Below are 51,833 nucleotides of genomic sequence, written 5' to 3' on the forward strand. Positions count from 1 at the left end.
TCGGGCAAGCCGGTGCTGCTGCGTACCGATATGGAGGGTGGGCACGGTGGCGACAATACCCGCCGCCAGCGCATCCAGACCCAGACCGATGTGTGGGCCTTCTTCCTCTCTGCCATGGGCGAGCCGGGTTTTGGGCTCGATCAGAAGTAGTCACGTGCCCGGTAGTAGGCCATGCCCGCGGCCTGTAGCAGGGCGCCGAGCTTTTCGCCGCCGGGAAAGGCCGGCTTGGGAAGCGCGCTGAACAGCTGCAGATGGCGTTCATCGCCGCGAATCGCCTCGGCCAGCACCCGGCCGGCCACGCAAGTCGGCACGATGCCGTGGCCGGAAAAGCCCTGCGCCCAGTACACCGGGCCGGCCCGGCCAAAATCGGGCGTGCGCGGCAGGCTGATGTCGATATGTCCGCCCCAGGCGTAATCGATGTTTACCTCGGCCAGCTGCGGGAAGACCTTCAGCATATCGGCGCGCATGCCCTGGGCCAGATGGCGCGGTTCGCGCCCGGTATAGGTGCATTTGCCGCCGAACAGCAGGCGCCGGTCGGCGCTCAGGCGGAAGTAATCGAGGATGAACTGGTTGTCCGATACCGCGTGATTGCTCGGAAGTAGCTGCTGTGCCAAGGCTTCGTCCAGCGGCTCGGTGGCGATGATATAGGTGCCGACCGGCAGCACGCGCGCGCGCAGCTGCGGGTTGAGGCGGTCGATATAGGCATTGCAGGCCAGCACCAGGCGGCCGGCGCGCACGCTGCCCTGGGCGGTGTGCACCTGCACGCCATTGGCGTTTTCGGTGTAGCGCAGCACCTGGCTGTCTTCGAAGATCTGCACACCCAGCGCTTCGGCGGCGCGCGCGAGGCCCAGCACATAGTTGAGCGGATGCAGATGCCCGCCGCGCCGGTCGAGCAGGGCGGCCTGGTAGCGCTGGCTACCGATATGCGCACCGAGCTCGGCCTTGGGGATGAAGCCCAGCTCGCGGTAACCCCATTTCTCGGCGGCCTCGCGCTGCCAGTCTGTCAGCAGGTGCACACGGCGCGCCTGCACCGAGGTCCACAGATGACCCTCGGCCAAATCGCAGTCTATGGCGTGGCGGGCGATGCGCTGGCGGATCTCGTCCGCCGCATCGGTGATCAGCTGCCAGACCTGGCGCGCGCCCTGCAGGCCCAGCGCGGCTTCGAAGGGCGGCATATCGCAGCTGAAGCCGAGGATGATCTGTCCACCATTGCGCCCCGACGCCCCCCAGCCGACCCGGCTGGCTTCCAGAATGGCGACCTTGAGGCCGGCTTCGGCCAGGTTCAGCGCCGTGTAGAGGCCGGTGAAGCCCGCCCCGACCACCAGCACATCCACATCCAGCTCGCCTTCCAGGCGTGGCCGTCGGTGTTGGGCGGCCGGGCTGCTGGCGCTGTAGTAGCTGCGTAGGTAGTCGGTGCTGTGCTCGAACATGCGGACTCACGGGCGAGGGGACTGGCCCGCATTATGGCCAGAGGCCGGCGCGCCTGTCGTGCTGCAGTGCAGCGGGTGTTGCAGGCGGGATGCGTTCTATATTGCTCGCTCCTCCTTGCCGGGAATGCTCCGATGGCGCGTGTATTCGACCCCGATCTGGAAGTCGTCGCCGACTTCGCCCTGGTGCAGGCCGAGCTGGCGCGCGGCCGGGCCACCCCCTTTCTGCTGATGGACAGTGCGGTGCTGCGCGAGAAGCTGCGCCGCTTTCGTGCTGCCTTGCCGCGCGTGCAGCCTCATTACGCGGTCAAGTGCAATCCCGATCCAGGCGTGTTGCGCGTGCTGTACGAGGCCGGCGCCGGTTTCGAGATCGCCTCGCCCGAGGAGCTGGCGCTCTGCCTGGCGCTGGGTGTGCCGGCCGGCGAGCTCTACTACAGCAATCCGGTACGTGCACCGGCCGCCCTGGCAAAGGCTGCGCAGGCCGGCGTGCAATGGTATGTGGTCGATTCGCGTGAGGAGTTGCGCAAGGTGCTGCGCATCCACCCGACCGCCAGCTTCTATCTGCGCCTGCACACCAGCAATGCGGGCTCGGTTTCGCCGCTATCGGAGAAATTCGGCCTGTTCGACGATCAAGTGGCGTCTTTGCTGGACGAGGCAAGTAGGCTGGGCGCTGACCTGGCCGGGGTGACCTTCCATGCCGGCTCGCAGTGCCTAAACCCGCATAACTGGCTGGCCGGTATAGCCGCCGCGCGCCAGGTATTTGCCCAGATGCAGGCGCGCGGCCTGTGCCCGCGTCTGCTGAATCTGGGCGGTGGCTTTCCGGTCCAGCACCGCAGCCCGGTGCCCTCGATCGCCGCGATCGGCGCGCAGATCAATGCCGCGCTGGCTGATCTGCCCGCTGATATTCGCGTGATGGCCGAGCCTGGGCGCTTCCTGGTATCGGATGCGGGCTGGCTGGTGACCCAGGTGATAGGCCGGACCGAAAAACGCGGTCAGCCCTGGGCCTATCTGGATGCGGGCGTCTTCAACGGCCTGCTGGAAAGCATCACCGGCATCGATTACGACATGCGCAGCGACCGGCATGGCCCGCTGCGTGACTGGGTGGTGGCCGGGCCGACCTGCGATTCGATGGACATCTGCACGCGCCAGCAGCCGCTGCCGGCCGATCTGGCTGAGGGCGATTATCTGTATGTGCGCAATGCTGGTGCCTATAGCACGGCCTGCAGTAGCCGCTTCAATGGCTTTGCGCTGCCCGAGGTGGTGCTGGTCTAGGCCAACCCTAGGACACCGCCTTCACCCGCCGCGCCGCCCACACGGCTATGAGGCCGACCGCGCAGCTCAGGTAGCCGACCCAGTCGTAATGCAGGAGCTGGCCCGCCGGCCCCTTGACCATGATGGCACCGGCCAGCAGGGCGGCCAGGCCCGAGCCGAGGTTCTGCATGGCCGAGTTGAAGGCCATGACCCTGCCGCGTGTCTGCGGCAGGCAGGAGGCGGTGACCAGGGCCGAGCAGGGGATGAAACGGCCGCTGACGAAGATGAAGAACAGCGCGGAAACCGCCAGCTGCCAGACCAGGCCATAGGGCAGGCTCTGGGTCACCAGCAGGATGGGCACAAAGCTGGCGAACACGGTCCAGCTCAGTACGTCGGCGTGGCGGTAGCGGTCGGTCAGCCTGGCGATCCAGGGGCGTGAGATCAGCGTGACCGCACCGCCGATCAGGTAGATATAGGGCAGCTCGGCCTGGCTGAGCCCGGCATTGGACACCATGGTCGGCGCGATATAGGGAATGACCATGAAGCCGGCGAACATGATCAGCGCCGAGGTCAGAAAGCCCCACCAGTGATTGGGCACCGAGAGCAGCTCGCGGTAGCTGGCCAGCAGGCTGGTATGGGGCTGACCGAGGTGGCCGCGCACATTCGGCACCAGCCGCCAGGCCAGCAGCAGGATCAGCGCACAGGCGGCCGCCAGCACGCCGAAGGGGGTGCGCCAGCTGAAATGGTTGGCGATGATCAGGCCGAGCGGCACGCCAGCGATGGCAGCCAGCGAGAAGGCCAGCATGACGATGCCCATCGCATGTCCGCGCCGCTGCGGCGGGATCACATCGCCGACGATGGCTAGGGTGACTGCGCCGAGCACGCCGCCGAACAGGCCGGCCACCACCCGCGCGAGCAACAGGCTCAGATAGCCGGGCGCCAGCGCACAGCCCACGGTGGCGACCAGCAGGCCGGCATAGGTTGCCAGCAGCGCATGCTTGCGGTCGTAGCGGTCGGCCAGGGCCGAGGCGAGCAGGGCCGATACGGCGGCGGCCAACGAATAGGACGAGACCAGCAGGCCGAACTGGGCCGGCTGGATATGAAACTGCGCCATCAGCTGGGCCGAGAGCGGCATCATGATCATGAAGTCGACGATGGCGGTGAACTGCAGGGCCATCAGGGTCAGCAGCAGGGCGCGTTCGCGCGAGGGGCTCAGCTCAGTCATGGTAGCGGTGGCAGCGGAAGAGCCGGCAGTGTGCCCGAGTTTGCCGTGCCCAGCCTGTGCGCGTGAGCCAGGGGAGGGCGCCTGGCGGACCGGCGCACCTGGCGCCGGCCCTGGTTTCACGTGTAACCGTTGGCCACGCGCTTAGCGCGCGCGCAGCTTTTCCCACCAGCTATCGAAATTGCTTTGTACGGCGGCATCCCATTCCGCCAGCTGGCGCAGGCCCTTGGCGGCCTCGCTGGACGGGAAGATAGCCTGATTACTGCGCAGCTCGGCACGCACGAAGCGCTGTGCGGCGGCATTCGGATTGCCCGCGCCGGTTTCATTGGTCAGCGCGGCGGAGTTCTTACCATCGAGCATGAAGTTGATGAACTGCAACGCCAGCTCAGGATTACGCGCCTTGCTGTGGATGACCAGATTGTCCACCCCGAGCACATTGCCCTCGCGCTGGTAGCGGTAGTCGATCTTGATGCCGCGTTTAGCGGCCTTGGGGCTGGTCTTGGCCAGGAAGAAATCGGACGAAAAGCCCAGCGCCAGCCAGATATTGCCCACGGCCAGCTCCTCGCCAAAGGTCTGGTTGGCCAAGGGGCTGTAAAAGCTCATGCCGGCCCAGAACGGTTTGGCTGCCTCGATGCTGGCGCGTGCGGCCGCCAGTTCGGCTGGCTTGGTGCTATTGGGCGAAAAGCCGTTATAGGCCAGCGCTGCTGCCATCACCTCGCGCGAGTCATTGATCACGAACACCCGCCCCATCAGCTTGGCCAGCTCGGTGGGGTCGAACAGCGCGCGATAGTTCTCGGTGGGGATATTCAGCTCCTTGAGCTTGTCGGCGTTGTAGCCCAGCAAGGTAGAGGTGAATGCATACGGCGCGCTGTAGCGATTGCCGGGGTCGTAGCTCGGGTTGAGGAAGGCGGGCGCCACATTGGCCAGATTGGGCAGCTTGGCGCGATCCAAGGGCTGCAGCAAGCCGGCCTTGGCCAGCTTGGATACCGCATAGTCTGACGGCACCATCACATCGAATACCTTGCCCTTGTCGACCACCGCCTCGAGCATCTCATCCATGGTGCCGTAGGTGGTCTGCACCACCTTGCAGCTGCACTGTGCCTCAAAGCGCTGCACCGCCTCCTCGGACAGATAATCGCTCCAGTTATACAGCTGCAGATCGGCAGCCAGCGCGCCGGCTGCGCAGGCAAGCAGCAGGCTGTGGCGTAACCATCGGACGCTTGGACGAGACATAAGAATTCCTCAATAAGGCACAGGCTTAGGGCTAGGGACAGGCCAAACAAGCAGCCTGTATGCCATGGGAATTCTGCCACGCCACCACGCTGCCTCGCAGCTGTACTGCACAAACTTGGTGTGTACGCGGCATGGCCTGCCTGCCAATGGCGCAGCGCAGACGACCTGCCGCGCCTCAGAAATAGCGTTTGAAGTGCAAGCTGAGCTCGCGCCGAGCCAAGCCGGGGCGTCGCTTGTAGCGATAGTCGAACACCAGCGCATTGCGTTGGTCGATGGGCAGGAATTGCGTGGCCTGCCAGCTGTGCAAGCCGATGTTCTGGCCGCTTGCGCGACTGTGGTAGCGATAACGGAGTAGTGATTTCATGCCGCCTATCTCACGCACAATCAGGCCCAGCTCGGGTTCCAGGCTGAGATAGGCGCCCTTGTCGGCATAAGCGGCACTGGCGCCCGCCAGCGCATAGAGATCGACATCGGCCGCGATACGCCGGCTCAAGCCCAATCCCCCATGTACGGCTGGCTTGGCCCGGCTACGCAGATCGGCCTGATTCTGCGGCAGCCAGCCTAGTTCGAAACGACCAGACCAGCCTTGCGTGAAGCTGTCGTAGGGAATCAGGGATTCCACCCCGTAAACCGTCAGTGCGCCTAGACGCAACTTGCCATCACGCAGGCCTTGCTGCAGCGCCAGCTCAAACAGCCGCAAGGCGTTCTCGCTGAAGTACTGGCGATTATCGTCTTCCAGACGGTGCGAAGCCGGCAGCAAGCGGAGCTCCACAACCCCATCCTCACCCTGCTCGCGCCACCCCACGCTGAATTGCGCGTCAGGTGGCGTTGCGGTCGGCTGCTTGTACTCGCCGGCGTCCAGCGTTTTGCCTGTGTGCGAGCGTTCGCGCAGTGCACCAAGCTGCTGCTCGTAGGCCTGCCAGCTAGCGTGGGTGCGCTGCCCCTGTTCGTACAGATAGCGGTTATAGGCGCGCGCCAGTTCCAGAGCGAAAAAGCCATTCGGGGTGGCTTCGGCGCTGCTTGCCGGAGGCTGCGACTGGTGAACCGCGCGCTGTACCTCGTCCCGAGCAGCGCTGGGCAGCTGCTCATTCAGGCTACGCACCAGCCAGCGGCTGGCGGGCTGTACATGGGTGCTGGCAATGGCGCCGGCAGCCTTGGCTTCCTTGATGACATCCAGCGGTGTTAGCCAGCCACCGCGAGGTTCTCGTAGCGTAGGGTGCGCCAGTGAGACGATGAAGTTGACCAGCGTGGCGCAGTTATAACTGTCAAAGAAGTACGTGAGCTCAGTCTGACGTAGTTCATGTAGATGCAGCTGGATCAGCTCGCGACTGGGTTCATCGAGGGCCAGCTGGTATTCCCAGATATTGCGCTGCTCGCCGGCCAGATAGCGCGCAACGGGCTCGCTATAGGGCGATAGTGTGTAGTAGCCGCGTTTGCCCACCAGCAGGCTTTCATAGAACAGCTTGGGCAGATTGGCCGTGGCGGTATCGGTAAAGAAGGAGATCGCGTGCGCCAGCGGTCTTTGCTGGGCATCTCGGCCGCTAATCTTGAGCAGCAGATGGCCCATCATGCTTGAAGGCTGGCTCAGGTTTTCAGAGGCAAACACCAAGGATGCGGTTTCCAGCGGCGCACGTTGGCGGAATTCTTCCAGCGCGCTGCAATGCGCCAGCGGGCGACGAGGCATGCCTAACTGGCGGGCCAGCCAGAGCTGGCGTGCCGGAAAGCGGCAGACGGCCGACTCGGCCTCAGCGCCATACAGCAGGGCCAGGGTTTGCTCCAGGGTGGCTTGGGCGCCAATACCCGGTTCACCCAGCTGAAAGTTCGGGTCGAGAATGCGGGCCTTGCCGCCGCTGATATGCAGCAGCGATAGCCAAGTGGGGTGCTCGGCCAGTTTGAGTAGACGGGCCTTTTCCTGCAGCGCAGTGACCGTGAGCGCCGGCATTTCGTCTGCCCGGGCGGTGAACGTACCGAGCAGCAGGCAAAAAAAAGCGGCTAAAAAGCCGCTTTTCTGAAGCGTGTCAGCCAGCATTACTTGCAAGCAACGACGATGCTGTCTTGGTAAGCCCACATCTTTTCGGTGGCGTAGTCGGTGGTCGAACCGAAAGCACCGCCGCTCAGGATGTTGATGAAGAACTTGGAATCCACCTTGCTGGCCATGGCGGTTTCCTTGGCACAGTTCGGGGTTTCGCTGACCAGCACCTTGTCGGTCTTCTGACGCTTCACTTCCACCACGCCGGGGGCGGTGAAGGTCTTGCCATCCACGCTCAGCTTGGCTTCGGCGCCGTTGGAGGTGGAGACATTAATCTTCTGCGTTTCTTCGTTCAGGATCGAAGCACAGCCAGACAGCAGGACAACGGCGCCAGCGGCAGCAGCCAGAATGATCTTTTTCATGGAATTCATACCCTCGTTAAATAGTTATTTACTGCACCCGCTCAGGCGGGGCGGCGCATCATACGCGTGCAGTAGCGGGGGCGGCAAACGCGAATAGGACATGCAGCGGGATTGCCACAGCCCCCCTGCTGCCTGGTAGTCCGCTAACAAAATTGCCTATTCCTGCCTGTAGTAATCCTACGGTAAGGCGCGGATTTCTGGCTATTTATCAAAGACTTGGCTTGCCGCATTGCACCTCAGCGGCGATAATGCGCGCGATTTTCCCCGGCCCGCCGTTGGCGCGGGCCGTTTGTTTTCTTCATGTGCGCGCTGTTGCGCCGGCCGTTCTCACCCCCTTCGTGGATGGCCTGGCTGCCCGGTATACGCAAACAAGTTCTTGATTGGAAAGAGACCTCGATGGCTGCCTCCCGTACCCAACTCGCCAATGCGATCCGTGCCCTGTCCATGGATGCCGTGCAACAGGCCAATTCCGGCCACCCCGGTGCGCCGATGGGCATGGCGGAAATTGCGTTGGCGCTGTGGGGTAGCCACCTCAAGCACAATCCGAACAACCCGAAGTGGGCCGACCGCGACCGCTTCGTGCTGTCCAATGGCCACGGCTCGATGCTGATCTATTCGCTGCTGCACCTGACCGGCTACGCGCTGCCGATTGAAGAGATCAAGAACTTCCGCCAGCTGCACAGCAAGACCCCGGGCCACCCCGAGTATGGCTACGCCCCGGGCGTGGAAACCACTACCGGCCCGCTTGGCCAGGGCATCACCAATGCGGTGGGCATGGCCATGGCCGAAAAACTGCTGGCAGCCCAGTTCAACCAGCCCGGCCACACCATCGTCGACCACCACACTTATGTGTTCATGGGCGACGGCTGCCTGATGGAAGGTATTTCGCACGAAGCCTGTTCGCTGGCCGGTACCTGGGGCCTGGGTAAGCTGATCGCCTTCTGGGACGATAACGGCATCTCCATCGACGGCCATGTCGAAGGCTGGTTTACCGACAACACCCCGAAGCGTTTCGAGGCCTATGGCTGGCATGTGATTGCCGATGTGGACGGCCACGATGTAGACGCCGTGCTGGCCGCCATTGCCGCCGCCAAGGCCGAAACCAGCAAGCCGACCCTGATCTGCTGCAAGACCGTGATCGGCAAGGGCTCGCCCAACAAGGCCGGCACCCATGATGTGCATGGCGCCGCACTGGGTGCTGTCGAAGTGGCCGCCACCCGTGAAGCGCTGGGCTGGAACCACGCGCCGTTCGAGATTCCGGCCGAGGTCTACGCCGGCTGGGATGCCAAGCAGAAGGGCGCTGCCGCCGAGAGCGACTGGAACGCCAAGTTCGCCGCCTACCGCGCTGCTCACCCCGAGCTGGCTGCCGAGTTCGAGCGCCGCATGGCCGGTGAGTTGCCTAAGGATTGGGCCGAGTTCAAGGCCGCCGCCATTGCCAAGATCAATGAAGCCGCCCAGACCGTGGCCACCCGCAAGGCCAGCCAGATTGCGCTGGAAGCCTTCTCGCCCAAGCTGCCGGAATTCCTGGCCGGTTCGGCCGACCTGACCGGTTCCAACCTGACCAACTGGTCTGGGTCAAAGTGGATTGATGGCGAAGGCAACGGCAACTACATCAGCTACGGCGTGCGCGAGTTCGGCATGGCCGCCATCATGAATGGCATGACCCTGCACGGTGGTCTGCGCCCCTACGGCGGCACCTTCCTGATGTTCAGCGAATACGCGCGCAATGCGCTGCGCATGGCCGCGCTGATGAAGATCAACCCGATCTTCGTGTTCACCCACGATTCGATCGGCCTGGGCGAAGACGGCCCGACCCACCAGCCGGTTGAGCAGACCGCCACCCTGCGCTATGTGCCGAATATGGATACCTGGCGCACCTGCGATACCACCGAAACCGCGGTGGCTTGGGCTGTGGCAGTGGAGCAGAAGACCCGCCCGAGCAATCTGGTGCTGAGCCGTCAGAACCTGGCCTTCATGGCGCGTACCGAAGCGCAGATCGCCGATATCGCCAAGGGCGGCTATGTGCTGCGCGAAGCCGAGAGCGGTGCTGCTCAGGTCGTGCTGATCGCCACCGGTTCGGAAGTGGACCTGGCGGTGAAGGCTCAGGCCCAGCTGGCCACCGAAGGCATCCGTGCCCGCGTGGTGTCCATGCCCTGTACCAATCTGTTTGACCGCCAGGATGCCGCCTATCGCGCCAGCGTACTGCCCAAGGGCACGCCGCGCGTGGCGGTGGAAGCCGGCGTGACCGATTTCTGGCGCAAGTATGTGGGCCTCGAGGGCGCCGTGGTCGGTATCGACACCTTCGGCGAATCGGCTCCGGCCCCAGCCCTGTTCAAGGAGTTCGGCATCACCGTGGAAGCAGTGGTGGCCGCAGCCAAGAGCGTGCTGTAAGCCTTTGTAGTTTTGTTGCAAAGCAAAAAGCCCCGCCAGCGCGGGGCTTTTTTCATGCAGCTGGCGAGTATGCGTCGGGCGTGACTGCCTGGTGCGGCAAGCCTGCCACCGCCCTTGATTTGCATGCGTTCTAGCGCCAGCCAGCATTACCCGCCGCTAAGCTGCTCAGGAAGACCCTGATTTGAGTAAGGCTAATCGGCATACGCATCCATGCGTGATTTCCCCATGCCGCAGCGCAGCAAATGGCGGCTTTTGTAGTCCCCTTTCAGCCGGGGGCGCAGTTACAATCGCGGCCTTTGTAGTTTAATTGGCGCCAACTACATTCGGCTGCCCAGTAAGGAGAATCCCAGCATGTCCATCCGCATCGCCATTAATGGCTACGGACGCATCGGCCGCAATGTTCTGCGTGCAATTTATGAACTGAACCGCGGCCAGGATTTCAAGGTCGTCGCCATCAATGCCTCGGGCGACATCGACACCAATGCCCATCTGACCAAGTTCGACACCGTGCACGGCCGCTTCAATGCTGACGTGCGCGCCGATGGCGACTGGCTGCGCATCAACGACGAGCACATCCGTTTCTTCTCCACGCGCAACCCGGCCGAATTGCCCTGGGGTGAACTCGGCATCGATATCGTGCTCGAGTGCACGGGTGCCTTCACCAGCAAGGCCAAGTGCCAGGCGCACCTGAACGCGGGCGCGAAGAAGGTGCTGATCTCGGCCCCGGGCGACAAGGATGTGGACGCCACCATCGTTTACGGCGTCAACCACGATATCCTGACCCGTGATATGACCGTGGTGTCGAATGCCTCCTGCACCACCAACTGCCTGGCCCCGCTGGCTAAGGTGCTGAATGACCATATCGGCATCAGCAAGGGCCTGATGACCACCATTCACGCCTACACCAATGACCAGGTGCTGACCGATGTGCGTCACAAGGATCTGCGCCGTGCCCGTTCGGCCACCCAGAGTCTGATCCCGACCAAGACCGGCGCTGCCGCCGCGGTAGGCCTGGTGCTGCCCGAGCTGAACGGCAAGCTCGACGGCTTCGCCGTGCGCGTGCCGACCATCAATGTGTCCATGGTTGATCTGACCTTCCAAGCCGGTCGCGCCACCAGCAAGGAAGAGATCAACGCACTGATGCGCGATGCCGCCGGCGGTGGTCCGCTGAAGGGCGTGCTCGGCTACAACGATCTGCCCCTGGTCTCGATCGATTTCAACCACACCAATGAAGCCTCGATCTTCGACAGCACGCTGACCAAGGTCAGCAATGGCGATCTGGTCAAGGTTGGTGCTTGGTACGATAACGAATGGGGCTTCTCGGTGCAGATGCTGAATACCGCACGCGCCATGATGGAAGCGAAGTAAACCCCGGCATCACCGTGAACGCCATGGCCATGCGCCATGGCGTTTGCATTTGCGGCGCCCGCCACAGCTGGCGCGGCTGTAGTGGCTCGCGCCGCCCTACACGCGCGGCGCGAGCTAGACTCACCTTTTCCCACCTTGCGACCCAAGCTGCCATGAACTTCAAAAAGCTCACCGACCAAGCCCTTGCCGGCAAGAAAGTCCTGATCCGTGTCGACATGAATGTGCCGGTCAAGGACGGCAAGATCGGCGACGACACGCGCATCCGTGCCTCGTTGGCCACCATTGAACACTGTCTGAAGGCCGGCGCCGGCGTGGTGCTGATGACCCATCTGGGCCGCCCGACCGAGGGCAGCATCACCGAGGAAGACAAGCTGGCCCCGGTAGCTGCGCGTCTGGGTGAACTGCTGGGTCGCGACGTACCCGTGATCACGGACTGGACTGGTTTCTCGGTCAAGGCCGGTGAATTGGTCATGTTGGAAAACATTCGCACCAATGTGGGCGAGAAGAAGAACAAGGATGAACTCGGCCAGGCCTACGCGGCGCTGTGCGATGTGTTCGTCAACGATGCCTTCGGTACCGCGCACCGCGCCGAAGCGTCCACCCATGCGGTGGCCAAGTTCGCGCCGATTGCCTGCGCTGGCCTCTTGCTGAGCGCCGAACTTGACGCACTGGGCAAGGCGCTGGCCCAGCCGGCACGTCCGCTGGTGGCCATTGTGGCCGGCTCCAAGGTGTCGACCAAGCTGACCATTCTCGAATCGCTGGCCGACAAGGTCGACCAGCTGATCGTCGGTGGTGGCATCGCCAATACCTTCCTCTTGGCCGAGGGCAAGCAGATCGGCAAGTCGCTGGCCGAAGCCGATCTGGTCGAACAGGCGCGCGCCGTGATCGCCAAGATCCGCGCACGGGGCGGCGATGTGCCGCTACCGACCGATGTGGTGGTAGGCCAGAAGTTCGACGCCAATGAAGCGGCCGTGGTCAAGCCGCTGTCGGCTGTTACCGAAAGCGACATGATTTTCGATATTGGTCCCGATTCGGCCGCGCAGCTGGCCGAGGTGGTGGCCAAGGCCGGCACCATCGTCTGGAACGGCCCGGTCGGCGTGTTCGAGTTCGACCAGTTCGGCAAGGGCACCGAGGCGCTGGCGCGCGCGATTGCCGCCAGCCCCGCTTTCAGCATTGCCGGCGGTGGCGACACCCTGGCTGCGGTGGCCAAGTACGGCGTCACCGAGCAGGTCGGCTACATCTCCACCGGCGGCGGCGCCTTCCTCGAGTTCCTCGAAGGCAAGACCCTGCCAGCCGTGGACATCCTGGCGCAGCGCGCCTGATATGCGCGCCCGCGCATTCTTGCCCCTGCTGGTCTGCAGCCTGCTGGTGGCGTGCGGGCAGCGTGATGCGGGCGCCGAGTCGGCCGCTTACGCCGCTGCCGCCCCCGCTGCCGATGCCCCGATGGCGGAAGCCAAGCTGGCCGAGGGCGGCGAGCAGGCCAGTCGGCGTTATCTGGCCATCAGCCATAGTCTGGAAGTGGAGACGCCGGCCGAGCAGGTCGAGCCGCTGTGGCGCGAGGTGCAGCAGCAGGCACTGAGCATGGGCGCCGACCTGATCAGTGCGGAGCTCAGCCGCAGCGATCTGCAGGCGCCGGCGGCCAGCCTGTCGCTGCGCCTGCCGCCCGCACAGGTGCCGGCCCTGTTCGCCCTGCTGGCCAAGGGTGGCGAGCTGGTCAATACCCGCACCGATAGCGAAGACAAGAGTGCCGAGGTGATTGATGTCGAGGCGCGCCTGAAGAATCTTAGCGAGGCGCGCGACCGCCTGCGCGTACTGATGAACGAGCGCGGCGCCAAGCTGGCCGATGTGCTGGAAGTGCAGAAGGCGTTGACCGAAACCCAGAGCCAGCTCGACAGCTGGCAGGAGCAACGCAAGCTGCTCGCGCAGCAGACCGAGAAGGTGAAGATCGAGCTGCGCATCCATGCGCCGCGTAGCGCGATCGAGCGCAGTGCGCTCGCCCCCTTGCGTGATACCTGGCAGCAGCTTGGCTACCAGCTCGCGCAGAGTCTGGCTGCGCTGCTGTCCTTCGTGGTGGTCGTGCTGCCCTGGATGCTGCTGATCGTGCCGGCCGGCTTGTTGATCCGGCGCGGTTGGCGCAAGCGGCGTAGTGCAAAAATGTAGTCGTGATTACGACACTACAAGGCTGCTAAAATCCGCCCAAATCAACCGCCTTACGGAGTTTTGCAATGTCCCTCGTTTCGATGCGCCAGTTGCTCGATCACGCTGCCGAGAACGGCTACGGTCTGCCGGCCTTCAATGTGAACAATCTGGAGCAGGTGCTGGCCATCATGCAGGCCGCCGACGAATGCAATAGCCCGGTGATCATGCAAGGCTCGGCCGGTGCGCGTAAGTACGCGGGCGAAGCCTTCCTGCGCCACCTGATCCTGGCCGCTACCGAGGCGTATCCGCATATTCCGGTGGTCATGCACCAGGACCACGGTGCTTCGCCGGCCGTGTGCATCCAGGCCATGCGCTCGGGTTTTTCCAGCGTGATGATGGATGGCTCGCTGATGGAAGACGCCAAGACCCCGTCCAGCTACGAGTACAACGTGGATGTGACGCGCAAGGTGGTCGAAATGGCCCACGCGATCGGCGTGAGCGTGGAAGGTGAGCTTGGCTGTCTGGGCAGCCTGGAAAGCGGCATGGGCGAGAAGGAAGACGGCCACGGCGCTGAGGGCGTGCTCAGCCACGACCAGCTCTTGACCGACCCGGATGAAGCGGCTGACTTCGTGAAGAAGACCCAGGTCGATGCACTGGCGATTGCCATCGGCACCAGCCACGGCGCTTACAAGTTCACTCGCAAGCCCACTGGCGATATCCTGGCCATCGAGCGCATCAAGCAGATCCACGCGCGCATTCCGAACACCCATTTGGTCATGCACGGCAGCAGCAGCGTACCGCAGGAATGGCTGGAGATCATTCGCCAGTATGGCGGCGAGATGAAGGAAACCTACGGCGTGCCGGTGGAAGAGATCGTCACTGGCATCAAGTACGGCGTGCGCAAGATCAATATCGATACCGATATCCGCCTGGCCATGACCGGTGCGACCCGCCGCTTTCTGGCCACCCAGAAGAGCGAATTCGACCCGCGTAAATTCCTCAAGGAAGCCACCGTGGCGGCCAAGGATATCTGCAAGCTGCGCTTCGAAGCCTTCGGTTCGGCCGGCCAGGCCAGCAAGATCAAGCCGATCAGCCTGGAAAAGATGTCCGATCTGTACAAGAAGGGTGAACTGGCTGCCGTGGTGAAGTAAGCCACCGCCGCTGTTTCACATGAAACGCCCCGCTAATGCGGGGCGTTTTTGTTTGCTGCGGCTGGTCTAGGCTTGGCCGCAGAAGAACACCGACAGGTAGTAATTGGTGCGCTGGCCGACCGGGCGGTTGTCCAGTGTGACCGGCACGGCCCGTTGGAGCAGAAAGCGCAGCGCATTGGCTTGCGCCTCCTCATCCGGCGTGGCGGCAATCTTGTAGCCGACGATGTTATAGCCGGGCAGGCGGTTCACCTCGGCCTTCAGCTCGCGCAGGCGTACGCGGTCGAATACCCCGCTGTGGGCTTTCAGGGCCGTCGCCGCCTGTTGGGCCAGCGCCTGCTCTGTCGGGCGGCCCTGGCAATAGAACACATCGATATCCCAGCGCTGCAATAGGGCCAGGGCCTTGGCCTCGTCCCAGCCACCCGGTGCTTGCGGGCTGGTCTGGCGCGGGGCGGCATCGGTCTTTTCGGCGCGCGCCGCCAGCTCCTGGCTCTCGGCCGCTACCACGCGGTAGGCCTGCGCCTGGCTGACCAGCTGCTGCTTCTGTTCCTGGTTGGCGGCACGCTGGCTGAGCGCGCTGATCAGTTGCTCCTGCAGCTGCGGGTCATCGCGCAGCAGGCTGGTGACCAGGGACTGAGCCGCGGCCACATGGTCGGCGCGCACACGCTCCTCGGCCTTCAGCGCGTCGACCACCTCCTTGTAAACCGTCAGATGCAGGTCCACCAGCTGCTTGCGCTCATCGCGCTCATCCTGGCGCTGGGCCAGCACGGTATCGACATTCTTCTTGATCGTATCGACCGCAGACACCTGCCAGGCGCTATAGGCCGCGGCAATGGCGATGATGATTTCCACCAGCAGCTTGAAACGGCTCAGCCCACTGCTGGCCGGCTTGGGTTTGTCTTCCTCGCTCATGACGGCTTTCCTCCTGGCTCGGTAGTGGGCCGGTCGGGCCAGCGCGGCGCGAGCGGCCCAGTTACATTGACATACCGATAGGCTATTTGCCGCCCGTACCGCCACACGGCAGGATGGCGCCATCGTCCTCAACGCGGCGCCCACCATGCCCCTCCAATCCAAATTTCCCGACCTCGGTCTGACCATCTTCAGCCGCATGAGCGCGCTGGCGCAGGAAACCGGCGCGATCAATCTCTCGCAGGGCTTTCCCGACTTTGCCGTGGATGCTGATTTGCAGGCTGGCGTGACCCAGGCCATGGCGGCGGGTCACAATCAGTACGCGCCCATGCCCGGCCTGCCGGCCTTGCGTGCGGCGATTGCCGCCAAGTTCGCCAGTGCCTATGGCCTGGCGGTGGACGCGAATAGCGAGATCACCGTAACGGCCGGTGCCACCCAGGCGCTGTACACGGCGATTGCCGCCGTGCTGCGTGCGGGCGATGAAGCGCTGATTCTGGAGCCGGCCTACGACAGCTACGCCCCGGCCATCGTGGCTCAGGGCGCGCTGCCGGTGCGCGTGGCCTTGGCGCCGCCCAGCTTTGCGGTGGATTGGGATGCCGTGGCGGCCGCCATCACGCCGCGCACGCGCCTGATCATCGTCAACAACCCGAATAACCCGGCCACCAGCGTGTTCAGTCGCGCCGACCTCGATGCGCTGGCCGCGATTGCCGAACGGCATGATTTGCTGGTGCTCAGCGACGAGGTGTACGAGCACCTGGTGTTTGATGGCCGCCAGCACGCCAGCGTGCTCAGCCATGCCGGCCTGCGTGCGCGCAGCTTTGCCGTGTACTCGTTCGGCAAGACCTTCCATGCCACTGGCTGGAAGATCGGTTATTGCGTGGCTACGCCCGAGCTGACGGCGGAATTTCGCAAGCTGCACCAATACCTGGTGTTCTCGGTGTCCACCCCCATGCAGGCCGCGCTGGCCCAGCACCTGGCCGAACCCACCCACTGGCAGGGCCTGGCCGGCTTTTACCAGGCCAAGCGCGACCGCCTGGCCCCGGGCCTAGAGGCGGCGGGCTTCCGGCTGCTGCCCAGTGCCGGCACCTATTTCCAGCTGGCCGATTACCGCGCCATCCGCCCCGATCTGGGCGAGCTGGCCTTTGCCGAATGGCTGACGCGCGAATACGGCGTGGCCAGCATCCCGGTATCGGCCTTCTATGCCGATGGACGCGACCACGGCTTGGTGCGCTTCTGCTTTGCCAAGCGCGAAGACACGCTGGATGCCGCGATCGCCAAGCTTGGCCGCCTGGCACGCGGCTAGGCGGCTTTAGTCAGCCGGGCAGGTATCGCTCGGCTGCTCGGCCGACGGCCCAGCTGCTTGCGCGGGTGCGGCATCGGGTGGGGGAAAGGCGTGTTTGAACGTGAAGGCCTGCGCACTCGGGCCATGCGTTTGCAGCAGGGCCAGACGCTCGGCCGCCTCGCTCAGGCTGGGCTGGTGGCCGTGCGGCACCCACCACAGCACGGCATAGGCCTCACCCATGCGTTCGAACCACTCGCGCCGCCGGCGCATGATCTCGACGTGCGCGCTCTTGAAGGCGTAATCGCTGAGCGCCTGCACATCGCGCCACACCGACATATTGACCACCACCTGATCGCCAAACGGCCGCAAGTCCGTGGCATCGCCACCCTCGTCCTGCAGCCGCCATTCAAAGCCGGGCGATTGCTCGGCCAGCCGATTGATGCGATCCAGATTGGCTACGAAGTCGGCCAGCAGCGGCGAATCGAGCGGGGCTTTCAAGGTGGCGATATTGAGCTGGGCCAGGCGGTAACAGGACACGGGGCACTCCTTCGGTAGGGTTTGGATGCGGGCCTTGCTCGCTCAGATATCAGGGCGCGACGTGGAATTCCCAGCTGCCACTAGCGGCTGCGGCCATCTAAAATGGAAGCCATCCCTGTCGACTACCGCTGCGAGACCTTCTCTTGGACCCTATTCTTGCTCAGCTGTCGTATGCCTTGCCCGGCGCCAAATCGATCGAGCAGATTACCCGCCCGCTGCTGGAGATGCTCGGTGCGGCCACGGGCCTCGAATCGACCTATCTGACCGAAATCGACCTCCAGCGTAATGTGCAGCATATCCGCTATGCGCGCAATACCGGTGGGATGCAGATACCCGAAGGCCTGTCCGTGCCCTGGTCCGACACCCTGTGCAAGCGCGCGCTGGACGAGGGGCGCATGTGCACGAGCGATGTACCCAACTGCTGGGGCGATTCCGAAGCCGCGCGCGCACTGGGTATCCAGACCTATGTCAGCGCCCCGGTACGCGGCTCGGATGGTGAGCTGCTCGGTACGCTGTGCGCCGCCAGCGCCAGTCAGCAGTCGGTGAATGCGGCCGCACTGTCCGTCCTGCAGCTGTTCTCCAGTCTGGTGGCCAGCTTTATCGAACGCGAGCAGCTGGTGGCCGACCTGCAGGCGGCCAATCGCCAGCTACGCAGCTATGCGCTGAGCGACCCGCTGACCGGCCTGCCCAACCGGCGCGCGCTGATGGATGAGCTGCAGCGTCTGCTAGCACGCGGCCGGCGCGAACGTTGCTGCGTGCTGATTGGCCTGATTGACCTGGATGGCTTCAAGGCCATCAACGACCGCTATGGCCACCAGCAGGGCGATCTTTTCCTGCAGCAGGTCGCCCAGCGCCTGAGCGCCGACCTGCGCGGTTCGGACCTCGTGGGCCGGCTGGGCGGCGACGAATTCCTGCTGCTCTGCCCCGGCCCCATCCTGGAGGCCGACGCCGAGTTGGTTGGCGCGACGATACGCAGCGGGGCCGCCTTTCAGGCTGTCCAGTGCCTGCAGGAACGCACCTTCCTGGCCACGCGCGGCCTGTACACGCTGGACACCCAGGCCTTCGACTACCAAGGTGCCAGCGTGGGTGTAGTGGCCCTGCAAGCCGACCAGCTCGACCCGGACGAGGCGATCCGGCTGGCGGATGCGCAGATGTATGAGATCAAGCGGATCAGGAAGCAGCATGCGCGGGGGTAGGTGGGTGAGGCGCCTGCCTGGGCTGACAGCACGGGTGCCCGCTGCACTGATGTTTCGCTAGCTAGGGTGGGCAACGTGTTGCCCACCGGTTTGGTTTTTTAGCGGCTTTGCCGCGAATCCCACGCTGCGCGTGGTTTAGGGCGGGGGTTCGTCCCGCAGCCGCCTGACTTTCTTTGTCTTGCCATACCCCTTCGGGGCACAAGAGAAAAGTAAGCAAAAGAAGGCGCGCCCGCTAAGCCGGTCGCTACGCGACTGCCCTGCGCTTGGGCACTGTGGCGGGCGGCGGCAGAACTCGCCCGCTACGCGGGCTCAAACAGCTGCCGCCGACGGCCCCCGCCAAAGCCCCCAAGCTTCGGCGGCTTAGAGGGCAAAGGGCGCAGCTCCACCTGCTTTGATTTGTTGTGACCATGGACGAGGTGTCCGTGCTTTGTTTGCAGTCCGCCTCCAGCGCATCGCAACTCGCGGCACCCTCACCCCAACCCCTCTCCCGGTGGGAGAGGGGCAAAACAACACCAGATTTTTGCGGCGCCAATGCCCAAGCACCGCCCGTTCTACGGAGCGCCCAATGCCCTCGGTACTCGCCGAGCAGCACAGAAGCTCGCGGGGCTTTCCGGGGCAAGCTGTTTGAGCCGGCCGGAACGGGCGGCGAGTTCTTGCCCCGGCCGCGAGCTTCGCGCAGCGCAGGGAACCGGCCAAAGGCCGGCGAGACCGCGGGCGCGCCTTCTTTTGCTTACTTTTCTCTTGTGCCCCGAAGGGGTATGGCAAGACAAGAAAAGTAAGGCGGCTGCGGGACGCACTCCCGCCCTAAACCACGCGTAGCGTGGAGTTCGCGGCGTTAGCCGCTAAACAGATAAACCCGGTGGGCAACAAGTTGCCCACCCTACTTGGCTCTTATCGCAACCCGCATAATCCTCAATAATTTTCACCATCGCTTTGAGATGGAGCGTTGCCATCCGAATAGTACCAAAGTGCGGTAATTTTCTCCTTTAGCTCGGGATTAATCACGTACTCTTCCCTTTCAGAATCCCAAATGCCTAAATCGAGTTGTGAAACTTCGCCTGTGTCAGAAATCTTTGCAAGAGCTTGTTCATTATAGAAAACATAGTTCTCTGCAACGGCATTTGTATGAATTATTAGTCCGGTGGCTAAGCAAGTAAATAGAGTTAAATTCCGCATGGGTGAGATATTCCATTATTGGTTAAACAGGGTTGCATTTAATCGGCTGCATGTTCGCTGAGGCCAGATGGCTTTGCGTTTCCTTCGGCATGTATTGCAAATATTCAATTGCACCATTTGGGAGGTTTCGTTGCAAGAAAGCAGCTGTTGCTATTCATGGTGTGTAAATAGAAATTTTCAAGATGCCCAAGCTTCTCCCATGTTGTTTTGGGGTCGCTGTTCTCGAATTCATTGAGCCCAGTCACGGTTTTTCTCATGCCGCTAAGATAGTTCGTGCTCGCCTCGGTAATGTCACCGCTATTGCGCATGAAGCTGCGCGATTCTTTTCCGATTAATCGGAATCCGCCGTTTTGATAGCGGAAATTGAACTCGTCGTTGTTAACGGCATAGCTGCCGCAACTTAACCAATAATTCAAGCGAATGTGAAGAATATTGTTCTTTATCTTAATGGCATCTTCGTCAAGTGGATCCTGTAGGCAAGTATTGTCTGGGTCATCTTTGGTGGGCAGAAATCGTTCTGCCATCAGTGCTTTCTGGTATCCCTTATCTTGCTTGAATAAGATCAGAATGGCACGTGGATTGAGATTGAGCGTGCGACCTTGATGCTCTGGATGCGGGACATAATTTCTTAGCCGATCCGCTATTAAGGTAAGCACTAGGTCAATTTTTTTATCATTGTTCAGATCCCCCTCTGTGTGGGAAACCAATTTCCAGTGCTTGGGAATGTACTCAGCTTTGAACGCATCGTTGAGATCGATCGCCGCTACCTGGAGCGAGAACGGTATGCACAGTGTAATTAGGTATCGCATATTCATAAATTATTGATTTGATGGGGACTATAGTCTGGCACGTTCATATGGAGATCAATCATAGGCTTCGCATTGAGGTCCTAATAAATCTGGGTTCGGTACTTGGTTTGGGTCCTTCCAGCCAGTGAGCAAACACCCCCACCGCCTCCACCACCTTTCCCTCCCCCGGCACCACCACCGCATAACACTTCCCCGTCGCCAACACCGGCCCCATCGGTGCCAGCAACGCCCCTTCGGCCAGTTCTTCCTCCAGCAAGGTCACATCGCCCAGCGAGACGCCGAAACCCTGCAGGGCCGCGTTCATCGCCTGGTCCAGGGTGTCGAACAACTGGCCAGAGGCCGGGTTGACCGTGTCGGCGTTGGCGGCGTGCAGCCATTGCTGCCAGTCCTGGCGGTCGCGCGTGGGGTGCAAGAGGGTGAAACCGGCCAGGTCGGCCGGGCAGGCCAGGGGCTTGCCGCTGCGGCGTAGCAGGGCAGGGGAGCAGACGGGGGTCAGTTGTTCCTCGAACAGCAGGCGACCGCCGGGCGGGATATGGGCGCCATAGGTGATGGCGAGGTCGAACGGTTCCTTGCCGAAGTCGATGCCGTGGTCGTGCAAGCTGGTCAGCTCGACCTCGATATCGGGATGGACCTGGCTGAAGGCCTGCAGCTGGCGCAATAGCCAGCGCGAGGCGCAGCTGGGCGCTTTCAGGCGCAGGCGGTTGCGTGCCTCGCGCGCGGCGGCGAGGCCTTTTTCCAGCGTGCCGAGCGCACGGCCCACATAGGGCAGCAGCGCCTCGCCCTGGGCGCTCAGGCTCAGCTTGCGCACTTCGCGGCGGAACAGCGGGTAGCCAAGCTGGGCTTCCAGCTGGGCAATCTGCTTGCTGACCGCGCCCTGGGTCAGGCACAGCTCGCGCGCGGCCAGGGTGAAGCTCAGGTGGTGTGCAGCCACCGCGAAAATCTGCAGACCGTACAAGGGCATCGTGCGCGTGGTCATGGCGTCCTCATGCATGAGAAAAGCTCATTCATGTAGTGACGATAATTCGTTTGTCGCCCGTGGCACAAGGCGCGCTTAATCAGCACGCAATAAAAACGTCACCGGAGATGCGCCATGCCCCGCTTCACGCCCCCGCCGTCCAAGCTGCCCCATGTCGGTACCACCATCTTCAGTGTGATCGGGGCCCTGGCGGCCGAACATCAGGCCATCAATCTGTCGCAGGGTGCGCCCAACTTCCCCTGTGCGCCCGAGCTGATTGCCGCCACCCATGCCGCCATGCTGGCCGGCCACAACCAGTACGCGCCGATGACCGGCCTGCCCGCGCTGCGCGAGGCGATTGCCGCCAAGGCCGCTGCGCTGTACGGGCATGACTACGAGGTGGGCGAGGAAGTAACCGTGATGGCCAGCGCCAGCGAGGGGCTGTTTTCCGCCATCACTGCGCTGGTGCATGCCGGCGACGAGGTGATCGTGTTCGAGCCGAGCTTTGACAGCTATGTGCCGATGATAGAACTGCAGGGCGCACGCGCCGTGGCGATCAAGCTGGCGCCGCCGAGCTTCGCGATTCCCTGGGATGAGGTCGCCGCGCGCATCACGCCGCGCACGCGCATGATCGTGCTCAATAGCCCGCATAACCCGAGCGGCATGGTGCTCAGCGAGCACGATATCGCCGAGCTGAGCCGGCTGACCGCCAATACCGGCATCGTCATCCTCAGCGACGAGGTGTACGAGCATGTGGTGTTCGATGGCCAGCCGCATCGCTCGATCAGCCGCTACCCGGCCCTGGCCGAGCGTGGCGTGGTGGTCGGCTCCTTCGGCAAGACCTTTCATGTCACCGGCTGGCGCGTCGGCTATTGTCTGGCGCCGCGCGTGCTGATGGACGAGATCCGCAAGGTGCACCAGTTCGCCATGTTCGCCGCCGATACCCCGATGCAGTACGGCTTGGTCGAGATGCTGCGCACGCCACAGCATTACCTCGGCCTGGTTGACTTCTACCAGAAGAAGCGCGACGTGCTGATCGCGGCGCTCAAGCCCTCGCGCCTCAAGCTCCTGCCCAGCCATGGCGGCTTTTTTGTGCTGGCCGATTACTCGGCCATCAGCGCCGCCAGCGATAGCGACTTCGTGCAGCAGCTGATTCGCGAGCAGCAGGTGGCCACCATTCCGGTATCGGCCTTCTATAGCGATGGCACCGACCACGGCCTGATCCGGCTGTCCTTCAGCAAGGATGAGGATACGCTGCGCCGTGGCGCCGAGCGGCTGTGCCGGCTGTGATCGCATTAAGCTAGTGCCCTTGTCCCACTACCGAGCGCCCTGATGACCCAGCCCCGCACCCTGACCGCCGCCGCCATCCAGATGCATAGCGGCGCCGATCTGAACGAAAACCTGGCCCAGGCCGGCTATCTGGTCGGCGAAGCCGCGCGCCAGGGTGCCGAGCTGGTGGCGCTGCCCGAATACTTCTACCTGATGCCGGCGGACGAGCGCGAGCGGGTGGCGCTGGCCGAGGACTTCGGCCGTGGACGCATCCAGCAGCTGTTGGCCGACCTGGCACGCGAGCATGGCATTTGGCTATTGGGCGGCACCGTGCCGCTGGCTGGGGCGGAGCCGGGCAAGATGTATAACAGCAGCGTCTTGTTCGACCCGAGCGGCGCCTGCGCGACGCGTTACGACAAGATGCACCTGTTCGGCTACGACGCCGACGATATGCGCTATGCCGAGGCCGACACCATGTCGCCCGGCGCCGCGGTCGCCACTGCTGCCACGCCCTGGGGGCCGTTACGCCTGTCGGTCTGCTACGACCTGCGCTTTCCCGAGCTGTACCGCCAGGGCCCGGCACCCAGCCTGATCACGGCACCGGCCGCTTTCACCCATACCACCGGCCAGGCGCACTGGGAATTGCTGCTGCGCAGCCGCGCGGTGGAAAACCTCGCCTTCGTGATTGGCGCCGGCCAGTGTGGTCTGCACCCGGGCAATAAGCGCACCTTTGGCCATAGCCTGATCGTCGACCCCTGGGGCGAGGTGCTGGCCTGCCGCGCCGATGGGCCTGGCGTGGTGCTGGCCGAGCTTGATCTGCAACGCCAGGCCGAGCTGCGCGCGCGCCTGCCTGCCTTGCAACACCGCCGCCTGGCCAGCTAGCCATGGCCAGCGACCGAACTCCCCAAGGCGGGGCGCCTAGTGCGACCCGCCTGTGTACAGAGGCCCCCAAGGGTCCGCAGCACCGTCCGTTCTGCTCCACGCCACCTATCCAAGTTTCAGGAGAAGCAAGATGAAAGCAAAGCTGTTGCTGGTTCCCGCCCTGTTGGCCGCGTCCTTGAGCGGTTTTGGCGCCGATACCGTGCGCATCGCCACCGATGCGACCTACCCGCCATTCGAATCGGTCGCGCCCGATGGCAAGCTGGTTGGCTTCGAGATCGACCTCGCGAATGCGATCTGCGCCGAGATGAAGGCCAAGTGCGTGATCAGCAACCAGCCCTGGGACAGCCTGATTCCGCAGCTGCAGGTGGGTAAGACTGATGCGCTGGTCACCTCGATGAATATCACCGAGAAGCGCAAGACCTCGCTCGACTTCAGCCAGCCTTACTACTTCATGCAGAACCGCTTCGTGGCCAAGTCGGGCGTGGCGGCCGATATCAGCCCGGCGGCCTTGAAGGGCAAGACCATCGCGGTGCAGAAGAGCACGCCGCAGGAAGCGTTTATCCAGCAGCAGTATGGCAGCGTGGCCACCATCCTGACCTATGTGGATGCCAACGATGCCTTGCTCGAACTGGGCAACGGTCGCGCCGACTACACCTTTGGCAATACTGTGCAGCTGCAGAAGGGCTTCCTCGACCTGCCGCAGGGCAAGGGCTTCGCCTTTGTCGGGCGCAGCTTCGACGGACGCGACAAAGCCTGCGCGCCGTGCGCGCTGCTGGGCGAAGGTGTGGCGGTGGCGGTGAAGAAGGGCAATGGCAAGCTGGCCGAGCGCTTCAGCAAGGCGATTGCCGCGGTCAAACAGAAGGGTGTGTTCCAGCAGCTGCTGAGCAAGCATGGCCTGAACGGCCTGCTCGATAGCTAGGCGCCAGACCGGCCTAGTCACCACACAGCCCGCCGCTTCCTGGCGGGTTGTGTGCATTCAGGGCAGGCGTCTTACTTGGGCGCGGCATCCGTCTCGCGCATCAGTTCAATGATCTGCGCGCGTAGATCGAGCAACTCTGGGTCCTGGCTCTTGGCCGGCCAGCTCAGCCAGGCCAGCACGGCCAGGCCAAGCGGCAGACCGAGCTGTATTGCCCAGCGCCGCTCTGGCGGCTGCAGCAGCGAGAAGGCCAGGGCCGAGCCGAGCAGCAGGCCAAAGGCCGCACCACCCAGATGGCAGGCATTGTCGATGCCCGGCATCACGAAGCCGAACACCAGATTCAGCGCCACCATGCCGACCAGCGAGCCGGTGTGGATGTCTTCCATTTCCGGCACGTTCTGCTCGAGCGCGCTCAGCCAGTGGGCGGCCATCAGCGCCGCGGCCATGCCCATCAGCGCGCCCGAGGCGCCGGCGCTGATCACCAGATCGAGGTGGGCTGGGGTATAGCCGAACAGGCCCTGTTTGCCCGGCACGCGGTGCAGACCATGCCAGAGCGCGCTGCTCAGGCTGGCGGCCAGGCCGCTGCCCAGATAGATGAGCAGGAAGTTGGCGCGGCCGAAATAGCGCTCGATGGCCGGCCCCCAGGACCAGAGCATGAACATATTGAACAGCAGATGCAGCACGCCGATGTGCAGGAACATGCTGCTAAGCAGCCGCCACCATTCGCCGCTCAAGGTCAGCGGCGCCACATTGCCGCCCCAGCGGATGATGTCGATATTCAAGGGCTCGGTCAGGCTGACACCCGAGGCGATCTGGGCGCCGAACAGGCCGAGATTGATCAGCAGGATCACGAGGGTGCAGTAGGGCAGATCGTCGAGGAGGGCGCGCATGGCTTCGGGCTGGATGGGGAATGGGCGGCGATGCTACGCAGCCTGGGCGCCGGCCACAATCGCCGCACGCGTGCTTTAAACCATTGACGGACCAGGCTGGCTGCGGTTGTATGCCGGTCGCATGGCCGGCCCCGTTGCGGGCTGGCTGCTCACCATACCGATAAAGATTCTGAGGAAAACCATGTTGCACCACGTTCGCCCCAGCCCTGGTTGGCTAGCCCGCAAGCTGGATGATGTGCGCGAAACCTTCGTCTGCCTGGGCCTGGCGCTGCGCGATGCGGCCCACCCCAAGCTGGCCTTTCTGTCGCTGGGCACTGGCCTCTTGGCCAGCCTGTTCTGGCTGGCGGTGCTGGTAATCTGGTGGGAGCCGATCTGGCTAGGGGCGCAGGTGGTGGCCACGGCGATTGCCGCCGGCATCGTGTTTACCCTGATGCCGGCTGCCCCCGCTGTGGGTGGTTCGGTGGCGGCCATGGGCAACATTGCTAGCGCCTACGCCCCCTGGCTGCTGGCCATCCAGTTCGGGCCTATCTTCACCGTGTTCGTGCTGGTGGGCGGCTATCTGCTGCTGGTCATGCTTAGCGTGCGCATCCTGCTCGAACTGATGCTGATGACGCGCATTCAGACACGCGTGCTGCGGCGCTACCCCGGGGTTGAACGGGGTGCCGATGCGAGCTTTCGCGCCGGTCTGCGTGACTGGCTGGGTACGACCAGCACCTTCGTGTTCGGTGGTCTGCTCTGCCTGATCGTGCCGGTGCTGGGCGGCGCCTTGTTCTTTGTGCTGGCCAGTTACCTGAACGTGCGCAGCCTGATCAATGATGCCCTGGAGGACGTGGCCAGCGATGCCGAACGCCGCCAGGTGATCAAGGCCAATCGCCTGCGCATGGCGCTGCTGGGTGTGCTGATGTCGGCGCTGATGCTAGTCCCAGTGGTCGGCTTCTTTATGCCGGTGCTCTTGGGTGCGGCCGTGGTGCACCTGTCGGTGCGCGCGCATCTGCGCCTGAAGGCGGGCGAGGCCGGCTAGCCAGGACAGCGCCCACCACGCGGGTGGGCCGGGGATGAAGGCTTGGCGCGGCCTAGCCGTGATTGAACAGCACGATGGCCCAGATGCTGGCCATATTCACCAGGCTGGCCAGCTGGGCGGCGCTGCCCAGGTCCTTGGCGCGCTTGGCCAGTGGGTGACGCTCGAGCGAGGTATGGTCGACGCTGGCCTCGATGGCGGAATTGATCAGCTCGACCACGATGCCGAGCAGGTGGGCGAAGATGATCAGGCCGCGTCCCCAGGCGGGCAGCGGCAGGTACAGCGCCAGCACGATGCCGGCCAGGGCCAAGAGGCAGATCTGCCGGAAGGCGGCCTCGTGCTGCCAGGCGGCGCGCAGGCCATCGAAGGAATAGCCGGTGGCGTTGAGCAGGCGGCGCAAGCCGGTCTTGCCCTTGAACGGGCTTTCTTTGGCGGAATCGCTCATGCGGACTTTCTATCTGGCTAGGTGCCGCGGTGGCGGCGGAATTAGTGCAGCGGGGCGCTAGCTTGCCGGCCCGGCAGTGCCAGGGCAAGCGGCTTGGCCGGGTGGCCAGCGCATCATGGCGCGCGATTGTGACAGCACCGTCACGCAGGGCCTAACATAAAGCCCTTGCCGCCATCGCGGCGCCCGTCGTTGGGAGGCCTGCATGCACTACGCGAGCTTTCGCGCTTTCTATCCCTATTATCTGAGCGAACACCGCAACCCGATCTGCCGGCGCCTGCATTTCGTCGGCAGCAGCCTGGTGCTGCTGGTGCTGGGCTCGGCCGTGTTCAGTGCGCGCTGGCAGTTGCTCTGGTTGCTGCCGCTGATCGGTTACGGCTTTGCCTGGCTCGGTCATTTCCTGTTCGAAAAGAACCGCCCGGCCACTTTCCGCCATCCGTACTACAGCCTGCTCGGTGACTGGCTGATGTTCTGGCAGATACTGACCCGCCGGCTACCCTTTTGACCATGCGTACCTGGTGCCTGCTGCTTGCCTGTCTGCCTGCCCTGGCGGCCGAGCTGCCCACGCTGCGCGTGGCGGTCGGCCTGTTCCTGCCGCCCTATGTGATCCGCGAACAGCATGGTGGACTCGAGTACGACATCGTGGCCGAGGCGCTGCGCCGTAGCGGCTACCGCATGCAGCCGCAATATGTGGCCTACGGGCAGATTGGCACCATGCTGCAACGCCGCGTCGTGGATGCGGCCATGACCCAGAACCCGGCCAGCGGTCTGGATGCCCATTATTCCGAACCGGTGGTGCGCTACCACGACTATGCGATCACGCTCAGCGCGCGCGCCATCAAGCTCGCCAAAGTGTCCGATCTGCACCCGTATTCGCTGGTGGCTTTCCAGAATGCGCATCAGGAACTCGGCCCGGCCTTCGCCGAGCTCACGCGTAACCATCCGCGCTATAGCGAGGCCGGCCAGCAGATCGCCCAGAACAAGCTGCTGTATTCAGGCCAGGTGGATGTGGTGATCGCCGACAAGCTGATCTTCAACTACTACCGCCAGCTTGTGCATGGCGAGGTGGATGCGCGCCAGCCAGTCACCTTCCACCCGTTGTTCGAGCCGATTGCCTATTCGGTAGCCTTCCGCGACCCGGCCCTGCGCGAGCGCTTCAACCGCGCGCTGGCCCAGATGCGCAAGGATGGCAGCGTCGCCCGTATCGAGCAGCGCTACCGGCGTTATTTCTGAGCCCACGCCAAGCGGCGTGCATGCGACGTGCACAAGACGCTTGACCTTGCCATGATGGAAAGGATCAGACTGGCCCTGTGCTAGTGCCAGAGGAAACCATCATGTCCACCACCCCATCTTCGTCCACCGCCATCCAGCTGCCGATTCAGGGTATGAGCTGCGCGAGCTGTGTGGGCCGTGTCGAAAAAGTACTCGCGCGCGTGGCCGGCGTGCGTGCCGTGTCGGTCAACCTGGCCAGCGAAACCGCCAGCGTGGAAAGCGAGGGTCGGCTGGATTTGCTGGCGGTCGAGCAGGCGATCAGCGGGGCCGGCTACCAGCTGGGCAGCCAGGAGATCGTGCTGGCAATCGGTGGTATGACCTGCGCCAGCTGTGTGAGCCGCCTGGAAAAAGTGCTGTCGCGCGTGCCCGGGGTATTGGCAGCCACAGTGAACCTGGCCAGCGAACAGGCGCGTGTGCGGGTGCTGAGCGGCACCGCGCTGGCCAGCCTGGTGCTGGCGGTGCAGCAGGCGGGTTTCCAGGCCAGCCTGCCGCAGACCGCGCCCGAGGCCAGCCAGCGAGTGCTGCCCGGTTGGTGGCCGGCCGCTCTGGCCATGCTGCTGTCGCTGCCGCTTTTGCTACCCATGTTGCTCGAACCGTTCGGCCTGCACTGGATGCTGCCCGGCGTCTGGCAATGGGCGCTGGCCACGCCGGTGCAGTTCTGGCTGGGCGCGCGCTTCTACCGCGCCGGCTGGGCGGCACTGAAGTCCGGCAGCGGCAATATGGACCTGCTGGTGGCCTTGGGGACCAGCGCTGCTTACGGGCTGAGTGTTTACCAGCTGTGGGCCCATGCCGGCCACGCCGGCATGTTGCACCTTTACTTCGAGGCCGGTGCGGTGGTGATCAGCCTGGTGCTGCTGGGTAAATGGCTGGAAGCGCGCGCCAAGCAACAGACCACGGCGGCGATTCGTGCGCTGCAGGCGCTGCGCCCGGCCACGGCGCGGGTGCGCCGTGCCGAAGGCGAGGTGGAGTTAGCCATCGAGATGGTGCAGCTCGGGGATGTGGTGGTGGTGCGACCGGGCGAGCGGGTGGCGGTGGACGGCGAGGTGATCGAGGGCCTGAGCCAGATCGATGCCGCGCTACTGACCGGGGAAAGCCTGCCGGTGCCGGTGCAGCCGGGCGATCGGGTGGCCACCGGCGCCATCAATGGCGAAGGCTTGCTGCTGGTGCGTACCGCCGCGCTGGGCGCGGAGACCATGCTGGCGCGCATCATCCGCCTGGTCGAGGACGCCCAGGCCGCCAAGGCACCGATACAGCGCCTGGTCGACAAGGTCAGCGCAGTGTTCGTGCCGGTGGTGCTGGGCCTGGCCTTGCTGACGCTGCTGGGCTGGTGGCTGGTAGGGGCGCCGATTGAGACGGCGATTCTGCATGCGGTGGCCGTGCTGGTGATTGCCTGCCCGTGTGCGCTGGGCCTGGCTACACCTACCGCCATCATGGCCGGTACTGGCGTGGCGGCGCGCCACGGCATCCTGATCAAGGACGCGGCGGCGCTTGAACATGCGCATGGCCTCGACACCATCGTGTTCGACAAGACCGGCACGCTGACGGTGGGCAAGCCCAGCCTGCATGCGCTGGCCGTGCAGCCCGGCCAGCAGGTGGAGGCGCTGGCTGTGGCCGCCGCCTTGCAGCAGGGTAGCCAGCACCCGTTGGCGCGCGCGGTGCTGGCCAGCGCCCAGGCCAAGAGCCTGCCCCTGCCGGCCGCCAGCGCCCAGCGTGCGCTGCCCGGTCGCGGCGTGGCTGCTACCGTAGCGGGTCAAAGCTATCTACTGGGCAACCGCCGTCTGCTGGAAGAGCAGGGCGTCAGCATGGGCGCGCTGGCCGAGCAGGCTGCGGCGGCCGAAGCGGCTGGGCGTAGCGTGTCCTGGTTGTGGGCCGAAGGCGCATCGGTGGCGATGGCCATGCTTAGCTTTGGCGATGAACTCAAGCCCTCGGCCCGCGCCGGCATCACGCGCCTGCAGGCACTCGGGGTGCGCACCGTGCTGCTGAGTGGCGATAACCTCGGTGCGGCCACAGCGGCTGGCCAGGCCCTGGGCATAGATCGGGTCATCGCCAATGTGCTGCCGGCCGACAAGGCGGCGGAAATCCAGCGCCTGCGCGCCGAGGGGCGCCGGGTGGGCATGGTGGGCGATGGCATCAATGATGCGCCGGCGCTGGCGGCGGCCGATGTGGGCATTGCCATGGGCGATGGCAGCGATGTGGCTATGCACGCGGCCGGTATCACGCTGATGCGCGGTGAGGTGGGTCTGGTGGCCGACGCGCTGGCGATCTCGCGTCGCAGCTACGCGAAAATCCGCCAGAACCTGTTCTGGGCCTTTATCTACAACCTGATCGGCATTCCACTGGCCGCCTTTGGCCTGCTCAACCCGATGCTGGCCGGGGCAGCGATGGCCTTCTCCAGTGTGAGTGTGGTTGGCAACGCGCTACTGCTGCGCCGCTGGCGGCCGGGTGCAAGGGGATGAATATGATTCGTCCCTATGCCCTCCTGCCGGCCGGCGCGCGCCGGCCTGAAACGACGGGGAGTACCGCCATGAATATCGGCAAACTGGCTGAGGCCTCGGGCGTCAGCGCCAAGATGATCCGCCATTATGAAAGCATTGCGCTGATACCGAATGGCGCGCGCAGCAGCGCCGGCTACCGCCTGTATGGCGAGCGCGATGTGCATCTGCTGCGTTTTATCCGCCGCGCGCGCGAGCTGGGCTTCTCGCTTGAACAGATCCGCGTGTTGCTCTCGCTCTGGCAAGACAAGGCGCGCGCCAGCGCCGAGGTTAAACAACTGGCCCAGACCCATCTGGATGAGCTGGATGTCAAGATCCAGGCGCTAAATGAAATGCGCGCGACCCTGGCCGAGCTGGCCGAAGCCTGTTGCGGCGACCATCGGCCAGATTGCCCGATTCTGAACCGGCTGGCCGAGTAGGGCGAAGGCCTTACTGCCGCGTCACGCCAAAGCGCGCAGCGGCGTGGCGGTGCGACAGATTCGGCCCCAGCTGCTGGCGGGCGGCCAGGAATGCTTGCCAGTCGGCGCTATCCGGCAGCGAGGGCAGGGTGACGCTTTCGCCCTGCGCCAGGCCGGCCAGTGCGGCATCGACCATTTCCTCGGCGGCCATCACCATCTGCGCGGGCAGCGCATCCAGGCTATGCCCGCTGCGTTCCCAGATCGCCGTGCGGGTGATGCCGGGCAGCACGGCCTGTACGCGCACGCCGCTGGCGGCCAGCTCCTGCTGCAGGCTTTGCGACAGGCTCAGCACATAGGCCTTGCTGGCGCTATAGGCGGCATTGAACATTTCCGGCGCCAGCGCGACCACCGAGCCGATATTGATCAGCGTACCGCGCCCTTGCGTGCTGAAGTTGGCCGCCGCCGCCGCGGCCAGCCGGGTCAGGGCCAGGATATTGAGCTGCAGCATGCTGTCCACCCGGGCCAGATCGGCCTCGGCCAGCTTGCCGCTATCGGCCATGCCGGCATTGTTGACCAGCATGCTGATGCGCGTATCGCTGCGCAGGCGCTGCTCGACGGCGTGCAGCTCGGCCGGCACAGTCAGGTCGGCCGCCAGGCTGTCTACTTGCACGCCGTACTGGCTACGCAGCTGCTCGGCCAATGCCTGCAAGCGCTCGCCAGCGCGCGCCACCAGGATCAGATCGTATCCTTGGCTGGCCAGGCGGTCGGCATAGATGGCACCGATGCCGCTCGAGGCACTGGTAATCAGGGCGCTGCCCTGGGCAATGGCATTTGGCTGAGTCGACATGGTGCGATTCCTTTTCAGTTAAATGACGAACGTCATGATTGAATTATATGACGATCATCATTTAAAATGTCAAGCATCATCAAACGGAGCAGGACAATGCGTGTCAGCAGGGAACAGGCGGCGGCCAATCGCGAGCGGGTGGTCAAGCTGGCCGCGCAGCTTTACCGGGAACGCGGCTTTGCCGGCATAGGCGTGGCCGACATCATGAAATCGGCCGGTTTGACCCATGGTGGTTTCAGCGGCCAGTTCGGCAGCAAGGAGGGCCTGATGGCGGCGGCCTGTAGTGAAGCGCTGGCGCAAAGCGCGGCCTACTGGGATGCACTGACGGCGGCGGACCCGCAACGCGGTCTGGCCGAGCTGATTTCGCACTATCTATCGCCTGCGCACCGCGATGCGGCCGGGCAGGGCTGTGCGATTGCCGCGCTGGGGCCGGAGCTGGCGCGTGCCGCGCCAGCGGTGCGTAGCGCGGTGACCAGCGGCATCCAGGCCATGCTGGATAAGTTGACCCAGGCGCTGCCGGCAGGCGCCGACCCGGCTCTGGCCATGCAGCTGTATGCGAGTCTGATTGGTACCCTGATGCTGGCCCGCGCGGTGGATGCGCCCGAACTCTCGCAAGCGCTGCTCGAACAGAATCGCGCCGCCCTGCTGGCGCAGATTGCCGCCCTCGCGCCGGACTCGCAGGCCTAGCTCGGCGCGCGTACCTCAGATCGCGTCTTCATCCGCGCGCTTGCGCCCCGGGCGCGGCACCGCTTTCGGCTGCTTGCCTTGCTTGTGCAGCCGGCGGCGGATCTCGTCCGAATCCATCCAGATATCACTGCCCTTGAGAATCTTCTGGATCTCGGCCGGCGATAGAAAGGGGCTACACAGGCGTGCCATGACCTTTTCGAACCAGGCGCTGAGCGCTGCCACCTGGGCCTGCTGCTCATTGCCCTTGCCGGCAAAACTGCCCGAATAGATATGGAACATCAGCTGGCAGTTGTCGTGCACCACGCGCTCTTCGCCGGCCAGGAAGATAAAGGCGGCCATCGAGTAGGCGCGCGCTTCCAGCACGGTGACCACGCGTGCCGAGGAGGCGAGCATATTGTTGATGATCTGCAGGCCGGTATCGAAGTCGCCGCCGGGCGAATTCAGATGCAGATAGATGATGTCGGTCTCGCTGGCGCTGCGCAGCGTGTAGAACAGCTCGGTGTAGTGCTCGGCTTCAAGCAGGCCGCCGCTCAGATAGTAGGAAATCTGCCGTATCGGCAGCTGGCGCTCGTAGCGCACCAGGCCGCGGAAAGGCAGCACGCTTTCATCGAGCGCTTCCTCGCCGGCGCTATTGGCAGGATGCGATGGGGCAGATGCGGGCATGGCGGGCTCCTGAGCGGGGGAATGCACTGCCCAGCTTAGTGCACCGCGGGCCAGGCCGCCCTTGATGCAAGGCAAGCACACTGTCCGCCGTGGGGTGAGCGTCAGCTCACCCCGCTCCACGCTTCGCTTAGCGTACTTGCAGCTTGCCGGCGCCGGCGTTCTGTTTGACCGACTCGCGCACACTGGCGGCCGGCAGCAGCTTGGCCGTGTAGGGCGGTGTCCAGCCGATGGCGCTGCTGAAGCTGCAGCCGCTGTCGCCGCCCAGCTTGAGCGTGACGCCATTCAGCAGTGAGCCGCTGTCGACGATGGCGCCGGTCTTGCTGGACGAGCCAGGGTTCTGGATCACGTCCTTGCAGCTGCTGGCGCCGCTGACCTCGAACACATTGTGCTGGGACAGGATCTTGGCCTTGTAGCCGACGCCGATGCTGTATTTATGCGCATAGACCGGGCGTGACTTCGCGCCTTCGAAGTAGTTGTTGTACAGATGGACCTGGCCGAAACGCACGCGCGGGGCGCGCTCGGCCACATGGCGGAAGTAGTTGTTGTGGAAGGTGACGGTCAGATGGCCGTCATCCTCACTGGCCGAATCGGACGAGCCGATCAGATTGTTCTTGCTGTGCAGCTCGAACAGATTGTTCGACACGGTTACATAGTCAGCGGCCTTCTTCACGTCCAGCGCGCCATCATGGCATTGCTTGGTCTTGCCATTCACCACTGGCGCCAGATCATCGGTGACCGGCGCATCGGTGAAGGTATTGTGGTCAATCCAGACCCGCTTGGCCCCTTCCACCACCAGACCGTCGTATTCCGAGTTCCAGTTGCCGCTCGAACCATCGTTCGGGTCCCATACCGGCGCGATATCGCAGGGGTTCACGATCTGCAGATTACGTACGATCACGTTCTCCACATTGCGGATCACGATGCGTGCATTGCGGATCTGTGCCGAATCGCCCAGGCCGATCAGGGTGGTGTTGCTGGGCAGGCTCAGCGCGTTGCGGGCGGCCTGGTCGCTGCTGTTCTTGAACTTGCCGCCGTTGTCGGCCGATTCCATATCGATGCTGCCATACACCTTGATGATGCGCGGCGCGCTGCTCTTCACCTTCAAGGCTTCCTGCAACTGCCAGGCCGAGCTGACCGTGTAGATGGCATTGCTGGCCGCACCGCGCCCGCCCGTGGTGCCTGCGCCATAGCTGGCCCAGCCGCCGGCCGGTGCGGCTTCGCTGCTGGCATCGGGGCTAGGGCTGGGGGTCGGGGTGGGCGTTGGGGTCGGCGCCGGCGTGCTGGCCAGCGGGCCGACCGCACATTTCTTGGCCTGGCCGGCAAGCGGGTCGCTGCCGAAGCTGGCCGTATCGCACAGCACATTGCCTTGCAGATTCTTCACCACCCATTTGTCCTTGGCGCCAAACGACACCTGGCGGGTCTCGCTGCCGATCTTGCAAGTGCCGGCCTGGTCGGCGCACTTGGAAAAACCGCTGGGCCAATCCTTGGCCTGTGCTGCGCCGCTACCGATGGCCAGCAGCAGGGCGCTGCCCAGCAGCGACAGTGTGTGCGTGTTCAGATGCATGGCAATTCCTTGTGGGTATGATGTGATGAAAAATGACTACGTCATAAATCTAACACGCCAAATAGGAATTACTCTCGATTTGCTGAATATATTTGTAAGTACTTTGTAAGCTACAAGACGCAAGGGGTGGGCGGCATGAGCTGCATCGCCTTGGCCACTGGCACCGGGCAGAAAAAAGCCCGCCATCGAGGATGGCGGGCCGTGCTGCTGCCTGGGCTAAGTGTTTACGCGCACTTCAAGGTTGCCAGCGCCTTGCCGGCACCGGCTACGCTTTTCAGGCCGCTCTTCACGCAGGCGGCCGACTGGGCGTTGTAGGCATAGCCGAGCTTCTCGCGCGGGAAGGTCTTGGTCGAGGTCCAGTCGTCGGCGTTCTTGCTGGGCGAAGAATCGCTGGCCACCCACTTGATGCCATAGCTGCTGAAGTCGGCCGGGCTCATCACATTATTGTTCAGCAGTTCCCAGTAGCCGAGCGCGCTGCTGTCGCGCGAGGTGACCGGGTTCTTGGCGTTCTCGAAGTAATTGCCTTCGACCAGCGCATAGCCGCCCATGCGCACATTCACGCCCGAGGTGGTGATATTGCTGAACAGATTGTTGAGGATGTGCGCGTAGCCGCCGCGCTGCAGCGGCACGCGCGAGCCCATGTTCTCGAACACATTGTGGTGGAAGGTGATCAGGCGCTCAAGCGTATCGCTGTCGCTATACCCGTTCAGGCTGACCTTGTGATGGTCGTGCAGATAGTTGTAGGACACGGTGACCTGGGTGGCGCCCTTCTTGAAGTCGATCATGCCGTCGAATTCGGTATCGCCGGCGCCATCGCATTCCTTGAGCGAGGAGAAGAAGGTGTTGTGATCAACCCAGATGTTTTTCGGTGCGCCGGCGCTATTGCCTTCCACGCCGACGATGTCCGAGCTGCCGCCGCCCGGGGGCAGGCCGATGGTCATATTGCGGATGATGATGTTCTCGGCCGAGCCAACGATATGGATGCCGAAGTTGCCGGCTGAACCATCGGCACCGATCAAGGTGATGTCCTTCATTGGCTTGCCGGACTCACCCTTGAACTCGAGGATCTGGGCGTCGAGCTTGTGCTGAGTGCAGGGGTCGGGAATGGTGGTGAAGTCGAAGCTACCCGCATAGGTGAGCTTGAGCCCGCCCGTGCCGCCGGCCTTCTTGTATTCATCCACCGCGGCCTGTGCCTCGGCCAGCGTCTTCGCCGTGACTACCTTGGCCGGGCTGATCCCAGCCCCGGTGGTGCTGGCACCGAAACCGAATGCGCTGGTTTGCGCCGGGCCGGCATAGCCTGTTGGCGTCGGTGTTGGCGTCGGTGTTGGCGTCGGTGTTGGCGTCGGTGTTGGCGTCGGTGTTGGAGTCGGTGTTGGAGTCGGTGTTGGAGTCGGTGTTGGAGTCGGTGTTGGAGTCGGTGTTGGAGTCGGTGTTGGAGTCGGTGTTGGAGTCGGAGTCGGAGTCGGAGTCGGAGTCGGAGTCGGAGTCGGCGTGGTGCCCGTGCTGGGCGTATCCGCGCCGGATTGGCCAGTCTGGCCTTCTTCGCCGCCACCGCAGGCGGCAAGGCTGGCAATCAGTGCAAGCGACAAGGCGCTGCTGGAGAGCTTGTTCATGATCATTCCCTGTGTTGTTTTGCTGTGCGGCTTGTCCGGTACAGCGCGCCTGGCGCGGCTTGCGTACTTTCAGGCCGGGTGCTGGTTTGGCAATACGTTTCACTCCGTGACCGAGGGCAGCACGGCGCCGCTGCAGGGGCCGCCCAGCGGGCTGACCAGTACAAAGGCATGGCTATCTCAATCGGCGCATGACTATAAAATGATTACGTCATGAAACTTGGCAGGAAAATGCGAATCGCTCTCAAATTGACCAGCACTGTCGTAAGTCTGTCGTAAGTTGTTGTGAACTTAAGACGTCACCCCAGTAGTCAGGCCGCGCTTGCCCGGTAGCAAAAAACAAGGCGGCGGGCGCTGCGTGATGCAGACGCCCGCCGCCATAGGCGACAAGGGATCAAGCGGTGCCGGCTCAGGCCCGCGCTGGTGCGACAGGCAGCAGGGCGTCTGGCGCTGGCGGACTGTCGGCTTCCTGCGTGGCGGGCAGCTCGCCATTCAGCGCCGCCTGCATCTGCTCGGTATCGAGCGCGTTCTCCCACTTGGACACCACCACGGTGGCCACGCCATTGCCGATGATATTGGTCAGCGCGCGGCATTCGCTCATAAAGCGGTCGATGCCGAGGATCAGGGCCATGCCGGCCACCGGCACGCTAGGCACCACGGCCAGCGTGGACGCCAGGGTGATGAAGCCGGCGCCGGTAATGCCGGAAGCACCTTTCGAGGTCAGCATGGCGACCAGCAGAATGGCCAGCTCCTGGCTTAGCGTCAGGTCGGTATTGGTGGCCTGGGCGATGAATAGCGCCGCCATGGTCATATAGATATTGGTGCCGTCCAGATTGAAGGAATAACCGGTTGGCACCACCAGGCCCACCACCGGCTTGGCGCAGCCCATGCGTTCAAGCTTCTGCATCAGCTTGGGCAGGGCGCTTTCCGAGGAACTGGTACCCAGCACGATCAGCAGTTCTTCGCGGATATAGGCAATGAACTTGAGGATGGAGAAGCCGCAAGCACGGGCGATGGCACCGAGGACCACCAACACGAACAGCGCACAGGTCAGGTAGAAGGTGCCCATCAGCTTGGCCATGGGCAGCAGCGAATCGATGCCGTACTTGCCGATGGTGAAGGCCATCGCGCCAAACGCGCCGATCGGGGCGATCTTCATGATCATATTGACCATGCCGAAGATCACCTCGGACAGGCTTTCAATCGCCTGCAGTACCGGCTTACCGCGTGCACCCAGCGCTGACAGCGCAAAGCCGAACAGCAGGGCAATCAGCAGCACCTGCAGGATATCGCCCTTGGCAAACGCATCCACAAAGGTGGTGGGGATGATATTGGTGAGGAATTCCACCGTGGACATCGCCTGCGCCTTCTCGGTGAACTTGGCCACGCTGCTGGCGTCCAGCTTGCTGACATCCACATTGAAGCCATTGCCCGGCTGGATCAGGTTGGCCACCACGAGGCCAATGGCCAGCGCGATGGTGGACACGATCTCGAAGTAGATCAGCGCCTTACCGCCGACCCGACCGATCTTCTTCATATCCTGCATGCCGGCAATGCCAGCCACCACGGTGCAGAAGATGACCGGCGCAATGATCATCTTGATCAGCTTGATGAAGCCATCGCCGAGCGGCTTCAGGTCGACACCGAGCTTTGGCTCTAAATGCCCGAGCAGCACCCCGGCAATGATGGCGAACAGCACCTGCACGTACAGGATTTTGTAGAACGGTTTCTTCACTTTGCAGCTCCGCTAGGCATTCAGTCTGGAGTGGATGCTCTAGTCTTATGGCTAGCGGAACAATTGTTGGGTGCCACATGCGGGCCGCCACAGGCCAGGCATGTGGTGCGGCACAGGTCTTGGGCCGCAGTCACGCCCTATCTGAATCGGCAAAAGGCTATCAATAGTATTGTTTTATTTGATTTGCACTATCGATAGCCAAATTGCAGACTGGCCTCAGCCGATCTGGTGCCAACTTTTCAAGGAGAAAACCATGTCAAACGAAGCAAAATGCCCATTCTCGGGTGGCGCGCCCAAGCAGGTTCAGGCCGCTGGCCCTAGCAATGCCGACTGGTGGCCGAATCAGCTCAATCTGAAGATACTGCACCAGCACTCGCGCGAGTCGAACCCGTACGGCGCCGACTTCAACTACGCCGAAGCGTTCCAGCGCCTGGACCTCGATGCCGTGGTCAACGACCTGCGCGCACTGATGACCGATTCGCAGGACTGGTGGCCGGCCGACTGGGGCCATTATGGCGGCCTGATGATACGTATGGCCTGGCACTCGGCCGGTACCTACCGCACCCATGATGGTCGAGGCGGCGCGGGCACCGGCAATCAGCGCTTTGCCCCGCTCAATAGCTGGCCCGATAACGGCAACCTCGACAAGGCACGCCGCCTGCTGTGGCCGATCAAGCAAAAATACGGCAGGTCGCTGAGTTGGGCCGATCTGATGATTCTGGCCGGCAATGTCGCGCTCGAATCGATGGGCTTCAAGACCTTTGGTTTCGGTGGCGGCCGTGAAGACATCTGGGCACCGGAAGAGGATATCTACTGGGGCGCCGAGACCCAGTGGTTGGCCACTAGCGATAAGCCAAACAGCCGCTACTCGGGCGACCGCCAGCTGGAGAGCCCACTGGCCGCCGTGCAGATGGGCCTGATCTATGTGAACCCGGAGGGGCCGGACGGCAAGCCCGACCCGGTCGCCTCGGGCCGCGATGTGCGTGAAACCTTTGCGCGCATGGCTATGAACGACGAGGAAACCGTTGCCCTGGTGGCTGGTGGCCATACCTTCGGCAAGGCGCATGGCGCGGGGCCTGCATCACATGTGGGTCCGGAGCCCGAGGCTGCGCCGCTGGAAGCCCAGGGCCTGGGCTGGCTGAGCAGCTATGGCTCGGGCAAGGGCGGCGATGCGATCACCAGCGGTATCGAAGGCGCGTGGAAGCCCAACCCCACCCGGTGGGATAACGGCTACTTCGACATGCTGTTTGGCTATGAGTGGGAACTGAGCAAGAGTCCGGCCGGTGCACACCAGTGGACGCCGAAGAACTGCAAACCCGAACACCTGATCCCGGATGCGCACGACCCGAGCAAGAAGCATCCGCCGATGATGACCACCGCCGACCTGTCGCTGCGCATGGACCCGGCCTACGAGAAAATCTCGCGCCGCTTCCACCAGAACCCGGCCGAGTTCGCCGATGCCTTCGCGCGCGCCTGGTTCAAGCTCACCCACCGCGATATGGGCCCGCGTGTGCGCTACCTGGGCAAGCTGGTGCCCAAGGAAGAACTGATCTGGCAGGACCCGCTGCCCGCGGTCGACCACCCGCTGATCAATGAGCAGGACGTGGCGGCGCTGAAGGCCAAGATTCTGGCTGCCGGTCTGTCCATTCCGCAGTTGGTCGGCACGGCCTGGGCCTCGGCTGCCTCCTTCCGCGGCAGCGACAAGCGCGGCGGCGCCAACGGTGCGCGCATCCGCCTGGCGCCGCAAAAGGATTGGGAATCGAACCAGCCAGCTGAACTGGCCAAGACCCTGCAGGCGCTGGAGGCGATCCAGCGCGATTTCAATGCCGCGCAATCGGGTAGCAAGCGTGTGTCGCTGGCCGACCTGATCGTGCTGGGCGGTGCCGCCGCGGTGGAAGCCGCCGCCAAGCAGGCTGGCGTTGCGGTGACGGTGCCGTTCACGCCAGGGCGTACCGATGCCACACAGGCACAGACCGATGTCGAGTCGTTTGCGGTGCTGGAGCCGGCCGCAGATGGCTTCCGCAACTATCTGCGCAAGGGCCTGGAAGGCGCGGCGGCCGAGCTGCTGTTGGACAAGGCCCAGCTCTTGACTCTGAGCGCACCGGAAATGACCGTGCTGGTGGGTGGCCTGCGTGCGCTGAATGCGAATGTCGGCCAGGCACAGCACGGTGTCTTCACCCAGCGCCCCGGCACCTTGAGCAATGACTTCTTCGTCAACCTGCTGGACATGAACACGCGCTGGCAGCCGTCCGCCAGCAATGCGGGTGTGCTGGAAGGGCGCGACCGGGCCAGCGGCCAGCTCAAGTGGACCGGCACGGTGGTGGACCTAGTGTTCGGCTCCAACTCCCAGCTGCGTGCACTGGCCGAGGTCTACGCCGCCAGCGACGCCCAGCAGACCTTCGTGCACGACTTCGTGGCGGCCTGGACCAAGGTGATGAATCTGGATCGCTTCGACCTAGCCTGAATCGCGTCCAGCGCGAAGCACGGCCAACAAAAAGCCCACCTTTGGTGGGTTTTTTGTTGGCCCTAGGAGGGGAGGGTCTTGCATACCGTGCCGCCAAGCTGGGTCAGGCAAACAAGGATGCACGCGCCTGCTGGGTGACCGCCAGTACCGCCGGGTGCGTCAGCCGGCGCTCCACCGAGATCGCATAGAACTGTTCGGTGAGTTCATCAATGCGGCCGAGTATGGCCAGCTGATATTCGTGACAGATTTCATCCGCCAGGATCGTCGGCACGGCGAAGCAGCCCATGCCGGCTTTGCCAAAGGCCTTGAGTAATGCGCCATCGTCGAATTCTGCCACCACACGCACGCGTAGGCGGTGGCGTTCCAGCCAGCCCTGTAGGCGCGGGCGGATGGCGGCGTCTGCTCCCGGCATCAGGAAGGGCGCCTGCTGCAAGTTGTGGGGAAAGTCGCCACTGAGCTGTGCGCACAAGCTGGGCGTGCCCACAATGCACAGACTACTCTCGCCCAGTAGGTGGTTGAAGGCGCGCACATTGCTCTCGGGCGGCAGGGGACGGTCGGCAATCACCAGATCGAGTTGGTGCGTAGCCAGGTCGCCCAGCAGCTGGATCAGCTGGCCTTCGCGGCAAATCAGCCGCAGTGCCTGTGGGCTGTGAAACGCGGGTTGCAGCAGATGGTAGGCCACGGTCTTGGGCACCATATCGCCAATGCCAACCCGAAACTGCTGGGGAATGCCATCGGGGTGATTCTGCAGCACATCCTGCAATTCCTCGCCCAAGTGGAAGATCTCGTCCGCATAGCTGAGCGCCAGGCGGCCCGATTCCGTCAGTTCCAGACCGCGACCACGTTTACGCAGCAGCGCGGTGCCCATCGCTTCTTCGAGCAGCTTGAGCTGGCCGCTGATGGCCTGGGGCGTGACATGCAGCTGCTCGCCCGCACGCAGCACACCACCGTGTTTGACGACCATCCAGAAGTAGTACAAGTGCTTGTAATTCAAGCCACTCATGAACTTTTCACTTCCGATAAAGTGAATGATTAAGAAAGTTTATACGATTTTTATTGGTTTCATCTTGCCCCTAGACTGAGTTCTCCCAGCTTGATTACGTCAGGAGCACAGCATGAAAACCGACATTCGGGCACATAACTTCACTTTGAGCCCTGCCTTGCGTTACCACGTGAACCACCGCTTGGCGATCAGCCTGCGCCGCCATCGAGATCGGATTGCGCGGGTTAGCGTATGTCTGGCGGACATCAATGGGCCACGCGGTGGCATCGACAAGCACTGCCAGATCCAGATCACGCTTTTCCACCTCCCGGAAGTGCTGATCGAGGATGTGGAGGGCGATATGTATCAAGCCATTTCGCGTGCGGTCGATCGTGCAAGCCGGCTTGTGGCACGGCGTATCGAACGTGCTCACGACCAGCTGGCCAGCCATGTCGACAGCGACTTCCTGAACATCGAGGCGAGCCTGTGGCAGCCCGCCACCATGACCTCGTCAGCGCCAACCCATCGGTCCGTTTGAATCCATTCAAGGAGCCATCATGCGTCACTACCCGAGTAATAGTGTGCAGGCAGCCGGTCGCCTGATTGCCCTAGCCTTGCTGGCCGATGGGGGGCTGGATGCCTCGGAGCTGGCTGCGCTGGAACGCAGCAGTGTGCTGGAGCGCCTGGGCATCAGCGCGGCAGCGTTTCAGCAGGTCTTGCTGGAGCTGTGTGACGACGCCATGCAATACGGCGATTGGCCGGGCATGCAGCAGATCGCCGGCGATCCCGCAGTCTTGGACCAGTTGCTGGATGAGGTCACTGACTCCGATATGCAGCTCGCGCTGCTAAGGGCCATGCTGGATGTCGTCGATGCCGACCGATACCTGAGTGGCGGCGAGCGCACGCTGATCACGCGCGCCATGCTGTGCTGGCACGACCGCTTACTCAGCGACATGCCGCCGCTTGCGCGTATTACCCGCGTGCATACCGCCCATGTGAATTGATGTTAACGCCCTAGGCCGGCCTTTGGCTGGCCCAGGGTAGGGAGCGAGAAAATGGACATCCTGCTGACCTTGTGGCTGGGTAAGCCAGCCTGGATGTGGATCGCCTTTTTGGCGATGGTGCTGGCCCTACTGGTATTCGACCTTGGCGTGCTCAATCGCAAGAATCAGGAAATCGGTGCCGTACAAAGCTTGAAGCTCTCGGCCTTCTATATCGCGGCCGGCCTGCTGTTCGGGCTTTGGGTTTGGCATATGCTCGGCGCCACGGCAGGCATGCAGTACTACACCGGCTTTTTGATTGAAAAGAGCCTGTCGCTGGACAATGTATTTGTCATCTCGCTGATCTTCACCTACTTCGCCGTACCCAGGGCCTATCAACACCGCGTGCTGTTCTGGGGCATTCTGGGGGTGATCGTGCTGCGCGCCATCATGATCGGCTTGGGCGCGACGCTGGTTGCCCAGTACTACTGGACGCTCTACCTGTTTGGCGGTTTCCTGATCCTGACCGGGCTGAAAATGCTCTTCATGCCCGAGGGCGACACCAATCTGGCGGATAACCTCATATTGCGTTTCCTGAAGCGCCATCTGCGCGTTACCGACAAACTGCATGCGCAGCAATTCTTTGTCCGCCTGCCCGTATCAGAAGGCAGCACGCAAACCGTGTGGTGGGCGACCCCACTCTTTCTGGCGCTGTGCATGGTGGAACTGGTCGACCTCGTGTTCGCCGTGGATAGCGTGCCGGCCATCTTCGCCATCACCACCGACCCCTTCATTGTCTACACCTCGAACATCTTCGCCATTCTGGGCTTGCGCGCGCTCTACTTTGCCCTGGCGGCCGTCATCCACCGCTTCCATTACCTGAAGTACGCGCTGGCGCTGGTACTGGTGTTTATCGGTTCGAAGATCTTCCTGGGCGACTTCGTGTTTGACGGCAAGGTACCGGCCACACTGTCTCTGGCGGTGACTTTTGGCCTGCTCAGCGCTGGCGTACTCTTCTCGCTCTGGAAAACGCGCAATACGCCGATGGCAGTGAGGTAAGCCTTGCGGCCTCTGGGCGCAAAAAGGAATAACGACCGCGGGGTGCTCGACCACCTGAGGCTCATCAAGCCGATGACCGAACAGCTGCATTCAAGGCAAAACAAACAGGGGCGGATTCCTCCGCCCCTTTACTATTTCTGAGGTGCTACGAGTATCACGGGCCAATCAGCACAAACGCCAGCAGCGGATCATCCGTCAGCGTTGCGACGATCATGCCGTCGGCAGTCACAACCATCTGCTGCGCTTTCAAGGCCTTGGCGTAACCGGCCACTTTGTAGCCAGTCAAGAGTGCACCGTTCGGGCTGTGTACCCAAAAGTCGCTGCTCGAATACCGGCCGGATATGCCGCAAATGGCGCGGCCGTCGTAGGTCACTTCGATATTGTTCGGGTAGGCATCGCCGCCCGGCAGATAGCCGAGGAACGTCAGGTTCACCAAGTCAAGGTGTGCGCACTTGTAGGGCGCACTGCTGGCCGTATAGACGCTGCTACCATCATACGTGACAGCAATGTCTTGGCCGTTTGAGGCACCTCCGGCGTACCAGGTGCTTGCTTTGGACGCGATCGTTAAGATACCGCCGGATACTGCCGTGTAGTCGACGTCGAAGGCATCTGAACTGGCAGGAATGTGTCCCATATCTTGCACAAATACCTTCGAGCTGTCCGCCGATGCGGACAAGGTTACGTAACCTGACCAACCGGCTATGCCAGTATTGCCCAGATACTTACCGTCATGCCGATAAGCGGTGCCGTCACCGATCAGTAGTACATCGACCCCGTTTGGCATGATTGCGAGCGCGGACGTGTAAGCACCAACGGTATTCTGCAGCGGCAATGTGCCGGTAACGGTCAGTGAATCCAGCTTGAGTATCGCTGCGCTTCTGTTTGCAGTGTCCAGTACGTACAGCGTGCTGCCGTCTGGACTGGGCGTCATTGCACCGAGCGCAGCGCCGACACCGGGAATAGTCCCTACCTTTGCACCGCTGTATGCGTTGAAGACATCGATCGATGATCCGCCGTCGTGCGCATAGATGTAAGGACGGATCTTGTCGGCGATCAACTTTTCGTACGTGAGCGGCAGCTTGACCATGTCTGCTGCGCCCGAAGCGCCCTTCCACAAACCGACGCGAATCGAGACGGGAAGCACGGCTGTGTCTGCTGGCGTGATCGTAACCGTTGCGTAACTGATTGAGTTGGTCGTCAGCGTTGCTGGATTCGCGCTTAGCATCAGGGCGGTGCCCGCGCCGGTTGAGCCGCTGCTGGTCACTGAAAGCCATGGGGCGCTTGAGGTGGCAGCCCAGGAGACGTTGCCACCGTAGTTGTCGGAAATTCGGATTGTCCGCGACAGTACGGCCCCTGATGGGGTACTCGACAGGGCAATGCCGTATTCAGATGCGAGCAGTTTGCGGTCGTCGCGATTGATATTCACGGTGATCGGAGTATCGAGCGCGTCGCCGTTGACCTGCGCAGTTAGATGAATGACATGGCTACTCGATCCGCTCGCAAGCAAGGCAGGGTTGGCTGTGAGCGTTATGCCCGTACCGTTCTGATTCACCACGCCGCTGCTCGCAGAGGGGGTCACGCCAACCGGCATGCCAGAGACCGCCCACGCCCAATTCTTTTCACCGGTGTTCAGTGTCATCGACAAGGACTGCGGACTGAAATCCCGTCCCTTCGCCCCGCCAAGCGTGATCGCCGCAGTAGAAGCGGCCAGCGTTGGTTTGGTCAGTGTCAACGTAGCACTTAAGGTTTTGTCCGGAACATTCGGCGACTTGAGGGTGATGACAGACGCGTAGTCGCCACTCGCGAGCGGGCCTTTGCTCGGGTCGGGCTGCAAGGTCATGCTGCCTGGCGTGGTTCCACTAAGCGGGCCGGCGATCATCCAGTTCGCGGTGCTGCTTGCGGTCCACGGCGAGGCGACCTGGTTATCCAGTTCGAAGCTCAACGTCTGCGCAGGGATGTCGGCACCGTTGATGGCGTTGAAGGTGGGAATACCCGAAGTGATCAAAAAATTCGTTGGCAGTACCGTCAGCGAGAATGCGACGTTTGTCGATTGACCATCCTTGGAGCTAATGGTCACGTTATCCGTGTAGGTGCCGACGGCAAGACCATTGGGGACGAAACCGACGCTGAACGATCCATTGCCCGTGCCCACACCATCCCGGACTTTCAACCAAGCTGCAGTGGCGGTGGCGGTCCATTGCAGCTTATCGCCGCTGACCTGCACGGTGACATCGCTCGGTGCCGGTGCGCCGAGGTGTACGCTCGCCTGGGTGGGCATCGTTGGGGCTGCACCCAGCGGCGCTACGGCTTCCGTTACCGTGAAGTCGTAGCGCAGCGACATCGGCGAACCCGGGAATTCGCTGATGCAATTGCTGTCCTTGCACAGGCGGATTTGGAAGCTGTCCTGATAGCGGCCAGGCTGTAGCAGGGACGATGGGTAGAACGTGACTGAGTAGGATTCGGCGTTCAGCGTCTGAATCCCCACTTGCCCTTGAAGCACCTGCTTCGGGTCGACGACGTAGGTGTAGACGGCCGTCACATTGGCAAAGTCCTTCGGATTGTTGACTGTCGCCTGCAGCGTCACTGGCGAAGCATTGCCTGCGCGATAGTTGGCGCTTACGACATCCGAGGAAAACCGAAGTGCCGGGGGTGTTGTCGAACTTCCGCCGGTACTGGTGTCACTACCTCCACCGCCGCAGGCGGTCAGCAAGACAAGGCAAGAAGCCAAAAGGGATTGGCGAATCACGAAAGATATCCTGAGCAAGGGTTTTTTAAGGGTTTGTTGTAAAGGTATGGCGCGACATGGCGACGTCTGTCGTCTGTGCTGAAGCGACGGGTACGGCTTAGAAGTTGTTTGGAAAATTTCCCGATGCGGTGAAGCAGCAAGTGGACGAAAGCGATCTGGATGGTGGTTTCGGAGGTGGCGACCAAAAATTTTTTCTGATGGCCGTACAGAACAGGCGGTCTTGTAGGCAAAGGTCGTCTCACTCCCCGAGGAGAATACGATACCAAAATCTTCCAAGACGCCCCGCAAACAATGCGGACGAACCAGCGTGTAGGCGAATCGCTGCCTAGTAGGAAAACGAAGGGAACTGGCGCGCACTGGTAACCGTCCTGAACGGTCTACTGCATAAGGCTTATCGCACCTTGTGCGAGTGAGCTCCATGCCTGACTAACTCTTGTGTACGTTGAGCCACCACACGCTAGCGCGCTGGAATATCGTGGGCAAAGCCATACCGGGCGTGCCAATACAACGGTAGGCACGCCCAGTCGCGTTATGACTGCCCAACGAACTTAATTCCCTGTCCTCATATTCCTCGGCAATAAAGTCTGGGACAGTCACTGCAGAACTATCAATGGGTTAGCACTGCTCTACCATTGCGTAAAGTCCGGGACAACTACCTACTTGACTCCTCTGGACGACCTGACTGTACAACATAGTCTGGGACAGCGCTTCTCCTGGCTCGGCACAGCTCACGAAGCGGTTGCTAGCGGCGCCGCATCGATGCTCAACATGGCATGACGAAGCGCCGACTGCGCAGCATACCCCACCGGCATGATACCGCTGGTTGCACTCGCGAGCTGATAGGCGCCTTCCATCATGGCCAGCAGCGCTGCCGCCAAGTCCCGGGAGCCTGTCGTAACGCGTTGCCGCTCACGCAGGCAGTTAGCCAGCAGTTCCGACAATAGCTCAAGCTCGGTCGCGATGGCGCGCTGATAGACCTCTCTGACTTCCGCCTGGCGCACCGCCTCTGCACCAATCATGACCCATGCGGCAACGATTTCCGCTGCTGCCCCATCGCCTAGTCCCACCCGGGCTTCCAGATAGGCATTTAGCAGATCCATTGGCGATTCTGCTTTGCCCGCGATCTGCTCGAAGCGGCGTTGCCCGTAGTCGGCAAGCGAGGTGACCAGTGATACCAGAATCTCCTGCTTGCTTTTGAAGTGGTAATGCAGCAATCCAGGAGCTAGTCCAGCTTCCTTGGCAATTGCCTGGATGGTGGCCTTCTCATAGCCGTGTGTCGCCATGACGGACTGCAGCGCACGAATGATCTCGGCGCGGCGGGCTTCCGTGTTGGGCTTCCTGGACATGGGTATTCCTATTTATTGGTTGATTGACCAAATATTACTTGCATTGCAGCGTTCAGTGGAGATAAGGTGTAGTTATATTGGTTGATTGACCAAATTAAAGGTCGCCACATGCTCATAGCGCCCCCCATCTATCCTCTGCCAAGCACCGCCGGATATTGCGTTGTCATCCCCGATTTTCTGTCGAAAGAAGAATGTGCTGACTTGATCGCCCGCAGCGAGGCGAGAGGGTATGCCAATGCGGCGACTGACTATCCACCGTCCTACCGCAATAACGACCGGCAGGTGCTCGACGATCTGAATCTCGCTGCTCAGATGACCGAACGGCTGCGCCCCTATGCACCTGCGAATTTGGCCGATCAGGCAGGCAATTGGCAGCTCGAGCACGTGAACGAGCGTTTCCGGTTCTGCCGCTATCAGCCCGGCCAGCAGTTCAACCTGCATCAGGATGGCGTGCATCACCGCGATGCCGCGCGACGCTCCCGCCTTACCTTCATGATCTACCTGACCGATGGCGACGCATTCGCCGGCGGCGATACGGTGTTCTATTCCGCCGGGCCGGGTGGTGATGCGAATGGTCAGGATGCCAAGGAAATTGGCCGAGTAAAGCCACGTGCCGGTAGCTTGATCCTGTTTGACCATGGCATCTGGCATGCCGGAGAACAGGTTTCCGGTGGCATCAAGCATGTCATGCGCAGCGACGTTATCTACCGGCAGACGGCGAATGACAAAGGCGAGGTGCAGCGGGCACAGAGCGCGGGTCATGACGGCTATATCTGGACGCTCGCCGCGCTCGATCACGGCCAGTACGCCAGCGGCGGCCGTGACGCGATCATCCGGATCTGGGATAGGCATGGCTCGGCGATCCAGCAGCTTCACGGTCACGACCAATCTGTGCTGGGCTTGGCTGCCTTGCCGGGGCGACGGCTGGCCTCGGTATCGCGCGACCGGTCACTTCGACTCTGGAACTGGGCAGACGGGAACTGCGAGAAATCGATCGTGGCGCACGACGCTGCGGTATTGGATGTCACACGCCTATCGGATGGTCGTCTGCTGACCTGTAGCGCTGACGCGCTGATCAAGGTTTGGGATGAGCAAGGGTTGCCATTGGCTTGCTTGGAAGGCCACTGTGGCTGGGTCTGGCAAATGGCGGCTATGGGACAGTTGCATTGGGCCAGTGCATCCGAAGATGGCTGTGTGCGGATATGGAATGGCGCAACGCTTGAATGCTCAGCGGTGCTTGAGGGAAATGTCCCGCTCCGGACTCTGCTAGCCGTAGAACAAGCCATCTGGACCGGCGATATCGAGGGCGGTATTGCCTGCTGGTGCGAGAAGGACGGCAATTGGTCCATGGTGTGGCGGTTCCTGGCGCACAACGCAGCCGTTCGCCGCCTGAGTTTGCTCGACGCCAAGCACGTGGCGAGTTGTGGCGAAGACAATCAGCTGCGAATCTGGCGTTGCACAGGCCCTGAACAGGTATTTATGGCGCGACATGAGAACTTCGTGACCGACGCGTTGCCGATTGCTGGCGGCATCGTGAGCGCCTCCTACGACGGATGCCTGCAGCTTCACACCTATTCAATAAACGAAGGAGGCCAAGCATGATCGACTTCAACGCAGCGTGGATAGCAACTTGGTCCAGGCTTGGCTTGGTGGCCAGTCCTACCTGTTTTGACAGGCTGATGGCCCGCTATGCCGAACCGCATCGCCATTACCATGGCCTGCAGCACCTCGATGAATGTCTGGCATTGTTCCAGCAAGTTGCCGAGTCGGCAGAACATCCCGCAGAAGTGGAAATCGCCCTATGGTTCCACGATGCGATTTATGAGCCGCTACGGCACGACAATGAGCAGCGTAGTGCGGACTGGGCTCGTGAGGAACTACTCACCGCCGGCGCTGCGAAACAGGTGGTAGACCACGTGTATGCCCTGATTATGGCGACCCAGCATGCGGCTGAGCCTTCGGGGCGGGATGCGCAATTGCTGGTCGATATCGACCTGGCCATCCTGGGGGCGTTACCCGAGCGCTTTGCTGAATATGAGCGGCAGGTTCGTGCTGAATACGGTCACGTGCCGAGCTTTCTTTTCCGACGTAAGCGACGCGCACTCTTGAAGCAGTTCTTGGCGCGCCCCAGGCTTTACAGCACCGCAGGCATGCGGGAACGATTTGAAGCCATCGCTAGAGAAAACCTGATCGCAACAATCCAATAGGATTGGACGCTAAGTCCCGCCGCTACTCAATTACGGGGGGACGTCGGAGGATTAGACTCCATTTTTGAAAGGCAGAACCATGACGTCTGAGACTGATTCGAGGACGATTTCAGGAAACCCCTCTGCGATGGCTTCGGCCATCTGGAGCTCGGCCTCAGGATCGACAGACTCAAGTGCGAAAGCCTGTTTTCTGGCATCTGAACTGGGCCATTGCGCATAGCTGTACCACATGCCATCCGGACCACGGTGTAGACGAGACCCAAGTGAACCGCGCTCGGACAGTAGGCGTTCCGAAATTCGCGTCCATGCCTTCACAAATGACTCTTCGGCACCCGCGTGCAGCCGCCACTGATACAAAACGACTAGTCCGGGACCTTTTGAACTCACGAGCTCACCCCCTATGATTCTCTCGAAATCTTCTCAAAACGAGCAGGTTGTAAACTGCTAAGCAGTTTGGTTCCCTTCGCTGCGCTTCGGCACCCGTTACGTCAAAAGTTAGGCCATTCAAGGAAATGCAATGATTAAGCAAGTTGGCGACACAACCATAAACCTTAAGCATAAAGCGTCTTGTCATTGTGGAAGTGTTGTACTGGAACTGGATTTACCAAATGGCATCGAAAATCCAAGACGCTGTGACTGCTCAATCTGCCGCCGTAAAGGAGCCGTTGTCGCCTCGGTAAAGCTGTCGGCTATTAAGATATTGCAGGGCGAGGATGAGCTCCGGCTTTATCAATTTAATACTCACACTGCCAAGCACTATTTTTGTAGTGTTTGTGGAATTTATACTCATCATCAACGTCGTTCCAACCCGGAAGAATATGGCTTCAATGTCGGGTGCCTGGAAGGTGTAAACCCTTTCCTTATCCCCGAAGTTCCGGTCAATGATGGAGTCAATCATCCAGCGGATCGGAAAGCTGTTGCCTAACCTTGAGGTCAACGTCATGGCCCGGAGCTGCGCTTTGGGTTCCCTTCACCCCTACGTCGTTCCGGCCGCACGTTACCCGCAATGCTATACCGCATGATCAGCTTCCGAATCAATTCGCATCGCTTTCATCTGCGCGCCGGTGCCGTGGCACTGGAAGCGGGGCACGTCCTACTGCATCGACTTGAAGGTGACCCCTTTTGGACTCTTCCAGGCGGACGTGTCGAGGCCGGGGAAGAAGGCGCGCATACTATCGTGCGCGAATTCATGGAGGAACTAGCGACCTCCGTCACATGCAATGATTTGCTTGGCATCGGAGAGAACTTCTTCGAATTCGACGGTGAGCCGCACCATGAGATAGGTCTCTACTACTCTGTTTCGCTACCTGAGAATTCGAAAGTTCGAAACACCAAAATCTCCCACGCCGGACTCGAGGGGAACCGACGCCTTGAATTCAGGTGGTTCCCCCTTGCCGCCGTTCGCGGCCTTGACCTTCGCCCTGCAGCATTGCGTGACTCACTAGCCACAGGCCTTGTTCCACAACACTTCGTTCAACGTGGCTAACTAGCTCGAATGCGGTCAAAAACTTCGCTCAAACTGACCCACTACGGCATGCTTAGATCGAACTACAAGGGCTTCCCCGTCCCTTGCAATAGCAAAGTACGGTTGATTCACTCTGTCGCTGCGTCACCGCCAGCCTGATGCGTGAGAAGGTGAAGGACTGCACTACTACAAACGGTCATGTTGGGCTGATTCAACCCGGACCCTGATATAAGACGCGCTTGGGGGCCTCCATCGTTAGCCGGGAATCCACATTCCCCTGGAATTAATCAGGCATACCCCAAGCTGGTCCAACCGCTTCACTATCAACGCCAGCAGTTCGCGTTCGATGTACTTAGCCGCTCATCGCACTTTCCTTTCCTGCAGACCCGCTTTTCCGAGACCTGGCGACTGCCGCGTCAGTCGGCTAGCACCGTGAAGTCATGCCCATAACGCAGGATGGCCCAG

At 62.3% G+C, this 51,833-nt stretch carries 48 protein-coding genes (1 of these 48 only partly in view); 27 read left to right on the forward strand and 21 right to left on the reverse strand.

The genetic code is table 11. The features are described 5' to 3' along the window. Positions 1-150: the 3' portion of a prolyl oligopeptidase family serine peptidase gene (locus BT173_RS01790; protein ID WP_072426889.1), read on the forward strand. It extends 1,998 nt beyond the left edge of the window; only the last 150 of its 2,148 coding nucleotides appear in the window; the start codon falls outside the window, past its left edge; it ends in the stop codon at positions 148-150. Here the strand turns inward: BT173_RS01790 and BT173_RS01795 are convergent. Next, the gene (locus tag BT173_RS01795) at positions 141-1,430 is read right to left on the reverse strand and encodes an NAD(P)/FAD-dependent oxidoreductase (protein WP_072426890.1); all 1,290 of its coding nucleotides are present in this window, start codon (positions 1,428-1,430) and stop codon (positions 141-143) included. The genes BT173_RS01790 and BT173_RS01795 overlap by 10 nt on opposite strands. A 132-nt stretch (positions 1,431-1,562) precedes the next feature. Between BT173_RS01795 and BT173_RS01800 the strand changes: the two genes are divergently transcribed. Beyond that, positions 1,563-2,699 (forward strand): type III PLP-dependent enzyme, encoded by a 1,137-nt coding sequence (locus BT173_RS01800; RefSeq protein WP_072426891.1) that lies wholly within the window; start codon positions 1,563-1,565, stop codon positions 2,697-2,699. A 7-nt stretch (positions 2,700-2,706) separates the two neighbouring features. On the opposite strand, the gene BT173_RS01805 is transcribed toward BT173_RS01800, so the two are convergent. From BT173_RS01805 to BT173_RS01820, 4 genes are all read right to left on the reverse strand, one after another. Then, a complete protein-coding gene (locus tag BT173_RS01805) occupies positions 2,707-3,903 on the reverse strand; it encodes an MFS transporter (RefSeq protein ID WP_072426892.1) in 1,197 nt (398 codons plus the stop codon). 141 nt (positions 3,904-4,044) lie between these two features. Then, a complete protein-coding gene (locus BT173_RS01810; RefSeq protein ID WP_072426893.1) occupies positions 4,045-5,133 on the reverse strand; it encodes a polyamine ABC transporter substrate-binding protein in 1,089 nt (362 codons plus the stop codon). 175 nt (positions 5,134-5,308) lie between these two features. Next, entirely contained in the window at positions 5,309-7,075 is a 1,767-nt protein-coding gene (locus BT173_RS01815) for a lipoprotein N-acyltransferase Lnb domain-containing protein (RefSeq protein WP_175545530.1), read from the reverse strand. Positions 7,076-7,161: 86 nt separating this feature from the next. After that, positions 7,162-7,524: an adenosine deaminase gene (locus BT173_RS01820; RefSeq protein ID WP_072426895.1), complete on the reverse strand. Its 363-nt coding sequence runs from the start codon at positions 7,522-7,524 to the stop codon at positions 7,162-7,164. A gap of 396 nt (positions 7,525-7,920) precedes the next feature. On the opposite strand from BT173_RS01820, the gene tkt reads away from it, so the two are divergent. From tkt to fba, 5 genes are all read left to right on the forward strand, one after another. Beyond that, on the forward strand, positions 7,921-9,915 hold the full coding sequence (tkt, locus tag BT173_RS01825) for a transketolase (RefSeq protein ID WP_072426896.1): 1,995 nt from the start codon (positions 7,921-7,923) through the stop codon (positions 9,913-9,915). A gap of 351 nt (positions 9,916-10,266) precedes the next feature. Continuing rightward, entirely contained in the window at positions 10,267-11,283 is a 1,017-nt protein-coding gene (gene gap, locus BT173_RS01830) for a type I glyceraldehyde-3-phosphate dehydrogenase (protein ID WP_072426897.1), read from the forward strand. Between the two features lie 152 nt (positions 11,284-11,435). Beyond that, entirely contained in the window at positions 11,436-12,605 is a 1,170-nt protein-coding gene (locus BT173_RS01835; RefSeq protein ID WP_072426898.1) for a phosphoglycerate kinase, read from the forward strand. A 1-nt stretch (position 12,606) separates the two neighbouring features. Then, positions 12,607-13,443: a DUF4349 domain-containing protein gene (locus BT173_RS01840; protein WP_072426899.1), complete on the forward strand. Its 837-nt coding sequence runs from the start codon at positions 12,607-12,609 to the stop codon at positions 13,441-13,443. Positions 13,444-13,508: 65 nt separating this feature from the next. Beyond that, positions 13,509-14,573 (forward strand): class II fructose-bisphosphate aldolase, encoded by a 1,065-nt coding sequence (fba, locus tag BT173_RS01845; RefSeq protein WP_072426900.1) that lies wholly within the window; start codon positions 13,509-13,511, stop codon positions 14,571-14,573. A 66-nt stretch (positions 14,574-14,639) separates the two neighbouring features. Here the strand turns inward: fba and BT173_RS01850 are convergent, their stop codons facing one another. Continuing rightward, complete coding sequence (locus BT173_RS01850; RefSeq protein ID WP_072426901.1) at positions 14,640-15,482, reverse strand: hypothetical protein; 843 nt, start codon at positions 15,480-15,482, stop codon at positions 14,640-14,642. A 145-nt stretch (positions 15,483-15,627) separates the two neighbouring features. Between BT173_RS01850 and BT173_RS01855 the strand changes: the two genes are divergently transcribed. After that, on the forward strand, positions 15,628-16,782 hold the full coding sequence (locus BT173_RS01855; protein WP_072426902.1) for a methionine aminotransferase: 1,155 nt from the start codon (positions 15,628-15,630) through the stop codon (positions 16,780-16,782). 6 nt (positions 16,783-16,788) lie between these two features. Here the strand turns inward: BT173_RS01855 and BT173_RS01860 are convergent, their stop codons facing one another. After that, positions 16,789-17,298 carry a DUF3291 domain-containing protein gene (locus tag BT173_RS01860; RefSeq protein ID WP_072426903.1) on the reverse strand — a complete coding sequence of 170 codons (510 nt, stop codon included), beginning with the start codon at positions 17,296-17,298 and terminating at the stop codon, positions 16,789-16,791. Positions 17,299-17,441: 143 nt separating this feature from the next. Between BT173_RS01860 and BT173_RS01865 the strand changes: the two genes are divergently transcribed. Then, complete coding sequence (locus BT173_RS01865) at positions 17,442-18,494, forward strand: sensor domain-containing diguanylate cyclase (RefSeq protein WP_072426904.1); 1,053 nt, start codon at positions 17,442-17,444, stop codon at positions 18,492-18,494. A gap of 912 nt (positions 18,495-19,406) precedes the next feature. Here the strand turns inward: BT173_RS01865 and BT173_RS19105 are convergent. The 3 genes from BT173_RS19105 to BT173_RS01875 form a co-directional block, all read right to left on the reverse strand. Further along, a complete protein-coding gene (locus tag BT173_RS19105; protein WP_139255995.1) occupies positions 19,407-19,670 on the reverse strand; it encodes a hypothetical protein in 264 nt (87 codons plus the stop codon). A 104-nt stretch (positions 19,671-19,774) separates the two neighbouring features. Beyond that, entirely contained in the window at positions 19,775-20,485 is a 711-nt protein-coding gene (locus tag BT173_RS01870; RefSeq protein ID WP_072426905.1) for a hypothetical protein, read from the reverse strand. A 52-nt stretch (positions 20,486-20,537) separates the two neighbouring features. Then, positions 20,538-21,455, reverse strand: coding sequence for a LysR substrate-binding domain-containing protein (locus tag BT173_RS01875; protein WP_084658074.1), 918 nt, complete (start codon positions 21,453-21,455; stop codon positions 20,538-20,540). Between the two features lie 114 nt (positions 21,456-21,569). On the opposite strand from BT173_RS01875, the gene BT173_RS01880 reads away from it, so the two are divergent. The 3 genes from BT173_RS01880 to BT173_RS01890 all read left to right on the forward strand — a co-directional run bounded on the left by BT173_RS01880 (position 21,570) and on the right by BT173_RS01890 (position 24,504). Then, positions 21,570-22,724, forward strand: coding sequence for a methionine aminotransferase (locus BT173_RS01880; protein ID WP_072426906.1), 1,155 nt, complete (start codon positions 21,570-21,572; stop codon positions 22,722-22,724). A gap of 42 nt (positions 22,725-22,766) precedes the next feature. Then, positions 22,767-23,585: a carbon-nitrogen hydrolase family protein gene (locus tag BT173_RS01885; RefSeq protein WP_072426907.1), complete on the forward strand. Its 819-nt coding sequence runs from the start codon at positions 22,767-22,769 to the stop codon at positions 23,583-23,585. 130 nt (positions 23,586-23,715) lie between these two features. Beyond that, on the forward strand, positions 23,716-24,504 hold the full coding sequence (locus tag BT173_RS01890) for a transporter substrate-binding domain-containing protein (protein WP_072426908.1): 789 nt from the start codon (positions 23,716-23,718) through the stop codon (positions 24,502-24,504). Positions 24,505-24,575: 71 nt separating this feature from the next. Here BT173_RS01890 and BT173_RS01895 read toward each other — a convergent pair whose 3' ends face one another. After that, a complete protein-coding gene (locus BT173_RS01895; protein ID WP_072426909.1) occupies positions 24,576-25,391 on the reverse strand; it encodes a rhomboid family intramembrane serine protease in 816 nt (271 codons plus the stop codon). 181 nt (positions 25,392-25,572) lie between these two features. Here BT173_RS01895 and BT173_RS01900 point away from each other — a divergent pair, with 181 nt between their 5' ends. Beyond that, entirely contained in the window at positions 25,573-26,412 is an 840-nt protein-coding gene (locus BT173_RS01900) for an EI24 domain-containing protein (protein WP_072426910.1), read from the forward strand. A gap of 52 nt (positions 26,413-26,464) precedes the next feature. Here the strand turns inward: BT173_RS01900 and BT173_RS01905 are convergent, their stop codons facing one another. Continuing rightward, positions 26,465-26,854: a diacylglycerol kinase gene (locus BT173_RS01905; RefSeq protein ID WP_072426911.1), complete on the reverse strand. Its 390-nt coding sequence runs from the start codon at positions 26,852-26,854 to the stop codon at positions 26,465-26,467. Between the two features lie 202 nt (positions 26,855-27,056). On the opposite strand from BT173_RS01905, the gene BT173_RS01910 reads away from it, so the two are divergent. The 4 genes from BT173_RS01910 (at position 27,057) to cueR (ending at position 31,034) form a co-directional block, all read left to right on the forward strand. Beyond that, entirely contained in the window at positions 27,057-27,356 is a 300-nt protein-coding gene (locus tag BT173_RS01910) for an Mpo1-like protein (protein WP_072426912.1), read from the forward strand. A 2-nt stretch (positions 27,357-27,358) separates the two neighbouring features. After that, the gene (locus BT173_RS01915) at positions 27,359-28,084 is read left to right on the forward strand and encodes a substrate-binding periplasmic protein (RefSeq protein ID WP_084658063.1); all 726 of its coding nucleotides are present in this window, start codon (positions 27,359-27,361) and stop codon (positions 28,082-28,084) included. A 101-nt stretch (positions 28,085-28,185) separates the two neighbouring features. After that, positions 28,186-30,579 carry a heavy metal translocating P-type ATPase gene (locus BT173_RS01920; RefSeq protein ID WP_072426913.1) on the forward strand — a complete coding sequence of 798 codons (2,394 nt, stop codon included), beginning with the start codon at positions 28,186-28,188 and terminating at the stop codon, positions 30,577-30,579. 68 nt (positions 30,580-30,647) lie between these two features. Next, positions 30,648-31,034 (forward strand): Cu(I)-responsive transcriptional regulator, encoded by a 387-nt coding sequence (cueR, locus tag BT173_RS01925; protein ID WP_072426962.1) that lies wholly within the window; start codon positions 30,648-30,650, stop codon positions 31,032-31,034. 10 nt (positions 31,035-31,044) lie between these two features. Here cueR and BT173_RS01930 read toward each other — a convergent pair whose 3' ends face one another. Then, positions 31,045-31,860, reverse strand: a complete 816-nt coding sequence (locus BT173_RS01930) for an SDR family NAD(P)-dependent oxidoreductase (protein WP_072426914.1) — start codon at positions 31,858-31,860, stop codon at positions 31,045-31,047. 96 nt (positions 31,861-31,956) lie between these two features. Here BT173_RS01930 and BT173_RS01935 point away from each other — a divergent pair, with 96 nt between their 5' ends. Then, the gene (locus tag BT173_RS01935; RefSeq protein ID WP_072426915.1) at positions 31,957-32,547 is read left to right on the forward strand and encodes a TetR/AcrR family transcriptional regulator; all 591 of its coding nucleotides are present in this window, start codon (positions 31,957-31,959) and stop codon (positions 32,545-32,547) included. 15 nt (positions 32,548-32,562) lie between these two features. Here the strand turns inward: BT173_RS01935 and BT173_RS01940 are convergent, their stop codons facing one another. The 3 genes from BT173_RS01940 to BT173_RS01950 all read right to left on the reverse strand — a co-directional run bounded on the left by BT173_RS01940 (position 32,563) and on the right by BT173_RS01950 (position 36,387). Continuing rightward, positions 32,563-33,210 (reverse strand): Clp protease ClpP, encoded by a 648-nt coding sequence (locus BT173_RS01940; protein ID WP_072426916.1) that lies wholly within the window; start codon positions 33,208-33,210, stop codon positions 32,563-32,565. A 127-nt stretch (positions 33,211-33,337) separates the two neighbouring features. Beyond that, positions 33,338-34,774, reverse strand: coding sequence for a pectate lyase family protein (locus BT173_RS01945; RefSeq protein ID WP_084658065.1), 1,437 nt, complete (start codon positions 34,772-34,774; stop codon positions 33,338-33,340). Between the two features lie 224 nt (positions 34,775-34,998). Beyond that, positions 34,999-36,387, reverse strand: coding sequence for a pectate lyase family protein (locus tag BT173_RS01950; protein ID WP_084658076.1), 1,389 nt, complete (start codon positions 36,385-36,387; stop codon positions 34,999-35,001). On the opposite strand from BT173_RS01950, the gene BT173_RS19110 reads away from it, so the two are divergent. Then, entirely contained in the window at positions 36,386-36,601 is a 216-nt protein-coding gene (locus BT173_RS19110; protein ID WP_139255996.1) for a hypothetical protein, read from the forward strand. The two genes, BT173_RS01950 and BT173_RS19110, sit on opposite strands and share 2 nt — an antisense overlap. A gap of 192 nt (positions 36,602-36,793) precedes the next feature. On the opposite strand, the gene BT173_RS01960 is transcribed toward BT173_RS19110, so the two are convergent. After that, a complete protein-coding gene (locus BT173_RS01960; RefSeq protein WP_072426917.1) occupies positions 36,794-38,119 on the reverse strand; it encodes a dicarboxylate/amino acid:cation symporter in 1,326 nt (441 codons plus the stop codon). Positions 38,120-38,372: 253 nt separating this feature from the next. Between BT173_RS01960 and katG the strand changes: the two genes are divergently transcribed. Continuing rightward, entirely contained in the window at positions 38,373-40,583 is a 2,211-nt protein-coding gene (gene katG, locus BT173_RS01965) for a catalase/peroxidase HPI (protein ID WP_072426918.1), read from the forward strand. 103 nt (positions 40,584-40,686) lie between these two features. Here the strand turns inward: katG and nhaR are convergent, their stop codons facing one another. Beyond that, on the reverse strand, positions 40,687-41,586 hold the full coding sequence (gene nhaR, locus BT173_RS01970; RefSeq protein ID WP_072426919.1) for a transcriptional activator NhaR: 900 nt from the start codon (positions 41,584-41,586) through the stop codon (positions 40,687-40,689). A 112-nt stretch (positions 41,587-41,698) separates the two neighbouring features. Between nhaR and BT173_RS01975 the strand changes: the two genes are divergently transcribed. Genes BT173_RS01975 through BT173_RS01985 form a run of 3 tightly spaced genes read left to right on the forward strand, consistent with a single transcriptional unit; the run spans position 41,699 to position 43,604 of the window. Further along, positions 41,699-42,103, forward strand: coding sequence for an HPF/RaiA family ribosome-associated protein (locus BT173_RS01975; protein WP_072426920.1), 405 nt, complete (start codon positions 41,699-41,701; stop codon positions 42,101-42,103). A gap of 19 nt (positions 42,104-42,122) precedes the next feature. Further along, a complete protein-coding gene (locus tag BT173_RS01980; RefSeq protein WP_072426921.1) occupies positions 42,123-42,569 on the forward strand; it encodes a TerB family tellurite resistance protein in 447 nt (148 codons plus the stop codon). Between the two features lie 51 nt (positions 42,570-42,620). Further along, positions 42,621-43,604 carry a TerC family protein gene (locus BT173_RS01985; RefSeq protein ID WP_072426922.1) on the forward strand — a complete coding sequence of 328 codons (984 nt, stop codon included), beginning with the start codon at positions 42,621-42,623 and terminating at the stop codon, positions 43,602-43,604. Between the two features lie 154 nt (positions 43,605-43,758). Here the strand turns inward: BT173_RS01985 and BT173_RS01990 are convergent, their stop codons facing one another. Further along, positions 43,759-46,350, reverse strand: coding sequence for a YncE family protein (locus BT173_RS01990; RefSeq protein WP_139255997.1), 2,592 nt, complete (start codon positions 46,348-46,350; stop codon positions 43,759-43,761). 728 nt (positions 46,351-47,078) lie between these two features. Beyond that, positions 47,079-47,696 carry a TetR/AcrR family transcriptional regulator gene (locus BT173_RS01995; protein ID WP_072426924.1) on the reverse strand — a complete coding sequence of 206 codons (618 nt, stop codon included), beginning with the start codon at positions 47,694-47,696 and terminating at the stop codon, positions 47,079-47,081. A gap of 201 nt (positions 47,697-47,897) precedes the next feature. Here BT173_RS01995 and BT173_RS02000 point away from each other — a divergent pair, with 201 nt between their 5' ends. Beyond that, positions 47,898-49,298, forward strand: a complete 1,401-nt coding sequence (locus tag BT173_RS02000; protein ID WP_175545533.1) for a 2OG-Fe(II) oxygenase — start codon at positions 47,898-47,900, stop codon at positions 49,296-49,298. After that, a complete protein-coding gene (locus tag BT173_RS02005) occupies positions 49,295-49,903 on the forward strand; it encodes an HD domain-containing protein (RefSeq protein WP_072426926.1) in 609 nt (202 codons plus the stop codon). The genes BT173_RS02000 and BT173_RS02005 overlap by 4 nt, the downstream gene beginning before the upstream one ends. Positions 49,904-49,954: 51 nt before the next feature. On the opposite strand, the gene BT173_RS20025 is transcribed toward BT173_RS02005, so the two are convergent. Beyond that, on the reverse strand, positions 49,955-50,290 hold the full coding sequence (locus BT173_RS20025) for an antibiotic biosynthesis monooxygenase (protein ID WP_072426927.1): 336 nt from the start codon (positions 50,288-50,290) through the stop codon (positions 49,955-49,957). A gap of 130 nt (positions 50,291-50,420) precedes the next feature. Here BT173_RS20025 and BT173_RS02015 point away from each other — a divergent pair, with 130 nt between their 5' ends. Both BT173_RS02015 and BT173_RS20030 read left to right on the forward strand, forming a co-directional pair. Beyond that, positions 50,421-50,828 carry a GFA family protein gene (locus BT173_RS02015; RefSeq protein ID WP_072426928.1) on the forward strand — a complete coding sequence of 136 codons (408 nt, stop codon included), beginning with the start codon at positions 50,421-50,423 and terminating at the stop codon, positions 50,826-50,828. Positions 50,829-50,921: 93 nt separating this feature from the next. Beyond that, a complete protein-coding gene (locus BT173_RS20030) occupies positions 50,922-51,389 on the forward strand; it encodes an NUDIX hydrolase (RefSeq protein ID WP_072426929.1) in 468 nt (155 codons plus the stop codon). Positions 51,390-51,833: the final 444 nt, after the last annotated feature.

The sequence above is a fragment of the Chitinimonas taiwanensis DSM 18899 genome (assembly GCF_900119825.1).
Taxonomy (GTDB): Bacteria; Pseudomonadota; Gammaproteobacteria; order Burkholderiales; family Chitinimonadaceae; genus Chitinimonas; species Chitinimonas taiwanensis.

Bases quoted from the DNA above. Each gene is read 5' to 3' on its own strand.
- BT173_RS01795 (WP_072426890.1), bottom strand. From the start codon at position 1,430: ATGTTCGAGCACAGCACCGACTACCTACGCAGCTACTACAGCGCCAGC.
- BT173_RS01800 (WP_072426891.1), top strand. From the start codon at position 1,563: ATGGCGCGTGTATTCGACCCCGATCTGGAAGTCGTCGCCGACTTCGCC.
- BT173_RS01805 (WP_072426892.1), bottom strand. From the start codon at position 3,903: ATGACTGAGCTGAGCCCCTCGCGCGAACGCGCCCTGCTGCTGACCCTG.
- BT173_RS01810 (WP_072426893.1), bottom strand. From the start codon at position 5,133: ATGTCTCGTCCAAGCGTCCGATGGTTACGCCACAGCCTGCTGCTTGCC.
- BT173_RS01815 (WP_175545530.1), bottom strand. From the start codon at position 7,075: ATGCCGGCGCTCACGGTCACTGCGCTGCAGGAAAAGGCCCGTCTACTC.
- BT173_RS01820 (WP_072426895.1), bottom strand. From the start codon at position 7,524: ATGAAAAAGATCATTCTGGCTGCTGCCGCTGGCGCCGTTGTCCTGCTG.
- tkt (WP_072426896.1), top strand. From the start codon at position 7,921: ATGGCTGCCTCCCGTACCCAACTCGCCAATGCGATCCGTGCCCTGTCC.
- gap (WP_072426897.1), top strand. From the start codon at position 10,267: ATGTCCATCCGCATCGCCATTAATGGCTACGGACGCATCGGCCGCAAT.
- BT173_RS01835 (WP_072426898.1), top strand. From the start codon at position 11,436: ATGAACTTCAAAAAGCTCACCGACCAAGCCCTTGCCGGCAAGAAAGTC.
- BT173_RS01840 (WP_072426899.1), top strand. From the start codon at position 12,607: ATGCGCGCCCGCGCATTCTTGCCCCTGCTGGTCTGCAGCCTGCTGGTG.
- fba (WP_072426900.1), top strand. From the start codon at position 13,509: ATGTCCCTCGTTTCGATGCGCCAGTTGCTCGATCACGCTGCCGAGAAC.
- BT173_RS01850 (WP_072426901.1), bottom strand. From the start codon at position 15,482: ATGAGCGAGGAAGACAAACCCAAGCCGGCCAGCAGTGGGCTGAGCCGT.
- BT173_RS01855 (WP_072426902.1), top strand. From the start codon at position 15,628: ATGCCCCTCCAATCCAAATTTCCCGACCTCGGTCTGACCATCTTCAGC.
- BT173_RS19105 (WP_139255995.1), bottom strand. From the start codon at position 19,670: ATGCGGAATTTAACTCTATTTACTTGCTTAGCCACCGGACTAATAATT.
- BT173_RS01870 (WP_072426905.1), bottom strand. From the start codon at position 20,485: ATGAATATGCGATACCTAATTACACTGTGCATACCGTTCTCGCTCCAG.
- BT173_RS01875 (WP_084658074.1), bottom strand. From the start codon at position 21,455: ATGACCACGCGCACGATGCCCTTGTACGGTCTGCAGATTTTCGCGGTG.
- BT173_RS01880 (WP_072426906.1), top strand. From the start codon at position 21,570: ATGCCCCGCTTCACGCCCCCGCCGTCCAAGCTGCCCCATGTCGGTACC.
- BT173_RS01885 (WP_072426907.1), top strand. From the start codon at position 22,767: ATGACCCAGCCCCGCACCCTGACCGCCGCCGCCATCCAGATGCATAGC.
- BT173_RS01890 (WP_072426908.1), top strand. From the start codon at position 23,716: ATGAAAGCAAAGCTGTTGCTGGTTCCCGCCCTGTTGGCCGCGTCCTTG.
- BT173_RS01895 (WP_072426909.1), bottom strand. From the start codon at position 25,391: ATGCGCGCCCTCCTCGACGATCTGCCCTACTGCACCCTCGTGATCCTG.
- BT173_RS01900 (WP_072426910.1), top strand. From the start codon at position 25,573: ATGTTGCACCACGTTCGCCCCAGCCCTGGTTGGCTAGCCCGCAAGCTG.
- BT173_RS01905 (WP_072426911.1), bottom strand. From the start codon at position 26,854: ATGAGCGATTCCGCCAAAGAAAGCCCGTTCAAGGGCAAGACCGGCTTG.
- BT173_RS01910 (WP_072426912.1), top strand. From the start codon at position 27,057: ATGCACTACGCGAGCTTTCGCGCTTTCTATCCCTATTATCTGAGCGAA.
- BT173_RS01915 (WP_084658063.1), top strand. From the start codon at position 27,359: ATGCGTACCTGGTGCCTGCTGCTTGCCTGTCTGCCTGCCCTGGCGGCC.
- BT173_RS01920 (WP_072426913.1), top strand. From the start codon at position 28,186: ATGTCCACCACCCCATCTTCGTCCACCGCCATCCAGCTGCCGATTCAG.
- cueR (WP_072426962.1), top strand. From the start codon at position 30,648: ATGAATATCGGCAAACTGGCTGAGGCCTCGGGCGTCAGCGCCAAGATG.
- BT173_RS01930 (WP_072426914.1), bottom strand. From the start codon at position 31,860: ATGTCGACTCAGCCAAATGCCATTGCCCAGGGCAGCGCCCTGATTACC.
- BT173_RS01935 (WP_072426915.1), top strand. From the start codon at position 31,957: ATGCGTGTCAGCAGGGAACAGGCGGCGGCCAATCGCGAGCGGGTGGTC.
- BT173_RS01940 (WP_072426916.1), bottom strand. From the start codon at position 33,210: ATGCCCGCATCTGCCCCATCGCATCCTGCCAATAGCGCCGGCGAGGAA.
- BT173_RS01945 (WP_084658065.1), bottom strand. From the start codon at position 34,774: ATGCATCTGAACACGCACACACTGTCGCTGCTGGGCAGCGCCCTGCTG.
- BT173_RS19110 (WP_139255996.1), top strand. From the start codon at position 36,386: ATGATCATTCCCTGTGTTGTTTTGCTGTGCGGCTTGTCCGGTACAGCG.
- BT173_RS01950 (WP_084658076.1), bottom strand. From the start codon at position 36,387: ATGAACAAGCTCTCCAGCAGCGCCTTGTCGCTTGCACTGATTGCCAGC.
- katG (WP_072426918.1), top strand. From the start codon at position 38,373: ATGTCAAACGAAGCAAAATGCCCATTCTCGGGTGGCGCGCCCAAGCAG.
- nhaR (WP_072426919.1), bottom strand. From the start codon at position 41,586: ATGAGTGGCTTGAATTACAAGCACTTGTACTACTTCTGGATGGTCGTC.
- BT173_RS01975 (WP_072426920.1), top strand. From the start codon at position 41,699: ATGAAAACCGACATTCGGGCACATAACTTCACTTTGAGCCCTGCCTTG.
- BT173_RS01980 (WP_072426921.1), top strand. From the start codon at position 42,123: ATGCGTCACTACCCGAGTAATAGTGTGCAGGCAGCCGGTCGCCTGATT.
- BT173_RS01985 (WP_072426922.1), top strand. From the start codon at position 42,621: ATGGACATCCTGCTGACCTTGTGGCTGGGTAAGCCAGCCTGGATGTGG.
- BT173_RS01995 (WP_072426924.1), bottom strand. From the start codon at position 47,696: ATGTCCAGGAAGCCCAACACGGAAGCCCGCCGCGCCGAGATCATTCGT.
- BT173_RS02005 (WP_072426926.1), top strand. From the start codon at position 49,295: ATGATCGACTTCAACGCAGCGTGGATAGCAACTTGGTCCAGGCTTGGC.
- BT173_RS02015 (WP_072426928.1), top strand. From the start codon at position 50,421: ATGATTAAGCAAGTTGGCGACACAACCATAAACCTTAAGCATAAAGCG.
- BT173_RS20030 (WP_072426929.1), top strand. From the start codon at position 50,922: ATGATCAGCTTCCGAATCAATTCGCATCGCTTTCATCTGCGCGCCGGT.